Source organism: Streptomyces polyrhachis (assembly GCF_042663125.1).
GTDB lineage: Bacteria > Actinomycetota > Actinomycetes > Streptomycetales > Streptomycetaceae > Streptomyces > Streptomyces polyrhachii.
Genome location: NZ_JBHSZO010000010.1, coordinates 57,033 through 114,703, shown reverse-complemented (window position 1 = coordinate 114,703; position 57,671 = coordinate 57,033). Strand labels below are relative to the sequence as shown.

The 57,671-nt window shown below is 73.3% G+C and carries 46 protein-coding genes (2 of these 46 cut by a window edge); 19 read left to right on the top strand and 27 right to left on the bottom strand.

Annotation, left to right across the window (positions count from 1 at the left end):
• Positions 1–170: the 3' portion of a proline--tRNA ligase gene (locus tag ACFQLX_RS09025; RefSeq protein WP_386413631.1), read on the top strand. Its footprint begins 1,576 nt before the window's first position; the window shows 170 of its 1,746 coding nt (coding positions 1,577–1,746); its start codon lies off the left edge, out of view; it ends in the stop codon at positions 168–170.
• Positions 171–593: 423 nt separating this feature from the next.
• Positions 594–1,196 carry an HdeD family acid-resistance protein gene (locus ACFQLX_RS09020; protein ID WP_386413630.1) on the top strand — a complete coding sequence of 201 codons (603 nt, stop codon included), beginning with the start codon at positions 594–596 and terminating at the stop codon, positions 1,194–1,196.
• Between the two features lie 555 nt (positions 1,197–1,751).
• Here ACFQLX_RS09020 and ACFQLX_RS09015 read toward each other — a convergent pair.
• The 3 genes from ACFQLX_RS09015 to ACFQLX_RS09005 all read right to left on the bottom strand — a co-directional run bounded on the left by ACFQLX_RS09015 (position 1,752) and on the right by ACFQLX_RS09005 (position 3,780).
• Positions 1,752–2,711 (bottom strand): aminoglycoside phosphotransferase family protein, encoded by a 960-nt coding sequence (locus tag ACFQLX_RS09015; protein ID WP_386413629.1) that lies wholly within the window; start codon positions 2,709–2,711, stop codon positions 1,752–1,754.
• 86 nt (positions 2,712–2,797) lie between these two features.
• Positions 2,798–3,232, bottom strand: coding sequence for a ferritin-like domain-containing protein (locus tag ACFQLX_RS09010; protein ID WP_386413628.1), 435 nt, complete (start codon positions 3,230–3,232; stop codon positions 2,798–2,800).
• Positions 3,229–3,780 (bottom strand): hypothetical protein, encoded by a 552-nt coding sequence (locus tag ACFQLX_RS09005; protein WP_386413627.1) that lies wholly within the window; start codon positions 3,778–3,780, stop codon positions 3,229–3,231. Before ACFQLX_RS09005 ends, ACFQLX_RS09010 begins: the two co-directional genes overlap by 4 nt.
• A 149-nt stretch (positions 3,781–3,929) precedes the next feature.
• Between ACFQLX_RS09005 and rimP the strand changes: the two genes are divergently transcribed.
• The 7 genes from rimP to ACFQLX_RS08970 all read left to right on the top strand — a co-directional run bounded on the left by rimP (position 3,930) and on the right by ACFQLX_RS08970 (position 15,026).
• Positions 3,930–4,448, top strand: a complete 519-nt coding sequence (gene rimP / locus ACFQLX_RS09000; protein ID WP_386413626.1) for a ribosome maturation factor RimP — start codon at positions 3,930–3,932, stop codon at positions 4,446–4,448.
• 2 nt (positions 4,449–4,450) lie between these two features.
• Positions 4,451–5,536 carry a transcription termination factor NusA gene (nusA, locus tag ACFQLX_RS08995; RefSeq protein ID WP_386413625.1) on the top strand — a complete coding sequence of 362 codons (1,086 nt, stop codon included), beginning with the start codon at positions 4,451–4,453 and terminating at the stop codon, positions 5,534–5,536.
• A gap of 165 nt (positions 5,537–5,701) precedes the next feature.
• A complete protein-coding gene (locus tag ACFQLX_RS08990; protein ID WP_386413624.1) occupies positions 5,702–5,974 on the top strand; it encodes a YlxR family protein in 273 nt (90 codons plus the stop codon).
• Positions 5,975–6,146: 172 nt separating this feature from the next.
• Entirely contained in the window at positions 6,147–9,251 is a 3,105-nt protein-coding gene (gene infB / locus ACFQLX_RS08985; protein ID WP_386413622.1) for a translation initiation factor IF-2, read from the top strand.
• Between the two features lie 211 nt (positions 9,252–9,462).
• Entirely contained in the window at positions 9,463–11,118 is a 1,656-nt protein-coding gene (locus tag ACFQLX_RS08980; RefSeq protein ID WP_386413621.1) for a PucR family transcriptional regulator, read from the top strand.
• A 411-nt stretch (positions 11,119–11,529) separates the two neighbouring features.
• Positions 11,530–12,978, top strand: a complete 1,449-nt coding sequence (locus ACFQLX_RS08975; protein WP_386413620.1) for an aldehyde dehydrogenase family protein — start codon at positions 11,530–11,532, stop codon at positions 12,976–12,978.
• A 119-nt stretch (positions 12,979–13,097) separates the two neighbouring features.
• Entirely contained in the window at positions 13,098–15,026 is a 1,929-nt protein-coding gene (locus ACFQLX_RS08970) for an acyl-CoA dehydrogenase family protein (RefSeq protein ID WP_386413619.1), read from the top strand.
• A gap of 47 nt (positions 15,027–15,073) precedes the next feature.
• On the opposite strand, the gene ACFQLX_RS08965 is transcribed toward ACFQLX_RS08970, so the two are convergent.
• The 3 genes from ACFQLX_RS08965 to gabT form a co-directional block, all read right to left on the bottom strand.
• Positions 15,074–16,414: an MFS transporter gene (locus ACFQLX_RS08965; RefSeq protein ID WP_386413618.1), complete on the bottom strand. Its 1,341-nt coding sequence runs from the start codon at positions 16,412–16,414 to the stop codon at positions 15,074–15,076.
• Positions 16,415–16,512: 98 nt separating this feature from the next.
• Complete coding sequence (locus ACFQLX_RS08960; RefSeq protein ID WP_386413617.1) at positions 16,513–16,947, bottom strand: DUF4186 domain-containing protein; 435 nt, start codon at positions 16,945–16,947, stop codon at positions 16,513–16,515.
• Between the two features lie 109 nt (positions 16,948–17,056).
• Positions 17,057–18,409, bottom strand: coding sequence for a 4-aminobutyrate--2-oxoglutarate transaminase (gabT, locus tag ACFQLX_RS08955; RefSeq protein ID WP_386413616.1), 1,353 nt, complete (start codon positions 18,407–18,409; stop codon positions 17,057–17,059).
• 243 nt (positions 18,410–18,652) lie between these two features.
• Here gabT and ACFQLX_RS08950 point away from each other — a divergent pair, with 243 nt between their 5' ends.
• Entirely contained in the window at positions 18,653–20,962 is a 2,310-nt protein-coding gene (locus ACFQLX_RS08950) for a hypothetical protein (RefSeq protein WP_386413615.1), read from the top strand.
• On the opposite strand, the gene ACFQLX_RS08945 is transcribed toward ACFQLX_RS08950, so the two are convergent.
• From ACFQLX_RS08945 to dxr, 4 genes are all read right to left on the bottom strand, one after another.
• The gene (locus tag ACFQLX_RS08945) at positions 20,959–21,804 is read right to left on the bottom strand and encodes a GNAT family N-acetyltransferase (protein WP_386413614.1); all 846 of its coding nucleotides are present in this window, start codon (positions 21,802–21,804) and stop codon (positions 20,959–20,961) included. The two genes, ACFQLX_RS08950 and ACFQLX_RS08945, sit on opposite strands and share 4 nt — an antisense overlap.
• A gap of 100 nt (positions 21,805–21,904) precedes the next feature.
• Positions 21,905–23,062, bottom strand: a complete 1,158-nt coding sequence (gene ispG, locus ACFQLX_RS08940) for a flavodoxin-dependent (E)-4-hydroxy-3-methylbut-2-enyl-diphosphate synthase (RefSeq protein ID WP_386413612.1) — start codon at positions 23,060–23,062, stop codon at positions 21,905–21,907.
• Positions 23,063–23,246: 184 nt separating this feature from the next.
• Positions 23,247–24,554, bottom strand: a complete 1,308-nt coding sequence (locus tag ACFQLX_RS08935) for a M50 family metallopeptidase (protein ID WP_386413610.1) — start codon at positions 24,552–24,554, stop codon at positions 23,247–23,249.
• Entirely contained in the window at positions 24,555–25,868 is a 1,314-nt protein-coding gene (dxr, locus tag ACFQLX_RS08930) for a 1-deoxy-D-xylulose-5-phosphate reductoisomerase (protein WP_386413609.1), read from the bottom strand.
• A gap of 443 nt (positions 25,869–26,311) precedes the next feature.
• On the opposite strand from dxr, the gene ACFQLX_RS08925 reads away from it, so the two are divergent.
• Positions 26,312–26,956: a phosphatase PAP2 family protein gene (locus ACFQLX_RS08925; RefSeq protein ID WP_386413608.1), complete on the top strand. Its 645-nt coding sequence runs from the start codon at positions 26,312–26,314 to the stop codon at positions 26,954–26,956.
• Here the strand turns inward: ACFQLX_RS08925 and ACFQLX_RS08920 are convergent.
• Both ACFQLX_RS08920 and ACFQLX_RS08915 read right to left on the bottom strand, forming a co-directional pair.
• Positions 26,937–27,392 carry a hypothetical protein gene (locus ACFQLX_RS08920; RefSeq protein ID WP_386413607.1) on the bottom strand — a complete coding sequence of 152 codons (456 nt, stop codon included), beginning with the start codon at positions 27,390–27,392 and terminating at the stop codon, positions 26,937–26,939. The two genes, ACFQLX_RS08925 and ACFQLX_RS08920, sit on opposite strands and share 20 nt — an antisense overlap.
• Positions 27,393–27,516: 124 nt before the next feature.
• Positions 27,517–28,608, bottom strand: coding sequence for a DUF4190 domain-containing protein (locus ACFQLX_RS08915; RefSeq protein ID WP_386413605.1), 1,092 nt, complete (start codon positions 28,606–28,608; stop codon positions 27,517–27,519).
• A gap of 53 nt (positions 28,609–28,661) precedes the next feature.
• On the opposite strand from ACFQLX_RS08915, the gene ACFQLX_RS08910 reads away from it, so the two are divergent.
• Both ACFQLX_RS08910 and ACFQLX_RS08905 read left to right on the top strand, forming a co-directional pair.
• Complete coding sequence (locus ACFQLX_RS08910) at positions 28,662–29,786, top strand: adenosine deaminase (protein WP_386413603.1); 1,125 nt, start codon at positions 28,662–28,664, stop codon at positions 29,784–29,786.
• Positions 29,774–30,499 (top strand): glycerophosphodiester phosphodiesterase, encoded by a 726-nt coding sequence (locus tag ACFQLX_RS08905; RefSeq protein ID WP_386413601.1) that lies wholly within the window; start codon positions 29,774–29,776, stop codon positions 30,497–30,499. The genes ACFQLX_RS08910 and ACFQLX_RS08905 overlap by 13 nt, the downstream gene beginning before the upstream one ends.
• 47 nt (positions 30,500–30,546) lie before the next feature.
• Here the strand turns inward: ACFQLX_RS08905 and ACFQLX_RS08900 are convergent, their stop codons facing one another.
• The 3 genes from ACFQLX_RS08900 to ACFQLX_RS08890 are packed head-to-tail and all read right to left on the bottom strand — an operon-like array spanning position 30,547 to position 34,278.
• Complete coding sequence (locus ACFQLX_RS08900; protein ID WP_386413600.1) at positions 30,547–31,641, bottom strand: ABC transporter ATP-binding protein; 1,095 nt, start codon at positions 31,639–31,641, stop codon at positions 30,547–30,549.
• A complete protein-coding gene (locus ACFQLX_RS08895) occupies positions 31,638–33,245 on the bottom strand; it encodes an ABC transporter permease (RefSeq protein ID WP_386413599.1) in 1,608 nt (535 codons plus the stop codon). The genes ACFQLX_RS08900 and ACFQLX_RS08895 overlap by 4 nt, the downstream gene beginning before the upstream one ends.
• 4 nt (positions 33,246–33,249) lie before the next feature.
• The gene (locus ACFQLX_RS08890) at positions 33,250–34,278 is read right to left on the bottom strand and encodes an iron ABC transporter substrate-binding protein (RefSeq protein ID WP_386413598.1); all 1,029 of its coding nucleotides are present in this window, start codon (positions 34,276–34,278) and stop codon (positions 33,250–33,252) included.
• 114 nt (positions 34,279–34,392) lie between these two features.
• Here ACFQLX_RS08890 and ACFQLX_RS08885 point away from each other — a divergent pair, with 114 nt between their 5' ends.
• Positions 34,393–37,050: an AMP-binding protein gene (locus ACFQLX_RS08885; RefSeq protein WP_386413597.1), complete on the top strand. Its 2,658-nt coding sequence runs from the start codon at positions 34,393–34,395 to the stop codon at positions 37,048–37,050.
• On the opposite strand, the gene ACFQLX_RS08880 is transcribed toward ACFQLX_RS08885, so the two are convergent.
• From ACFQLX_RS08880 to ACFQLX_RS08835, 10 genes are all read right to left on the bottom strand, one after another.
• Positions 37,007–38,224: a saccharopine dehydrogenase family protein gene (locus tag ACFQLX_RS08880; protein ID WP_386413595.1), complete on the bottom strand. Its 1,218-nt coding sequence runs from the start codon at positions 38,222–38,224 to the stop codon at positions 37,007–37,009. The genes ACFQLX_RS08885 and ACFQLX_RS08880 overlap by 44 nt on opposite strands.
• Before the next feature lie 111 nt (positions 38,225–38,335).
• Positions 38,336–39,733 carry an NAD(P)/FAD-dependent oxidoreductase gene (locus ACFQLX_RS08875; RefSeq protein ID WP_386413594.1) on the bottom strand — a complete coding sequence of 466 codons (1,398 nt, stop codon included), beginning with the start codon at positions 39,731–39,733 and terminating at the stop codon, positions 38,336–38,338.
• Between the two features lie 136 nt (positions 39,734–39,869).
• Positions 39,870–40,661, bottom strand: a complete 792-nt coding sequence (locus tag ACFQLX_RS08870) for an ABC transporter permease (protein ID WP_386413592.1) — start codon at positions 40,659–40,661, stop codon at positions 39,870–39,872.
• A complete protein-coding gene (locus ACFQLX_RS08865) occupies positions 40,661–41,596 on the bottom strand; it encodes an ABC transporter permease (protein ID WP_386413591.1) in 936 nt (311 codons plus the stop codon). Before ACFQLX_RS08865 ends, ACFQLX_RS08870 begins: the two co-directional genes overlap by 1 nt.
• Complete coding sequence (locus ACFQLX_RS08860) at positions 41,593–42,735, bottom strand: ABC transporter ATP-binding protein (RefSeq protein ID WP_386413590.1); 1,143 nt, start codon at positions 42,733–42,735, stop codon at positions 41,593–41,595. Before ACFQLX_RS08860 ends, ACFQLX_RS08865 begins: the two co-directional genes overlap by 4 nt.
• A gap of 3 nt (positions 42,736–42,738) precedes the next feature.
• Positions 42,739–43,986 (bottom strand): polyamine ABC transporter substrate-binding protein, encoded by a 1,248-nt coding sequence (locus tag ACFQLX_RS08855; RefSeq protein ID WP_386413589.1) that lies wholly within the window; start codon positions 43,984–43,986, stop codon positions 42,739–42,741.
• A 92-nt stretch (positions 43,987–44,078) separates the two neighbouring features.
• The gene (locus ACFQLX_RS08850) at positions 44,079–45,602 is read right to left on the bottom strand and encodes a gamma-aminobutyraldehyde dehydrogenase (protein WP_386413588.1); all 1,524 of its coding nucleotides are present in this window, start codon (positions 45,600–45,602) and stop codon (positions 44,079–44,081) included.
• Between the two features lie 161 nt (positions 45,603–45,763).
• Positions 45,764–46,729, bottom strand: coding sequence for a hypothetical protein (locus ACFQLX_RS08845; protein WP_386413587.1), 966 nt, complete (start codon positions 46,727–46,729; stop codon positions 45,764–45,766).
• A 187-nt stretch (positions 46,730–46,916) separates the two neighbouring features.
• Positions 46,917–49,238, bottom strand: coding sequence for an ATP-binding protein (locus ACFQLX_RS08840; protein ID WP_386413586.1), 2,322 nt, complete (start codon positions 49,236–49,238; stop codon positions 46,917–46,919).
• Positions 49,239–49,567: 329 nt separating this feature from the next.
• Entirely contained in the window at positions 49,568–51,016 is a 1,449-nt protein-coding gene (locus ACFQLX_RS08835; RefSeq protein WP_386413679.1) for a gamma-aminobutyraldehyde dehydrogenase, read from the bottom strand.
• Between the two features lie 337 nt (positions 51,017–51,353).
• Here ACFQLX_RS08835 and ACFQLX_RS08830 point away from each other — a divergent pair, with 337 nt between their 5' ends.
• The 5 genes from ACFQLX_RS08830 to ACFQLX_RS08810 all read left to right on the top strand — a co-directional run bounded on the left by ACFQLX_RS08830 (position 51,354) and on the right by ACFQLX_RS08810 (position 56,519).
• Positions 51,354–51,821 (top strand): Lrp/AsnC family transcriptional regulator, encoded by a 468-nt coding sequence (locus ACFQLX_RS08830; RefSeq protein WP_386413585.1) that lies wholly within the window; start codon positions 51,354–51,356, stop codon positions 51,819–51,821.
• Positions 51,806–53,185, top strand: a complete 1,380-nt coding sequence (locus ACFQLX_RS08825; protein WP_386413584.1) for an aspartate aminotransferase family protein — start codon at positions 51,806–51,808, stop codon at positions 53,183–53,185. The genes ACFQLX_RS08830 and ACFQLX_RS08825 overlap by 16 nt, the downstream gene beginning before the upstream one ends.
• A gap of 273 nt (positions 53,186–53,458) precedes the next feature.
• Complete coding sequence (locus tag ACFQLX_RS08820) at positions 53,459–54,202, top strand: ABC transporter ATP-binding protein (protein ID WP_386413678.1); 744 nt, start codon at positions 53,459–53,461, stop codon at positions 54,200–54,202.
• Entirely contained in the window at positions 54,184–55,332 is a 1,149-nt protein-coding gene (locus tag ACFQLX_RS08815) for a hypothetical protein (RefSeq protein ID WP_386413583.1), read from the top strand. The genes ACFQLX_RS08820 and ACFQLX_RS08815 overlap by 19 nt, the downstream gene beginning before the upstream one ends.
• An 89-nt stretch (positions 55,333–55,421) precedes the next feature.
• Positions 55,422–56,519: an LOG family protein gene (locus tag ACFQLX_RS08810; RefSeq protein WP_386413582.1), complete on the top strand. Its 1,098-nt coding sequence runs from the start codon at positions 55,422–55,424 to the stop codon at positions 56,517–56,519.
• Positions 56,520–56,549: 30 nt separating this feature from the next.
• Here ACFQLX_RS08810 and ACFQLX_RS08805 read toward each other — a convergent pair whose 3' ends face one another.
• Both ACFQLX_RS08805 and ACFQLX_RS08800 read right to left on the bottom strand, forming a co-directional pair.
• Positions 56,550–57,581: an ABC transporter ATP-binding protein gene (locus ACFQLX_RS08805; protein WP_386413581.1), complete on the bottom strand. Its 1,032-nt coding sequence runs from the start codon at positions 57,579–57,581 to the stop codon at positions 56,550–56,552.
• A gap of 61 nt (positions 57,582–57,642) precedes the next feature.
• Positions 57,643–57,671: the end of an ABC transporter permease gene (locus tag ACFQLX_RS08800; protein WP_386413580.1), read on the bottom strand. The gene runs 1,645 nt beyond the window's last position; the window shows 29 of its 1,674 coding nt (coding positions 1,646–1,674); its start codon lies beyond the right edge, outside the window; the stop codon is at positions 57,643–57,645.

Here is a 57,671-nt window from a genome sequence, read left to right as displayed (position 1 = left end):
TCCTGATCGTCGGCCGCCGGGTCGCCGAGGGCGTCGTGGAGCTGAAGGACCGGCGCACGGGCGTGGCCGAGGAGCTGACGGCGTCCGAGGCGGTGGCGCGCCTGGGGGCGAAGCCCACGCCCCGGGATGTAGGGGATGAGCACCCGCGGGAGGTCTCCGCCGGTCGCTGACCGGCGGCGGGAGCAAACGGAGCCGGCAGCCCCGGTGAAGGGCCGATGTCGCCCGAATGGCCGCATGCTCCGGCCGCTCCCCCGCACCCCGTTCGTCCACGCCAAAGCCCCGTTCGGGCGCTGCGGGACGGCCTTGGACCCTTTTGCGGGGGTGGATGCCGCTTGCTTTATTGAAAGGGCTTGATCACCCCACGGTGGGAGAGCGTCATCAGTCGGCACTCGGGGCCTGTAGCCAAGGAGCAGCGATGTCACCCGATCCCAGCGCGGCGGTCCGTCAGCGACCGCACCGCGTCGGGGCCGGTCTGCGACAGCCGACCGTCGCGGCGCCGGCGCGATGCGCCCGGCGCCCGGCGGCACCGGGGCGAGAAGTCTCCCCGCAGCGGTGCGCCTGCTTCCGCATGAACTGAGGAGTGTGCAACGCCCATGTCCGACACCACCACCGCGTCCAGCGCCTCGCGCCCGGACGAAGGCGTCGTCCACACGTTGGCCCGCAAGGCCTGGCAGAGCGTTCTGGTGCTCGGCATCCTCGCTCTGGTGCTGGGTGTCATGATCCTGGCCTGGCCCGGCGCCACCCTGCTGGTCGCGGCCGTCGTCTTCGGCGTCTACCTGCTCTTCGCCGGCATCCTGCAGATCATGGCGGCCTTCGGCACGCACGTCTCCACGGGGCTGCGCGTCATGGCCTTCATCAGCGGTGCGCTCTGCATCCTGCTGGGCCTCTTCTGCTTCCGCAGCGAGACGCGGTCCCTGCTGCTGCTCGCGCTCTGGATCGGCATCGGCTGGCTCTTCCAGGGCATCGCCCAGGTCGTGGCCGCCATCTCGGACAAGGACATGCCGGCCCGTGGCTGGCAGGGCTTCATGGGTGTGGTGAGCGCCCTGGCCGGCGTCGTGCTGATGGTCTCCCCCTTCGAGTCGCTGGCAGTGCTGACGGTGGTCACCGGCTGCATTCTGATCGTCCTCGGCATCGTGCAGATCTTCACCGGCTTCAGCCTCCGCAAGCAGGTCAAGCCGGTACCGCACGGCATCTGATCCGCCGCCGCGTCCGCGCCCTCCCACCTCGGACCCGGACGTCACCCCGGGAAGCACCCCGGGTCCATCCGCGGGCGGGGAGCCGCCACCGGCTCCCCGCCCGCGGCACGCCCCCTGCCGGATCCGAGCCGGCGTACGTCCCCGAACAGCCGCCCACAGCAAGCGCCTTGCCCGCAGGAGCAGCCATGCCGGCCAGTCCCGTGGCGGTCTGCCTCCGGGGCGATCGGGCGGTCGCGGCTTCACCTCCACGGGACTGCCCGGCCCCGCGCCCGCCCCGCCTCCCCGCTGTCGCGGTCTCCGTCCGTCCGGTCGCGGCTCACGCCGTCGTGCGGAGGCGGGGTCGTCGTCCGGACCCGCTGTGCGCTGTCGGGGAAGCGCCGGTCGCTGCTCGTCGTATCTCATGCCCGACAGGCTGCCGCAGCGCACCGGCCAGATGTGGATCATGGCGAATGGCTGGGGATAACCAGGCGGTTGTGGATAACTCCCTCACCCTTTCGGGCAGTCAGCGCGCTCGCCGTGCCCCCCGGTCACCGGTCCGGGCCCGGCCGGGCCGGCTCACAGCCAGCTCGCGAACTCCAGCAGCAGTTCGCCGCGCCCCCGCTCCCCCCTCGACAGCGCCGCCATGCCCTCGTCCACGGCACGGAAGTACGCCCACCCGCGCAGTCGTTCGGCGTCCACCTCCAGGGTGTCCGCCAGCCGTGCCACCCGTCGGCGCGCGGACGTCGCAGCGCCCGGAGCGGCGGCCAGGGTGTCGAGGCGGTCGTACACCAGCCGCGCCAGGTCGTACGCCCGCTCGCCCACCAGCGGGCGCGGCCCGACGGCGAGCCACGGTGTGCGCTCACCGGCCAGGACCCGGCCCTGGTGGTAGTCGCCGTGCAGCAGCACGTCCTCGGCGGGGGAGGCGGCCAGGCCCTCCCGCAGCGCGATCGCCTGGTCGATCAGCGCGCCGGCCTCCGGCACCCCGGCCCGCGCCCGCACCAGCCGTGCGGCCCGCTCCCGGGTGCGGACGGCCACCGTGTCGAAGCCGTGGCCGCTACCGGGCTCCAGCCACAGCCGCTGCAGCGTCGCGGTGGCTTCCAGCACCGCCTTGCTCTCCGCGAGGGAGCGCAGGCTGACGGCCCCGCGCAGCCGCTCCAGCAGCAGCACGCCGTCGGCCGGTCCCGAGCGCAGCAGTTGGACGGCCCCGAGGCCGCGCCAGATCCGCAGCGCCTCGGCCGTGCGAGCGGCGGCGGCGCCCGCCGGCGCCGCGTGCGGAGCGCTCAGCCTCAGCGCCGCCGGGACGTCCTGCGCCGTCCGTACGAGCACCAGCATGCTGTGGCCGCCGCCCGGTGCGAGCACCCGCTCCGGCGTCAGCTCCCACTCCCCGGCGTACCGCCGGACCAGCTCCGCAACCCCCGCGAGCCAGCGCCGCCCCCCGCCCCCGCCGGTGTCGCCGGGCACGGCCTCCTGCGCCTCGACGGCCCGGACGAGCCGCGCCGGCGGATCGAGCCGGACGGGCAGTTGTGCGGAAGTCATACGTGCAGTGTCCCTTACGGTCCTCTACGGCCCCTTGCGGACCTTTGCGGCCTTCGCAGCCCAGAACAGCAGGCCCGGAACAGGCCCTAGCGTTCCGCCAGCCCGGGGAAGGCGGTACTTCCCCCCCGCCAGCGGGCCGCGCGCACCGCCGCCTCGCGGAGCGCCGCCATCGCCTCCGTGCGCCGCCGTCCCTCGCCGGCGCGCACCAGATCGGCGTAGACCCCGGCGATCCGGTCCTCCAGCTCGGCGGCCATCCGCACCGCGTCGCCCTCGTCCGCGAGCCGGAAGGGCAGCGCGTATCCGGCGGCCGCGGCCCGCGGGGTGCCGCCCAGCTCGCGCACCAGCCGGGCGGCGCTGTCACGCCGGGCCCGGTGCGCCTCGTACGCGGCACGGGCCTCCCGCGCCCGCCCGTCCCCGATCCGCGCGCCGATGACGCCGTAGCCGTAGACGGCGGCGTGCTCCCCGGCCAGCACCGCCTGCGCGGCGCTCAGGGGGGTCCGGCCGTCGGTCTCGTCGCTCATTCGGCCGCTCCCTTGCTCAGCAGATACGCGTGGACCGTCGCCGCCGCCGAGACGGAGGCCAGCAGCCGGGCCAGCTCGCCGGGGGCACGGGCCAGTGTCCGTTCGTACGCCTGCGCGGTCTGCTTGGCCGCGAGGGCCAGTTCCCCGCGCGCCTCGACCGGATCGGCGGCGACGGCGGACAGCGGGGCCGAGGCGGACGGAGCACCGGAAGACGGCATGCCCGACGGCGAGCGAGACCCCTTGCCGTCCGCCTTGCCCGCCCCCCGCAGTGCCGCCGCGTGCGCCGCCGCCTCCGCCCGGAGCGGAGCCACGGCCGCCGCGAGCGACGGATGGGCGGCAAGTGCGTCGTCGTAACGTTTCAGCAGTGCGGCGGCATCCCCGTACGCCTGCCCGCGCAGCCGCTCGGCCCGCGAGGGGGCGGACGCACCGGCAGCTGTTTCGCCCTGCTCGGCGGACTGGCAGCCGGCGGCGAGGAGGGCCGCACCGGCGACGGCCCCCCGCAGCAGTCCGCGGCGCCCCGTGGGCCCGTTCATCCCCGTGATCAGCACGACCCGAGGGTACCTGTGGGCATCGCCGAGGTCATGGAGCGGATACCCTTTGACCCGACACGACTGTCCGAGATCCGATCCCCCGTCGATCTCGCACTCGATCCCCCACCCCCACCGACAACAGCACACGCGGCCGAGGAGTCACCCGGATGAGCACCACCCAGAACGAGAGGCTGCGCGGGCTGCTGGAACCGCTGGTCGCGGAGTTCCAGTTGGATCTCGAGGATCTGGAGATCGACACGGTGGGACGCAAGCGGGTCCTGCGCGTCGTGGTGGATTCCGAGGACGGGGTCGATCTGGACGCCTGCGCCGAGCTGAGCCGCGCGGTGTCGGAGACGCTGGACGAGAACAACGCCATGGGCGACGGTGCGTACGAGCTGGAGGTGGGCTCCCCCGGGGCCGAGCGGCCGCTGAAGGAGCTGCGCCACTTCGAGCGTGCCGTGGGCCGGCTGATGCGGGCCCGGCTGACCAAGGAGGCCGGCGGCGAGGAGATCGTCGCGCGGATCCTGAAGGTCGACGACGAGGGGCTGGACACCGAGGTGCAGGGAGTCAAGGGCCGCAAGGCCAAGCCCCGCCGCCTCGGTTTCGGCGAGATCGAGCGGGCTCGGGTTGAGGTCGAGTTCAACCGGAAGAACGATGAGACTGAGACGAAGGGCGAGGAGGCGTAGCCGTGGACATCGATATGAGCGCCCTGCGTGGTTTGGTGCGGGAGAAGGAGATCTCCTTCGACCTGCTGGTCGAGGCCATCGAGTCGGCCCTCCTGATCGCCTACCACCGCACCGAGGGCAGCCGGCAGCGCGCCCGTGTGGTGCTGGACCGGTCCAACGGGCATGTGACCGTCTGGGCCACGGAGGACGACGAGGACGTGGCCGAGGGGCAGGAGCCCCGCGAGTTCGACGACACCCCGTCCGGCTTCGGCCGGATCGCGGCGACGACGGCCAAGCAGGTCATCCTGCAGCGGCTGCGCGACGCCGAGGAGGAGGTCACCTTCGGCGAGTACGCCGGACGTGAGGGCGATGTCGTCACCGGAGTGGTCCAGCAGGGCAGGGACCCGAACAACGTGCTGGTCGACATCGGCCGGCTGGAGGCCATCCTGCCGGTGCAGGAGCAGGTACCGGGCGAGGACTACAAGCACGGCACCCGGCTGCGTACCTATGTGGTGCGCGTGGCCAAGGGCGTACGCGGGCCCTCGGTGACGCTCTCGCGCACGCACCCCAACCTGGTGCGCAAGCTCTTCGCCCTGGAGGTCCCGGAGATCGCGGACGGCTCGGTGGAGATCGCCGCCATCGCCCGCGAGGCGGGGCACCGTACGAAGATCGCGGTGTACTCCACCCGCTCCGGGCTCAACGCCAAGGGCGCCTGCATCGGCCCCATGGGCGGCCGGGTGCGCAACGTGATGGCCGAGCTGGGCGGCGAGAAGATCGACATCGTCGACTGGTCGGACGATCCGGCCGAGCTGGTCGCCAACGCCCTGTCGCCCGCGCGGGTGAACAAGGTGGAGATCGTGGACCTGGCGGCACGGTCGGCCCGGGTCATCGTGCCGGACTACCAGCTCTCGCTGGCGATCGGCAAGGAGGGCCAGAACGCCCGCCTCGCCGCCCGGCTCACGGGCTGGCGGATCGACATCCGCCCGGACGTCGAGTCGGACGAGGAGTCGGACCACCGCGCCGCGGAGCGCCGTGCCGCGGACCACCGCGCCGCCGACCGCCGCTCCGCGGACAGCCGCGTCAGGGACACCCGCCCCACGGACGCCTGAGCCCCCGGACAGCGCCCGGCCCCGCACCACGGGGGCCGGGCGTTCCGCTGGGCGCACCCTCGGCGGAACATGCAGACCAATCCGCACCAGCCATCTCAAACAACAAACATTCGTTCGATCGCGCCCCCGAAGGGGTGAGGTCCCGCCGGGGAGGTAGACTTAACGGTGTCTGGCCGGACGCATGCCCGAGCGTGCCCCGAACGCACCTGTGTGGGGTGCCGGGAGCGGGCGGCCAAAGACGATCTGCTGCGTGTGGTGATGACCGAGGGCGCATGCGTCCCCGATCCTCGCGGTACGCTGCCCGGCCGGGGTGCCTATCTGCACCCCGCCAAGACATGTCTTGACCTGGCGGTCCGCCGTCGGGCGTTCGTCCGGGCCCTGCGGGCCGGGAAGCCGCTCGACACCGAGGCGCTGACCGCGTACCTGGCCGGGGCATAGCCAAAAGGCACGCAGAAACGTAAGAGAACCGCGCGGAGCTCCGCGCGGTCGAGGTACCTCGCGAGTTGGAAGTAGGTCGAGATTGCGATGAGCACTCGATGAGTACGCGATGAGTACGCCCATGCAGAAGTAGCGACGGTCCGGCGGTGATGCCCGGACCAGAAGGAGCGAAGTGGCTAAGGTCCGGGTATACGAGCTCGCCAAGGAGTTCGGCGTAGAGAGCAAGGCCGTCATGGCCAAGCTCCAAGAACTTGGTGAATTCGTCCGTTCGGCGTCCTCGACCATCGAGGCGCCGGTTGTACGAAAACTGACTGACGCTTTCCAGGCGGGCAACGGCTCCGCCGCGGCGAAGAAGACCTCCGGCGGCAAGCCGGCGGCTCCCGCCAAGAAGACCACCCCTGGTTCGGCCGCCCCCAAGCCGGGCTCGGCCGCCCCCAGGCCCGGCGGCCCCACCCCGGGTCCCGCCGCGAAGAAGACGGCACCGGCGGCCCCCGCCGTCGACGACACCGTCGCCGCCAAGGCCACGCCGGCCCCCGGCGCGCCGACTCCGGCCGGCGCGCGTCCGGGCCCCAAGCCCGCGGCGGCCAAGCCCGCTCCGGCGGCGCCCGAGTTCACGGCTCCCCCGGCGGCTCCGGCCGCTCCTTCGGCAGGTGCCGCTCCCGCGGCCGGCCCGAAGCCCGGTGGCGCCCGTCCCAGCCCGGCGCAGCGTCCCGCTGCCGGTGGCCAGCGTTCCGAGGGCGGCCAGGGTGCCGGCCGTTCGGGCGCGCCGCGTCCCGGCGGCAGCCGTCCGGCCGGTCCGCGTCCCGGCAACAACCCCTTCACCTCCGGTGGTTCCACCGGCATGGCCCGCCCGCAGGCGCCGCGTCCGGCCGGACAGCGCCCCGCAGGCGGTCCGCGTCCCGAGGGCGGCGGCCAGGGCGGTCCCCGTCCGCAGGGCGGCGGCCAGGGCGGTCCGCGTCCCCAGGGCGCCGGGCGTCCGACCCCGGGCGGTATGCCCCGTCCGCAGGGCGGCGCTCCCGCCGCGGGCGGTCCCCGTCCCGGCGGCGGTCCCCGTCCCAACCCGGGCATGATGCCGCAGCGTCCCGGCCCGCGTCCCGGCGGCCCCGCGGCCGGCGGTCGCGGCCCCGGCGGCGGCGGTCGTCCCGGTGGTGGCGGTCCCGGTGCCCGTCCCGGTGGCGGTGGCGGCTTCGCCGGCCGTCCGGCCGGTCCCGGTGCCCGTCCCGGTGGCGGCGGCGGCTTCGCCGGCCGTCCCGGTGGTCCCGGTGGCGGCGGCGGCTTCGGCGGCGGTCCCGGCGGCGGTGGCCGTCCGGGCTTCGGCGGCCGTCCCGGCGGCCCCGGTGGCCGTGGTGGCACACAGGGCGCCTTCGGCCGTCCCGGCGGTCCGGCGCGTCGCGGTCGCAAGTCGAAGCGTCAGCGGCGCCAGGAGTACGAGGCCATGCAGGCCCCGTCCATCGGCGGCGTGATGCTGCCGCGCGGCAAGGGCGAGGTCGTACGCCTCTCCCGCGGTGCCTCGCTGACGGACTTCGCGGAGAAGATCAACGCCAACCCGGCGTCGCTGGTCCAGGTGATGTTCAACCTGGGCGAGATGGTCACCGCGACCCAGTCCGTCTCCGACGAGACGCTGCAGATGCTCGGCGAGGAGATGAACTACGTCGTTCAGATCGTCAGCCCCGAGGAGGAGGACCGCGAGCTGCTGGAGTCCTTCGACCTGGGCTTCGGCGAGAACGAGGGCGGCGAGGAGGCACTTGTCTCGCGTCCGCCGGTCGTGACCGTCATGGGTCACGTCGACCACGGTAAGACGCGCCTGCTGGACGCCATCCGCAAGACCAACGTCATCGAGGGCGAGGCCGGCGGCATCACCCAGCACATCGGTGCGTACCAGACCTCGACCGAGGTCAACGGCGAAGAGCGCAAGATCACCTTCATCGACACCCCGGGCCACGAGGCGTTCACCGCCATGCGTGCCCGCGGTGCGAAGTCGACCGACATCGCGATCCTGGTGGTCGCGGCCAACGACGGCGTCATGCCGCAGACGGTCGAGGCGCTCAACCACGCCAAGGCGGCCGACGTGCCGATCGTCGTCGCGGTCAACAAGATCGACGTCGAGGGTGCGGACCCGACCAAGGTGCGCGGTCAGCTGACCGAGTTCGGCCTGGTGGCCGAGGAGTACGGCGGCGACACCATGTTCGTCGACATCTCCGCCAAGCAGGGTCTGAACATCGACTCCCTGCTGGAGGCCGTGGTCCTCACCGCGGACGCCTCGCTCGACCTGCGGGCCAACCCCGAGCAGGACGCGCAGGGCATCGCCATCGAGTCCCACCTCGACCGCGGTCGCGGTGCGGTCTCGACGGTCCTGGTCCAGCGCGGCACGCTGCGCATCGGCGACACGATGGTGGTCGGCGACGCGTACGGCCGGGTGCGGGCGATGCTCGACGACAAGGGCAACAACGTCGAGGAGGCGACCCCGTCGACTCCCGTCCTGGTGCTCGGTCTCACCAACGTCCCCGGTGCCGGCGACAACTTCCTGGTGGTCGACGAGGACCGTACGGCCCGTCAGATCGCCGAGAAGCGCGCTGCGCGTGAGCGCAACGCCGCCTTCGCCAAGCGGGTGCGCCGGGTGTCCCTGGAGGACCTCGACAAGGTGCTCAAGGCCGGTCAGATCCAGGAACTCAACCTCATCATCAAGGGCGACGCGTCCGGTGCGGTCGAGGCTCTCGAGTCCTCGCTGCTCCAGCTCGACGTCGGTGAAGAGGTCGACATCCGGGTCCTGCACCGCGGTGTGGGTGCGGTCACCGAGTCCGACATCGACCTGGCGATGGGCTCCGACGCCATCGTCATCGGCTACAACGTCCGTGCGGCCGGCCGTGCCGCGCAGATGGCGGAGCGCGAGGGTGTCGACGTCCGGTACTACTCGGTGATCTACCAGGCCATCGAGGAGATCGAGGCGGCGCTCAAGGGCCTCCTCAAGCCGGAGTACGAAGAGGTCGAGCTGGGTACGGCGGAGGTCCGCGAGGTCTTCCGCTCCTCCAAGCTGGGCAACATCGCCGGTGTCCTCATCCGCTCGGGCGAGGTCAAGCGCAACACCAAGGCGCGCCTCATCCGCGACGGCAAGGTCATCGCGGAGAACCTCAACATCGAGGGCCTGCGCCGCTTCAAGGACGATGTCACCGAGATCCGCGAGGGTTACGAGGGCGGTATCAACCTCGGCAACTTCAACGACATCAAGGTCGACGACGTCATCGCGACGTACGAGATGCGGGAGAAGCCGCGCGGCTGACCCCACCTCTGCGGGTGCGCCCCGGTTCTCGGTCCCCTCGGGGGCCGGGGGCCGGGGCGCCTCGCGTTGCGGGGCGGCCGGTTTCGTACGGGTGTATGGTCGGCCTCGTTCCGGGGCTGGTGACGATGAGGCAGAATTGGCCAAAGCTGTTCGTACGGAACGGCGCTATTGACAGCCCCTCCATGACAACCGCCGGAAGGCGGAAGGTGCCATGCCCACGCTCGCCTCACTCGTCCACCGCCCCGCCCTCAAGCTGGGCGTCCTCGCCGCCGCGGACCGGCTGGAGGCCGAGGTCCGGTGGGCGCACACCAGCGAGCTGATCGACCCGGTGCCGTATCTGGAGGGCGGTGAGCTGCTGCTCACCACCGGGATGAAGCTCAGCACCGGGGACCCCGAGGCCATGCGGCGCTACGTCCAGCGGCTCACGGACGCCGGGGTCGTCGGGCTCGGCTTCGGCGTGGGCGTGAACCTCGACGCCGTCCCCGAGGCGCTGGTCGCCGCCGCCGCCAAGGGCGGGCTGCCGCTGCTGGAGGTGCCCAGGACGACGCCCTTCATCGCGATCTCCAAGGCCGTCTCCGCGGCCATCGCCGCCGACCAGTACCAGGCCGTCACGGCCGGCTTCGAGGCCCAGCGCGACCTCACCCGCGCGGCGCTCGGGGCCGGCGGGCAGGACGCCGTGGTGGCGCGGCTCGCGCACCAGCTCGGCGGCTGGGCGGCGCTGTACGACACCAGCGGGGCCCTCGTCGCCGTCGCGCCGGAGTGGGCGCGTACGCGGGCGGAGCGGATCACCGCGGACGTGGAGCGGCTGCGGGACCGGCCGGCGCCGGCCAGCGCGGTCGTCGCCGGGGCGGCCCCGGAGGAGGGCGGCGCGGACGGCGGGGAGGCCGCCGACCGGGTCGAGTTGCAGAGCCTGGGCTCCGGGCGGCGCTCCTGCGGGGTGCTCGCCGTCGGTACGGACACGGCGCCCGGCACCGTCGCGCGCTACGCCGTGCACGCGGCCGTCGCGCTGCTCACCCTCACCGCCGAGCGCTCGCAGTCCTTCCAGGCCGCCGAGCAGCGGCTGGGCACGGCCGTCCTGCGGCTGCTGCTCGCCGGGCATCCCGGGCATGCGATGGCGGTCGCCGGTCCGCTCTACGGGGAGCTGCTGGAGGCTCCGCTGCGGCTGATGGTCGCCGAGGCGGCCACAGGCGCGGAGGCCGCGGACGGCGCGGAGGACGAGGGCGATCCGCTCGCCGAGCTGGCCGACGCACTGGAGGGCGCGGCGCTGAGCACCGGGGAGCCGGTGCTGGCGGTGCCCGACGGCGGGCGGCTGCTGATACTGGCCGCCGACGGGGGCGCGGTCGTCGAGGCGGCGGAGGGGCACGCCGCGGCGGTCGAGGTGCGGTATCCGGGGTCGGTGGGTCCGCCCGGAGGGGCGCGCGGTGCGGCGCGGGCGCCGCTGCCGCTGACGGTGGGGGTCTCCGGGCCGGCCGGTCCGGCGGCGGTGCCGGCGGCGTACCGGCAGGCCGAGCAGGCGCTGTCGGTGGCGCGGCGGCGGGGGCGGGTGCTGGTGGAGCACGAGGACCTGGCGGCCGGTTCGGTGCTGCCGCTGCTCGCGGACGACGCGGTGCAGGCCTTCGCGGACGGGCTGCTGCGGGCGCTGCGCGACCATGACGCCACCGGGCGGGGGGATCTGGTGGAGTCGCTGCGGGCGTGGCTGTCGCGGCACGGGCAGTGGGACGCGGCGGCGGCGGACCTCGGGGTGCATCGGCACACTCTGCGGTACCGGATGCGGCGGGTCGAGGAGATCCTCGGGCGGTCGCTGGACGATCCGGATGTGCGGATGGAGCTGTGGCTGGCGCTCAAGGCGTCCTCCGCGGCGGACTGATGGGGGTGCCGTGGTCCCGTCGCGCTGCGGGGGCTTCGCCCCCGGCCCCCCGGATCGCTGCTTCGCAGCTCTGGCCTCAAACGCCGGCCGGGCTGAATCGGCGCTTCGCGCCTCGCCCTCAAACGCCGGGCGGGCTGGGAGGGTGTTGCGCGCCTCGTTCCCAGACACCGGGCGGGCTGGGAGGGTGCCTCGTGCCTCGTTCCCGGACGCCGGGCGGGCTGGGAGGGTGCCTCGTTCTTGGACGCCGGGCAGGCTGGACAGCTGGTTCCACGCAGTGCGTCGGCTCGTGTTCCGGTGTGGCGTGAGACGTTTCGGCGTGTGGCGGGGGGCTAGTCGTACGTGCCGGACAACGGCGGTTGCGGGCGGGGGCGCCTACCGTGGGGGTATACGTAGCCGACCTCGGAGGACACCGTGAGCGCCGCCCCGCACCCGTTCTGGCTCGCCGGCCGTGAGGCCCTCGGCGAGGACTCGTTCGACGTCACCTCGCCCTGGGACGGCTCCACCGTCGGCAGGGTGAGTGTGCCGACCGACGCGCAGGTGGAGGAGGCCGTCGCGGCGGCCTACGCCGTGCGCGAGGAGTTCGCCGCCACACCCGCGCACGTGCGGGCCGCCGCGCTCGACCACGTGTCCAAGCGCCTCGCCGAGCGGAGCGAGGAGATCGCGCGGCTGATCTCCGCCGAGAATGGCAAGCCGATCAAGTGGGCCCGCGGCGAGGTCGGCCGCGCGGTCTCCGTGTTCCGCCTGGCCGCCGAGGAGGCCCGGCGCTTCAACGGCGGCGAGGCCCAGCGCCTGGACACCGACGCCGGCGGCGTGGGCCGGCTCGCGCTGACCCGCCGCTTCCCCAAGGGCGCCGTCCTGGGCATCGCTCCGTTCAACTTCCCGCTGAACCTCTGCGCGCACAAGGTCGCCCCGGCCATCGCCGTCGGCGCGCCGATCATCCTCAAGCCGGCCCCGGCGACCCCGCTCTCCGCGCTGGTGCTGGGCGAGCTGCTCGCCGAGACCGAGCTGCCGGTGGGCTCCTGGTCCGTCCTGCCCGTGGCCAACGAGCGGATGCCCGAGCTGGTACGGGACGAGCGGCTGCCCGTGATCTCCTTCACCGGCTCCGACAAGGTCGGCTACCAGATCATGGACTCGGTGCCGCGCAAGCACTGCACGCTGGAGCTCGGCGGCAACGGCGCGGCGCTGGTGCTGGCGGACTTCTCCGCCGAGGCGGACCTGGACTGGGCGGCGCAGCGCATCGCCACGTTCTCCAACTACCAGGGCGGGCAGTCCTGCATCTCCGTGCAGCGCGTGATCGCCGACTCCTCCGTCTACGACCGCCTGGTGCCCAAGGTCGTCGCCGCCGTCGAGGCGCAGGTCACCGGTGACCCCTCGGACGCCGCCACCGACGTCGGCCCGCTGGTCAGCGAGGACGCCGCCCGCCGGGTGGAGTCCTGGGTGGACGAGGCCGTGAAGGCCGGCGCGCAGCTGCTCACCGGCGGCGTGCGCGAGGGCGCCTCGTACGCGCCGACGGTGCTGGCCGAGGTGCCCGGCGATGTGACGATCTCCTGTGAGGAGGTCTTCGGACCGGTGCTGACGCTGCAGCGCGCCGACGGTACGGACGCGGTCCTCGCCGCCGCCAACGACTCCAAGTACGGCCTGCAGACGGGTGTGTTCACGCACGACATCCAGGCGGCCTTCCGCGCGCACCGGGAGCTGGAGGTCGGCGGCGTGGTCGTCGGCGACGTGCCCTCGTACCGCGCGGACCAGATGCCCTACGGCGGCGCGAAGCAGTCGGGGGTGGGCCGCGAGGGCGTGAAGTTCGCGATGGACGACTACACCTACGAGCGGGTCCTGGTCCTCACCGGCCTGGAGCTGTAGGTACGGGGCCGGCTGCTGCGCGCGGGCTGGTCGGATGCCGTCGGTTCGGGTACATACGGACGAGTAGCACTCTCCGGTAGCGAATCGGCGAGTATCCCCGGTGTCGAGGTGATCCCCTCATGGACCAGCCCGCGAAAGTGACCGAGAAGGAAGCCCGGCAGGTCGCCGAGGCGGCCCGGGAGCAGGACTGGCGCAAGCCCAGCTTCGCCAAGGAACTGTTCCTGGGCCGCTTCCGGCTCGACCTGATCCACCCTCATCCGCTGCCGGCGGACGAGGACGCCAAGCGCGGCGAGGAGTTCCTCGCCAAGCTCCGCGACTTCTGCGAGAACAGGATCGACAACGCCCGCATCGAACGCGAGGCGCGGATTCCCGACGAGACGATCCGCGGCCTCAAGGAGCTGGGCGCGCTGGGCATGAAGATCGACACCGAATACGGCGGTCTCGGTCTCACCCAGGTGTACTACAACAAGGCGCTGGCCATGGTCGGCTCCGCCAATCCGGCGGTCGGGGCCCTCCTGTCCGCGCACCAGTCGATCGGCGTGCCGCAGCCGCTGAAGACCTTCGGTACCAAGGAGCAGAAGCAGCGCTTCCTCCCGCGCTGCGCCACGACGGACATCACCGCCTTCCTGCTGACCGAGCCGGACGTCGGCTCCGACCCCGCGCGCATGGCGACCTCCGCCGTCCCCGAGGGCGACGAGTACGTGCTCGACGGAGTGAAGCTCTGGACGACCAACGGGGTCGTCGCGGACCTGCTGGTCGTGATGGCCCGGGTGCCTGCGTCCGAGGGGCACAAGGGGGGCATCACCGCGTTCGTGGTGGAGGCCGGCTCCGAGGGCGTCACGGTGGAGAACCGCAACGCCTTCATGGGCCTGCGCGGCCTGGAGAACGGGGTGACGCGCTTCCACCGGGTGCGGGTCCCGGCCGCGAACCGGATCGGACCCGAGGGCTCGGGCCTGAGGATCGCCCTGACGACCCTCAACACCGGGCGGCTGTCCCTGCCGGCGCTGTGCACCGGCGCCGGCAAGTGGTGCCTGAAGATCGGGCGCGAGTGGGGCGCGGTACGCGAGCAGTGGGGCCGGCCGGTGGCCCGGCACGAGGCGGTGGGCTCGAAGCTGGCGTTCATCGCGGCGACGACCTTCGCGCTGGAGGCGGTGCTGGACCTGTCCTCGCAGATGGCCGACGAGGACCGCAACGACATCCGTATCGAGGCGGCCCTCGCCAAGCTCTACGCCTCCGAGATGGGCAGCCTGATGGCGGACGAGCTGCTGCAGATCCGCGGCGGGCGCGGCTACGAGACCGCGGAGTCGCTGGCCGCGCGCGGCGAGCGGGCGGTGCCGGCCGAGCAGGTCCTGCGGGATCTGCGGATCAACCGGATCTTCGAGGGCTCGACGGAGATCATGCACCTGCTGATCGCGCGCGAGGCGGTGGACGCGCATCTGAAGGTCGCGGGCGATCTCATCGACCCGGAGAAGTCGCTCTCCGAGAAGGCGCGGGCCGGCGCGAAGGCGGGCGGTTTCTACGCCCGCTGGCTGCCGAAGCTGGTGGCGGGCAAGGGCCAGGTCCCGGTGTCGTACGCGGAGTTCCACCCGAAGGGGTGCCCGGACCTCTCCGGTCATCTGCGCTTCGTCGAACGCAACTCCCGCAAGCTGGCCCGCTCGACGTTCTACGCCATGTCGCGCTGGCAGGGGCGGATGGAGACCAAGCAGGGCTTCCTGGGGCGGATCGTCGACATCGGCGCGGAGCTGTTCGCGATGAGTGCCGCGTGCGTACGGGCGGAGCTGCTGCGGCGGACGGAGGAGCACGGGCGGGAGGCGTACGAGCTGGCCGACGCGTTCTGCTCGCAGGCGCGGGTGCGGGTGGAGGAGCTGTTCGGGCGGCTGTGGACCAACACCGACGAGCTGGACCGGCAGGTGGTCAAGGGCGTGCTGGACGGCTCGTACACCTGGCTGGAGGAGGGGATCGTCGACCAGTCGGGGGACGCGCCGTGGATCGCGGACGCGGCGGCGGGGCCCTCGCAGCGGGAGGACGTGCGCCGGCGGCTACCCTGAGCGGACCGCGCCCTCCCGCAGAAGCGCTGCGGGAGGGCGCGGAGGCGTCAGTCCGGTTCACCCCGCCACTCGCCGCCCTGCCGCTCGGCCCAGCGCACGACGGCGGGTGCGGCGAGGCCGGCCGCGAGGAAGAGGACGATCAGCACCAGCCAGCCGCGCGCGCCGAAGGCCAGCACCGTGCCGGTGAACAGCGCGGGGCAGAGCATGTGGGCCGCCGAGAAGCCCGATCCGTAGACGCCCTGGTAGACGCCCTGGGAGCGGCGGTCGGCGAGAGCGTAGCCGAGGGTCCAGCCCGCGCCCTGCTGCAGGACCTCGGTGGCGATCTGGGCGAGCATCCCCAGGGCGATGAACAGCACCGCCGTCCACACCCCCGCACCGGCGGCCAGGGCCCACAGCGCGCAGGCCAGCGCCATGGTGAAGCCGGCCCAGCGGGTGACCCGCGCCGCCTGGCGGGCGTCAAAGGAGAGGCGGGAGGCGGGGATCTGGAAGAGGGCCACCAGTGCGCAGTTGAGCACCATCATGGCGGCGTAGACCCAGGTGGGGGCGTTGGTGTAGGCGGCCATCCACAGCGGGAGGCCGGCCTCGATGAGCGTGAACTGCATGGCGAAGACGCCCATGACGAGGGTCAGGCAGAAGAACGGCAGGTCCCGTACCGCCTTCCAGTGGTCCTCCTTGGCGGCCTTCTCCGTGCGCTCGGCCGCCGCGGCCTCCCGGTCCCTGGGGACGCGGGTGATCAGCACCGGGGCGATCAGCAGGGTGACGGCGTTGACCGCGATGAGGGCGCGGAAGAGCGGGGCCGAGTCGAGGTGGAGCGCCACACCGCCCAGGGTGGTGCCCACGGCCATGGAGACGTTCGTCAGCATCCGCAGGTAGGCGCGGCTCTCGGTGCGCGCGTACGCCGGGATGATCACCGCCATCCAGGTCGAGTTGGCGGTGTGCACGACGCCCCAGCCGATGCCGACGACGGTCGTCGCGAGGAGGAAGCCCGCCAGGGAGTCGACCAGCAGGTACGACAGGATGCCCAGCCCGGTCACGAAGTAGGCGGCGCTGTAGACGCGGCGCGCGCCGTACTTGTCGCACAGCCGGCCCGCCGGGATGCCGGAGAGGATCGAGCCGACGCCGTTGAGGGTCAGGCCGTAGCCGACGGCCGTCACGCCCAGGCCCATGACCTGTGAGAAGTACAGGACGTTGACGGCGGTGAGGAGGCCGCCGCCGAAGCGGGTGAGGAGGGTGTTGAGCGCGAGTTGGCGCAGCACCGGGTCGAGCGGCCACCAGCCGCGCAGTACGGGGGGCTCCCCACCCGGGATCGGAGTGGAGGGGGCGGGCGGGGCGGTGGGGGCGGGCGGAGGAGCTGAGTCCGGGGAGGTGTCCGGTGGCGCGCTTGGCATGGGCCCGACTGTAGGAAGCCGGGCATCGGGCGAACGACTGGGTTTATTCGCCTCGGTGGGCAGGAAAGCAGCGAAACCGGGCGGCTACGTGGCGCAGCTCACGCCGGTGCTGCCGTCATCTCCCGTTCGATCCACCGCATGATCACCCGCACCGTGTACGCCCGTTCCTCCCGGCTCAGCTCGCGGCCCTTGGGGATGCCGTGCCAGCGCTGCAGGCAGGTGCGGCAGCAGGTGGCGGTGGCGTGCTGGGCGACGAAGACGGGGTGCCCCCGGTACGGCGTCTGCCTGCCGTCCTTGTGCGGCGCGGCGGGCGCGAGCTTCTTGGCGACCAGGTCGTAGGCGTGCCAGCGGATCGTGTCCGGGCCCTTCAGCTCCGCGGTGGCCCGGTCGCGGCCGGTGAGGTGGAACCTGGCGCGGAAGTGGTGGCGGGCCATCGCGTCGAGCCGCCGGTCGAGCGCTTCGAGGGGCTCGGGCCGCCCGGTGGCGGGATGGACGGGGGTCTCGGGCGGGGGCTCGGGGGGCGGGTCGGGCATCACCGCAACGTACCCCGGGCGCCGGGGGCCCGCATCCGGTCCGCGAACGCGCCGGGGCGCCCCGGCCGCTCGCGCGGAAGGGGCGCCCCGAGGGCCCGTACGGCAGGTGTCAGACCTGCGCGGCGAACGCGGCCTCGATGATGTCCAGGCCCTCGTTCAGGAGGTTCTCGTCGATGACCAGCGGGGGCAGGAAGCGCAGCACGTTGCCGTAGGTGCCGCAGGTGAGGACGATCAGGCCCTCCGCGTGGCACGCCTTGGCGAGGGCGCCGGCCAGCGCCGCGTCCGGCTCCTTGCTCTCCGGGTCCTTCACCAGCTCGACCGCGATCATCGCGCCGCGGCCGCGGATGTCGCCGATCGCGGGGAACTTCTCCTGCATCGCGCCCAGACGCGACTTCATGACCTCCTCGATCCGCTTGGCGGCGGCGTTGAGGTCCAGCTCCTTCATCGTCTCGATGGAGCCGAGCGCGGCGGCGCAGGCCACCGGGTTGCCGCCGTACGTACCGCCCAGGCCGCCCGCGTGCGCGGCGTCCATGATCTCGGCGCGGCCCGTGACGGCGGCCAGCGGCAGGCCGCCGGCGATGCCCTTGGCGGTGGTGATCAGGTCGGGGACCAGGCCCTCGTCCTCGGAGGCGAACCACTGGCCGGTGCGGCAGAAGCCGGACTGGATCTCGTCGGCGACGAAGACGATGCCGTTGTCGTTCGCGAACTTCTGGATCGCCGGGAGGAAGCCCTTGGCGGGCTCGATGAAGCCGCCCTCGCCGAGGACCGGCTCGATGATGATCGCGGCGACGTTCTCCGCGCCGACCTGCTTGGTGATCTGGTCGATCGCCTGGGCGGCGGCCTCCGGGCCGGCGTTCTCCGGGCCAGTGGGCCAGCGGTAGCCGTAGGCGACGGGGACGCGGTAGACCTCGGGGGCGAAGGGGCCGAAGCCGTTCTTGTACGGCATGTTCTTCGAGGTCAGCGCCATGGTGAGATTGGTGCGGCCGTGGTAGCCGTGGTCGAAGACGATGACCGCCGGGCGCTTGGTGTACGCGCGGGCGATCTTCACCGCGTTCTCGACGGCCTCGGCGCCGGAGTTGAAGAGCGCGGACTTCTTGGCGTGGTCGCCCGGGGTCAGCTCGGCCAGGGCCTCGGCGACCTCGACGTAGCCCTCGTAGGGGGTGACCATGAAGCAGGTGTGGGTGAAGTCCGCGAGCTGCCGGGTGGCGCGGCGCACGACGGCCTCGGCGCTGTTGCCGACGGAGGTCACGGCGATGCCGGAGCCGAAGTCGATGAGGCGGTTGCCGTCGACGTCCTCCAGGATGCCGCCGCTGGCGCGGGCGGTGAAGACGGGCAGCGTCACGCCGATGCCGTCGGCCACGGCCGCCTGCTTGCGGGCGAGCAGCTCGGCGGACTTGGGGCCGGGGATGGCGGTGACGAGGCGGCGCTCCTGCGGAACACCGGCGGTGGGCGTGGCGGTCATGGGGGCTCCTTGCTGGGACTTCCTGCACAAACGCGGTCTCCCGGCCAGGCTAGGACGGCCCGCTGGCGGTGGGCATGCGCCGAAGGGGAGGGATCGGTCGTGTCGCGTTGTCCACCGCGTCCAAGGCGGTGGCCGCCAGGCGTTCCCCGCCATGGGGGTATCCCCTGCTCGGGGAGCTTGGGGAAGGGTCGGGCCGACGGACAACGCGGCTCAACAGCCTTGCCCGGTCGGTAGATTGGCCTCATGGCGATGGACGGCAGGCACAGGTCGCAGCCCCCCTCCGCGGGTGCGCCGCAGGCTTTCGGCGGTATCCCCGGGCAGCGGGCGCAGGTGCCCCCGCATCCCTTCGTGGCCTGGCTGCGCGCCCCGCGCCCCGCCGCGCTGCCGGGGATCTGGCGGCCGGGCCACACCCCCAGGCCGCCGCAGGAGCCGGGGCGCGTCCCGGACCGCCAGCTGCTGGGAGGCGCGGCGCTGTCGCTGCTGGGGGTGCTCGTGCTGTGGTCGCTGTACCGCAACGGCGTCATCCCCTTCCGCTACGCGCCGCTTCAGCTGCTGACCCCGGACGGCTGGTGGGAGGAGGGGCGCCCGCACGGCGCGGTGGTGGTCCGCAGTCTGTACGACACGGTGGTCTTCGCGCTGGTCTGCTGGTTCGCCGGGCGCTCCGGGCAGTGGCGCGAGGTCGCGCGGCGCTACGTCGAGCGCCGGCCGCAGCGCACGCGCGCCGCGCGCACGGCCGGGGCGGCGGCCGTGGTGGCACTGCTGACGCTCTCCGGGTTCCTGCCGCTGCTGGACCTGCTCTTCACGCTGGTGCCGCCGGGCTGGCTGAGCGGCGGCGGCGACCGCTACGCCGCCGCGCTGGTCAGTTATTCGCTCTACGGACTGCTGCTGGCGGCCGTCGCCTGGCCCTTCGCCCGCTGGGGCCGCTGGCGCAGGGCCTGGCGCGGCGCCGCAGACCCGGTCGGCCCGCGTGCGGCGGACGCTCCCCCAGCGGAGGATCCGGCCGCCTGGCCGCAGTTGGCCGCGGCCGGGCTCGGAGAGGCGGCCGAGCGGCTGGCGCGGGAGGCGCACGGCGGCGCGATGACGGACGTCGACCAGGCCCGTATCGCCCGCGCCTGGGAGGGGGTGCGCGCCCGGCCCGCGCGCACGCGCGCCTTCGCGGAGGCGGTGGCGGCGGACGGAGCGGCGGCCTGCCCGCACCCCTCGGGGGCGCGCGAGCTGCCCGAGCGGCGCTTTCGCCACGACCTGCCGACCGGCCAGGTGCGCATCGGTGCGGCGCCGGACGGAGCGCGCACGCCGTACGACTACCGGGGCGCGGGTATCGCCCTGGACCCGGTGGTGCTGGCGACGGGGCTGGTGGTGGTCGGTCCGGCGGCCTCGGGGAAGACCGGGCGGGTGGTCGCGCCGGTGGTGGAGACGCTCTGCCTGCAGGCCCTCGCGGGGCGCGCGGCGGTGATCGCGGTGGGGGCGGCGGGCACGCGGCTGGGGCCGGACGGGGCGTACGACGTGGTGATCCGTCTCGGTGACCCCCACTCCCCGCACGACCTGGACTTCTACGGCGGTACGAACGACCCCGACGAGGCGGCCGCGCTGCTCGCCGAGGCGCTGCTCGGCGAGGACGCGGTCGACACCGGCCGGGTGCGCCAGGCCGCCACGGCGCTGGCCCAGCTGCTGGGCGCGTACGGCGCGGCGCACGGCCGCTTCCCCTCCGTGCCGCGGCTGCGGGCGCTGCTGGACCACGAGCCGGCGGCGGTGGCGGAGCTGCGCGCGGCGCTGGACGACGTACGCGAACTGGACGCCCGCGAGCGGCAGGCGGGGCGGCCGGACGACATCGGCCCGCTGCTCGCCGACCGGCTGGCGGTGCTCGACCGGCCGGCCTTCGCGGGCTTCTTCGATGTCGGGGGGCGGGGGCGGCAGTTCTCGATGCGGGCGCTGGAGCATCCGATGCGGGTGCGCGTCGAGCTGCCGGAGCGGGCGCACGCGCAGGCGTCGCGGCTGGTGGCACGGCTGCTGCTGGCGCAGTTCACGGCGGCGATGCCCGTACGGGAGGACCGCTCGCTCTTCGCGGCGCTGGTACTGGACGACGCGGCGGGCACGGTGACGGCGGGCTCGATCCGCTCCATCCAGCGGCTGCGTACGGCGCACGCGGGCGTCGTACTGGCGCTGCGTTCGCTGGACGAGGTGCCCGAGGCGCTGCGCGGGGCGCTGCTGGCGGCGGTGGGCTGCCGGATGGCGCTGTCGGGGATCTCGACGTGGGACGGGCGGCTGTTCGCGCAGACGTGGGGCGCGGAGTGGGTGGAGACGCGCGACGTCACGCACACGCCGGACACCTCGGGGGGCGTGCTGCGGCGCTCGCTGCGGCTGCTGAGCCGGCTGGTGACGGGCGCGGCGGCGACGCGGGAGTCGGTGACGGTGCGCACGGTGGAGCGCGAGCGCTGGTCGGCCTCCGACCTGGCCAACTCGCTCCCCCCGGGCCACGGGGTGCTCTCGCTGACGGCGGCGGGCGGGGAGCGGACGCCGCCGGTGCTGGTGGAGCTTGGCGACGGTGCGGTCTAGAAGAGCACGCTCATGAAGGCGCCCACCTCGCGGAAGCCCACGCGGCGGTACGCGGCGCGCGCCGGGGTGTTGTAGTCGTTGACGTACAGGCTGGCCACCGGGGAGACCTGGGCGAGGGCATGGCGCAGGACCGCGGCCATGCCGGTGACCGCCAGGCCGCGGCCCCGGTGCTCGGGGGCGACCCAGACGCCCTGGATCTGGCACGCCTGCGCGGTGACGGCGCCCAGCTCGGCCTTGAAGACCACCCGGCCGTCCTCGATACGGGCGAACGCCCGGCCGGCGCCGATCAGTTCGGCGACGCGGGCCTGGTAGACGAGGCCGCCGTCGCCGCTGAGCGGGGAGACGCCGACCTCCTCGGTGAACATGGCCACGCACGCCGGCATCAGCACGTCCATCTCGCTGCGGCGCACGCGGCGGACCAGGGGGTCGGGGCGCACGCCGGCCGGCATCGTCGTGGTCGCCATCAGCGGCTGGCGGGTCCGTACCTCCCGGGCGGGGCCCCAGTCGGGGGCCAGCAGCGACCACAGCTCGGCGGTGGCCTCCGCCGGGCCGACGATCGAGGAGCAGCGCCGGCCGGTGCGCCGGGCGCGTTCGGCGAAGCCGTGGACGGCGGCGGGGGTGGCGCAGATCGGGACCAGGTTGGCGCCGGAGTAGCACAGCGACTCCAGCCGCCCGCCCTCGTACCAGCCCCACATCTCGCCGCCGAGGCGCCAGGGGTCGAGGCCCGCGGCGGCGACCCGGGCCGCGACGAAGGCGTTCGCGACGGGGTCGCGGTCCAGCACCCTGCGGGCCGCGGAGATCTCGGTGGACTCGACCACCTTTGTGACACCGGTCGTCAACACAGCCGCACTGTACCCCTCGGCGAAACGGGCCCGGCAGCGGCGTACGCGCTCCGGACCCGTCCCCGGGGCGACCGTGCCTCGGAGGTCACCCGGCGGCCTCTCAGCCGGCGACGCTGACCGTCGGCTCGCCCGAGGCCACGCCATCCTGCTCCATCTGCTCGGCGAGCTTCAGCGCCTCCTCGATGAGCGTCTCGACGATCTTCGACTCGGGGACGGTCTTGATGACCTCGCCCTTGACGAAGATCTGGCCCTTGCCGTTGCCGGAGGCGACGCCGAGGTCGGCCTCGCGGGCCTCGCCGGGGCCGTTGACGACGCAGCCCATGACGGCGACGCGCAGCGGCACCTCCATGCCGTCGAGGCCGGCGGTGACCTCCTCGGCCAGCTTGTAGACGTCCACCTGGGCGCGGCCGCAGGAGGGGCAGGAGACGATCTCCAGGGTGCGCTCGCGCAGGCCGAGGGACTGCAGGATCTGCAGGCCGACCTTGATCTCCTCCGCCGGCGGGGCGGAGAGCGAGACGCGGATGGTGTCGCCGATGCCCTGGGAGAGCAGGGCGCCGAAGGCGGTGGCGGACTTGATGGTGCCCTGGAAGGCGGGGCCGGCCTCGGTGACGCCCAGGTGCAGCGGGTAGTCGCACTTCTCGGCCAGGAGGCGGTAGGCGCTGACCATCACGACGGGGTCGTTGTGCTTGACGGAGATCTTGATGTCGCGGAAGCCGTGCTCCTCGAAGAGGGAGCACTCCCACAGCGCGGACTCCACCAGCGCCTCGGGGGTGGCCTTGCCGTACTTCTCCAGCAGCCTGCGGTCCAGCGAGCCGGCGTTGACGCCGATGCGGATAGGCGTGCCCGTCGCGGAGGCGGCCTTGGCGATCTCCGCGACCTTGTCGTCGAACTGCTTGATGTTGCCCGGGTTGACCCGCACCGCCGCGCAGCCCGCGTCGATGGCGGCGAAGACGTACTTGGGCTGGAAGTGGATGTCCGCGATCACCGGGATCTGGGACTTCTTCGCGATGGTGGCCAGGGCGTCGGCGTCGTCCTGGGTGGGGCAGGCCACCCGGACGATGTCGCAGCCGGTCGCCGTCAGCTCGGCGATCTGCTGCAGGGTGGCGCCGATGTCGGAGGTGCGCGTCGTGGTCATCGACTGGACGGAGACGCGGGCGTCACCACCCACGGCGACCGAGCCGACCTGGAGCTTGCGGCTCTTGCGCCGCTCGGCGAGCTTCAGCGGTACGGACGGAATTCCCAGCGAAACGGCAGTCATCTGGCGGCAACCCCACGGTTGGTTTCGAACGGCCCCCGGCGAGCGGGCTCAGCCTTCGAGATTACGTCACCCGTGTGTCGGCGCGGACACCGAGCCGGGAACGACACCGGTTTTGTCGATGAATCGCTACCGGCCGCGGACCGGGGGGCTCCGGTGCGCCCCCGGTCCGCTCCGCGCGCCGTGCTCACCCCGTCAGGCGCACCGGGTTGACCACGTCCGCCACCAGCACCAGCAGCGTGAAGCAGACGAAGACGCCGGCCACCACGTAGGCCACGGGCATCAGCTTGGCCACGTCGAAGGGACCCGGGTCCGGGCGGCGGAAGACGCGGGCGGTGCCCCGGCGGATCGACTCCCACAGCGCGCCGGCGATGTGGCCGCCGTCCAGCGGGAGCAGGGGGAGCATGTTGAAGAGGAAGAGGGAGAGGTTGAACCAGGCGACGAGCTGGAGGAAGAACACCACGCGCTCGGAGGCGGGCAGCTCCATCGCCGCGACCTCGCCGCCGACCCGGGCGGCGCCCACGACGCCGACCGGGGAGTCGGCCCTGCGCTCCTCGCCCATGAAGGCCGCGTCCCACAGGTCGGGGATCTTCGAGGGCAGCGCCACCAGGCCGTCCACACCCTGCGCGAACATGTCGCCGAAGCGCTCCACCGACTCCCCCGCCGAGAGTGTGGCGATGGTCCGCCCCGGGCTCAGGCCCAGATAGCCGGCCTTGACCGTCTCGCGGTCGTCGGCGGCGGCGGGGTCGTCGACGTTCTTGATCACGTCGTTCTCGATGACGTCGGCGCGCAGCTTCCTGCGCTGCCCGTCGCGCTCCACCGTGATCGTCACGGGGCCGCCGCTGTCGCGGATCATGCCCTGGAGGGTCTTCCAGTCGGTCACGTTCCTGCCGTCGTACGCGACGATGCGGTCGCCCGGCTTGATACCGGCGGCGGCGGCCGGGGCGGCCTTGTCGCTGTCGCGGCAGGTGTCGCGCTCCTCCTTCTGCGAGATCACGCAGTCGGCGACCGAGCTGACCGTGGTGGTGGTCTTCGGGACGCCGTAGGCCATCCAGACGCCGAGGAAGACCACCACCGCGAGGACCAGGTTCATGAAGGGGCCCGCGAACATGACGATGACGCGCTTCCACGGCGTGCGGGTGTAGAACATCCGCGTCTCGTCGCCGGGCTGCAGCTCCTCGTACGCCGCGGCGCGCGCGTCCTCGATCATGCCGCGGAACGGCGAGGTGGAGCGCTGGCGGACCTTGCCGTCCTCACCGGGGGGGAACATGCCGACCATGCGGATGTAGCCGCCGGCCGGGATGGCCTTGAAGCCGTACTCCGTCTCGCCCCTGCGGCGCGACCAGACGGTGGGGCCGAAGCCGACCATGTACTGCGGGACCCGGATGCCGAACATCTTGGCCGTGGAGAGGTGGCCCAGCTCGTGCCAGGCGATCGAGATCAGCAGTCCCAGTACGAAGACCGCGACGCCGATGATCCACATCAGGGTTGCCATTCAGCGTGCCTCCGCTGCTGCCTGGGGAATCCCGGCCAGTTCGCGGGCCCGGGCGCGGGCCCAGGTCTCCGCCTGCAGGACGTCGTCGAGGGTGAGGGGGCCCGCTCCGGGCGCTCCGTGCTCCGTGACGACGTCCGTCACTGTGTCCACGATTCCGTTGAAGGGGAGCCTGCCGTCGAGGAACGCGTCCACGCACTCCTCGTTGGCGGCGTTGAAGACCGCCGGAGCGGTGCCGCCCAGGGTACCCACATGGCAGGCCAGGGGGACCGAGGGGAAGGCTTTCTCGTCGAGCGGGAAGAACTCCCAGGTCGATGCCTTGGACCAGTCGAAGGCGGGAGAGGCGTCCGGCACCCGGTCGGGCCAGCCGATGCCCAGCGCGATGGGGGTGCGCATGTCGGGCGGGCTGGCCTGGGCGAGGGTGGAGCCGTCGGTGAACTCGACCATGGAGTGCACGTAGGACTGGGGGTGGACGACGACCTCGATGCGGTCGAAGGGGATGTCGTAGAGCAGGTGCGCCTCGATGACCTCCAGGCCCTTGTTGACCAGGGTCGCCGAGTTGATCGTGATCACCGGGCCCATCGCCCAGGTGGGGTGGGCGAGCGCCTGCTCGGGGGTGACGGCGGCCAGCTCCTCGCGGCTGCGGCCGCGGAAGGGGCCGCCGGAGGCGGTGACCAGCAGCTTGCGGACCTCCGCGCGGGTGCCGCCCAGGAGCGCCTGGAAGAGGGCGGAGTGCTCGGAGTCGACGGGGATGATCTGGCCGGGGCGCGCGAGGGCCCTGACCAGGGGGCCGCCGACGATCAGGGACTCCTTGTTGGCCAGCGCGAGGGTACGGCCTGCGCGCAGCGCGGCGAGGGTGGGCGCGAGGCCGATGGAGCCGGTGATGCCGTTGAGCACGGTGTGGCAGTCGGAGGCGGCCAGTTCGGCGGCGGCGTCCGGGCCGGCCAGGACCTCGGGGAGGGGTTCGCTGCCGTAGTGGCCGCGCAGCGCCTCGCGCAGTTCGCCGGCGCGGGAGGCGTCGGCGACGGCGACGGCGGCCACCCGCAGCCGGTGCGCCTGCTGTGCGAGCAGGGCGACCCGGCCGCCGGCCGCGGAAAGCGCGGTGACGCGGAAGCGGTCGGGGTTGCGCAGCACCAGGTCGACCGCCTGGGTCCCGATGGATCCGGTGGATCCCAGGATCACGAGGTCGCGGGGACCACTCCCGCCGGCAGGCGCGGCGGGGCGCAGGTGGGGGTCGGCGAGGAGGGTGCTCCCGGCGGTGGTGCGCGGGGCGCTCGGGATGACCTGGGGGGCCGAGTCGGCTGGGCTGGCGCTCATGCCCCCATTCTGTCCCTTCGGCCGCTCGCGGCCAGAGGCGGCCGCCTGATTGTGTCGCCCCTGGGACAAGGGCGGTGGGGATGTCGTCGCGTGGGGGCCTGTTCTGAACCGTCCCGTGGGCGTCGCGCCGTGATCGCGGGCACGAAGGGGATGGCCCGTTCGTCCTACTCGCGTCGAAATCGTCTTCTCCCGCGCTGTCCGCGTACGGGAGTGAGCGCGCGCGGAGGTTTTCGGTGAAGAAAGTGTGGGGGCCCGATGGGGGACGGGTGATGCGCCTGTCCGGGCCGGGCTCGCTGCCGTACCGTTTCCGTACAGAACCTCCTCACCGACCGCAACCCCGTTCGTCCCACACCCCCCGGGACGGGCGGACCGTACGAACCGCCCGCTCAGGTGCCATCCCCCCGGCGCCCGAGCGGGCGGTTCTGTCCGGGTGGACGCTTCCGGTGCTGGCGGCCCTGCTGTTCGCCCTCTTCGGCTGGCAGGTCGCCGTCGGCGGGCCGCTCGTCGCGGCGGACGAGAGCCTGGCCGCGGACCTTGTCGCGCACCGGCCGCCGATCAAGGTGGCGCACACGCTGGCCGACCTGGGGAACGGGGCGGTGGCGCTGCCCGTACTGGCCGCGGCGGCGGGGTTCGCGCTGTGGCGCGCGGGGTGGCGGCGGCTGGGGGCGGCGGCGTCGGCGGCCGCGGTGGCCATGGCGCTGGTGCCGGCGGTCGTCGTACCGCTGAAGGAGGAGTTCGCGCGGCGGGGACCTGATCTGGCTCCGCTGGGCGCGTATCCCGGTTACTTCCCCTCCGGCCATGCCGCGACCTCCGCCGTCGCCTACGGGGGCGCGGCGCTGCTGGTCGCGTACTGCGTCCGCGGCGTACGGGCGCGGCGGCTGGTGGCCGCGGCGGCCGGGCTGCTGATCGTCGGCTGCGGGCTGGGGCTGGTGTGGCACGCGTACCACTGGCCGATGGACGTGGCGGCGAGCTGGTGCCTCGCGGTGCTGCTGCTCACGCCGGTGCGGCGGGCCGCGAGAGGCCGCCGGGTGGCCTCCGTCCGCGCGGTGGAGGCCACCCGGCGGCCTCTCAACGGCCGCGGCCGATGAGCGCCGCCGCCTCGTGCATCGCCAGCTCCAGCAGGGCCGGGTCCGTGAGGGTGCCCGAGCCGTCGGGGAGGACCAGCCAGCGGACGCCGCCGGCGGCGCGGGCCGGGTGGGGGACCACGATCCAGGTCCCGCTGCCCGCGCCGCGCACGCCGGTGGCGATCCACCGGGCGGCGGTGCCCGGTGGCACGAAGAAGCCCAGCCGGGCGCCGCCGAAGTCGGCGAGCACCGGGCCGGGCCGCGGCAGGCACCGGCCCAGCACGTCCAGGGTGGGGTGCCCGAGTTCGCCGGGGAGGATGAGCACATCCCACAGCCGCCCGGCCGGCAGCAGGGCCACTCCCAGCGGATTGCGCTCCCACTCCCATCGGCAGGACACCGGATCCGGTGCGGCCGCCGCCAGCCACTCCAGTGCGCTCCTGGCCCCCGCGCCACCAGTCATATCGCCAGCTCCTCCGTCGCGGCCGGTCTTCTGCGACCGGCTGTCACGAGGGAGAGGGGCCTGCGGCCGCATCCTTACGCGGCTTTACCGCACTGTCTTCGGCGCGCGGAGCACGAGGGGCGGCTCAGGCGCACGCGGGGGCGCACACCTGACGTCCGGGCGCCCATGCCGACTGCCGCGCTCCGCCGACCGCCTCGTCGGTCGACCAGTGCGCGTAGCCGTACTGGGCGCCGGGGGCCACCTCGATCTCGACCTCGCCGGGCTCGGCGGGCAGATCGAAGACGTACTCGCCGGTGACGGTGCTGTCGCCGGTGAGGATCGGCGGCAGTCCCCGGCTGTCGTCGAGGCCGAGCATCGCGTCGGGGTCCGCCGCGGGGTAGGCGTAGACCTCGGCCTTGGAGAGGTCGACCGCGTAGGACGTGTCGTTCTCGACGCTGACGCGGACCGTCAGGGTGTCGCCGTCGAGCGACTCCTCCACGGCGGTGACGGTGAGGCCGTCGTCGTAGACGACCGACTCGCCCAGCGGCTGGGTCGTGGTGGTGTCGGGGTTGATCTGGCCGAGCCTGCCGTCCGCCCCCCAGATCAAGGCGGCGAGCATCCCGGCGGAGGCGAGGATGGCGAGCGGGCCCAGGATGACGCCGGTGAGGGCCTGGCCCCGGTTGGTGGACCGGCCCCGGCGGGCCCGGCGCAGGCCGACGATGCCGAAGATCAGCGCCAGGATGCCGAGGGGCAGCCCGATGAGGGCCAGGGACAGCACGACGCCGACGATGCCGACGATCATGGCGGCGGTGCTGAGGCCGTTCTGCGGGGCGGGGAGGGCGGGGGCCCAGGGGTCGCCGTAGGGGTAGTACGGCCCGGGAGGCGCGGCGTAGGGCGCGCCGGGCTGGGGCGGGACGCCGTAGGGCGCGGGGTACGGCGCGGCGACGGGGGGCTGCGCGTACGGGCTGCCGGGGGCGGGCGGGTAGGCGCCGGGGGGCTGCCCGTACGGGGCGCCGGGGCCGGGGGGGATGGGCGGCGGTCCGGCGGGTCCGGGCTGCGCCACCGGTACGGGCCCGGGGGCCGGTATGGGAGCGGGCGGCACGACCGGTGCCGCGGCCGGGGGCTGCACGTCCGTCCGCGGCGTGCCGGGCGCGGCGTCCGCCGGCCCGGGCGCCCCCGCCGGCCGGTCGTCCTTCGACAGGGACGGCCGTCCGCCCTCGGGCTGTTCGGTGCTCACGCATCCTCCTGGTGAGAGGCCATTAAGAATACGGTCGCACCGCGAGGAGGGGTATGGGCGCCCCCTGTCTGGATCTTGCGGCCTACGATGGTCCCCGACCGCAGGCCCCGCGGCCGCCGCGGCCGACCCAGAAGATCCCAACCGCAGAAACGGGTGCCACCGTGCTCGATTCGTTCATCGCCGGACTGCCGAAGGCCGAGCTGCACGTCCACCACGTCGGCTCCGCCTCCCCGCGCATCGTCGCCGAGCTGGCCGCCCGGCACCCGGACTCCCCCGTGCCCAAGGACCCCGAGGCGCTGAAGGAGTTCTTCACCTTCCGCGACTTCGCGCACTTCATCGACGTCTACCTCTCCGTCGTGGACCTGGTGCGCGACGCCGAGGACGTACGGCTGCTGACGTACGAGGTGGCCCGCGACATGGCGCGGCAGAACATCCGCTACGCGGAGCTGACCCTGACCCCGTACTCCTCGGTGCGCCGCGGCATTCCCGACCTCGCCTTCATGGAGGCCGTCGAGGACGCGCGCACGGCGGCGGAGTCGGAGCTGGGCGTCACGCTGCGCTGGTGCTTCGACATCCCGGGCGAGGCGGGTCTGGAGGCGGCGGAGGAGACCGCGCGGCTCGCGGTGGACGTAGGCGCCGACGGGCTGGTCTCCTTCGGTCTGGGCGGGCCCGAGATCGGCGTGCCCCGGCCGCAGTTCAAGCCGTACTTCGACAAGGCGCGCGCCGCCGGGCTGCACTCCGTACCGCACGCCGGGGAGACGACGGGCCCGCAGACAATCTGGGACGCGATCCGCGAGCTGGGCGCCGAGCGCATCGGGCACGGCACCAGCGCGGCGCGCGATCCGGAGCTGCTGGCGTATCTGGCGGAGAACCGCATCGCGCTGGAGGTCTGCCCGACCTCCAACATCGCCACCCGCGCGGTGGCGACGATGGAGGAGCACCCGCTGAAGGACTTCGTCGCCGCCGGCGTGCCGGTGACGGTCAACAGCGACGACCCGCCGATGTTCGGCACCGACCTCAACCACGAGTACGCGGTCGCCACCCGGCTGCTGGACCTGGACGAGGCCGGGGTGGCGGGGCTGGCGAAGAACGCGGTCGAGGCGTCCTTCCTGGACGCCGCCGGCAAGGCGCGGCTGACCGGCGAGATCGACGACTACCTCGCGGCGTGGCCGCGTTGAGCGCCCGGCCGGGCCGTCCCCTGGCGGTGGCGCACCGCGGCGCCCCGTACCGGGCGCGGGAGAACACGCTGCCCGCGCTCGGGGCCGCGCTCGAAGCGGGCGCGGACGCGGTGGAGTTCGACGTCCGGCTGACCCGCGACGGCGTGCCCGTCCTGCTGCACGACGACACGCTGTGGCGGCTGTGGGGCCACGACGAGGCGCTGGACGAGCTGACGTACGAGGAGCTGCGGCTGCTGACCGGCGGCGGGGTGCCCACGCTGGGCGCCGCGCTGGAGGTGATGGGGCGGGCGCCCGAGGGCGTGCGGTCGTTCATCGACCTGCCGGAGGGCGATCCTCGTACCGCCAAGGCCGTCGTCGCCGAGGTCGCGGCGGCGGGGGCCGCGGGGCGGGTCTACTACTGCGGCAGCACCCGGGCGCTGCTCGCGGTGAAGGAGGCCGAGCCGGAGGCGGAGACCGCGCTCTCGGTGAAGCGCCATCTGCCGCGGCCCACCGAGGGGTTGCTGCGAGCACTGGAGCCGCGCTGGTTCAACTACCGCTTCGGGCTGGTGGCGCCGGAGACCGTCCGGCGGGTGCACGACGAGGGGCGCCTGGTCTCCGTCTGGACGGCGGACCGGCCGCGCACCATGCGCCGGCTGGCGGCGATGGGCGTGGACTCGATCACCAGCAACCGGATCGGCGCCCTGCGCAAGACCCTGGACCGGCTGGGGCGTTGAGGGGCAGGTGAGGGGCCGGGGGCTATCCCCCGGCCCCTCAGCAGCCCTCACGGATGCAGCGTCGCCTCCCCCGCCACCGCCAGTCCCGTGCGCTCCCCCGGCTCCAGCGGTACGGGCCCCGCGACGCGCACGACCACCGGCTGCTCCAGCTCTGCCACCCGTACGGTGACCATGGCGTCGTGCCCGTAGAAGCAGACGTCCTCGACCGTGCCGCTGACCTGCGCCGACTCGGCGGCGGTCAGGCGCAGTTGCTCGGGGCGCAGCAGCACTGTGCCCTCGCCGCCCTTGTCGCCCTCACCGCCCCCGCTGCCCGTACCGCCCCCACCGCCCGTGCCCGGCCGCAGCGCGACGCGGCCCAGCGCGGTGCTCGCCGAGCCCTCGGCCGCCACGGCGGGGAGCAGTACCGCGTCGCCGACGAAGCCGGCCACCCAGGGGTCGGCGGGGCTGCGGTACAGCTCCTGCGGCGCGGCGCACTGGGCGATGCGTCCGCCGCGTACCACCGCGACCAGGTCGGCCGTGGAGAGCGCCTCCTGCTGGTCGTGGGTGACGAGCAGCGCGGTGGCCCCGGTGGCGCGCAGCGCCGCGCGGACGTCCGCGCGCAGCTCCGCGCGCAGCGCGGTGTCCAGGGCGTTGAAGGGCTCGTCGAGCAGGACGAGCGCGGGGCGCGGGGCGAGCGCGCGGGCCAGGGCGATGCGCTGCTGCTGGCCGCCGGAGAGTTCGTGCGGCATCCGCGCGCCGTAGCCGGCCAGGCCGACCAGCTCCAGCATCTCCTCGGTGCGCGCCCGGCGTTCGCCGCGGCCCGGCGCCCCGGGACCGGTGAGGCCGAAGGCGACGTTGCGGGCGACGCTGAGGTGCGGGAAGAGGGCGCCCTCCTGCGGCACGATGCCGACCTGCCGCCGCTCGGGCGGCAGGTGGACGCCGGGGCCGGTCAGGACGCGCCCGCCCACGGTGACGGTGCCGGCGTCGGCGGGCAGGAAGCCGGCGATGACGCGCAGCAGGGTGGTCTTGCCGCAGCCCGAGGGGCCGAGCAGCGCGGTGAGGGCACCGGCGGGGACCGAGAGGTCGAGGCCGTCGAGCACCGGGGCGCCGGCGCCGCGCTGCCCGTAGGACTTGGCGAGGCCGCGGATCTCGAGATCGGTCATGCGCGGTGTCTCCCGAGCAGGTAGGAGGGGATGGCGGCGAGCAGGATCAGCGCCGCGGCGTAGGGGGCGGCGGCGGCGAAGGAGCCGGTGGCGGTCTCCGTCCACAGCCGGGTGGCCAGGGTGTCCATGCCGGTGGGCCGCAGCAGCAGGGTGGCCGGCAGCTCCTTCATGATCACGACGAAGGTGAGCGCGGTGCCCGCCGCGACGCCGGGCGCGGCCAGCGGCACGGTGACCTCGCGCAGCACCCGCAGCGGTGAGCGGCCCAGCGAGCGCGCCACGTCCTCCAGCACGGGGGGCGCCTGGAGCACCGCGGCGCGGGTGGCGGCGACGGCGACGGGCAGGAAGAGCACCGCGTACGCGCCGACCAGCAGCGGGAGTTCCTGGTAGAGCGGGTAGGCGTAGCGCACGGCGAAGAAGACCAGCGCGAGCGCGACGGTGATGCCGGGCAGCGCGTGGCCCGCGTAGGACGCCTGCTCCAGCAGCCGGGCGCCGCGTCCGTGGTGGCGGGCGGCGAGCACGCCGACGGGCAGGGCGAGCAGCGCGGTGAAGACGGCGCCGGCGGCGGCCACTCCCAGGGTGGCCAGCGCGGTGTCGAGCAGCAGGCCGGGCTCCCAGCTGCCCGAGTTGCCGGCGGTGAGCCAGTAGCCGAGGGTGCCCAGCGGGAAGGCGACGGAGACGGCGGCGACGGCCGCGCACCAGGCCAGCGCGGGCGCCCGCCAGGGTCCCAGCCGCGCCGGGAGCGCCGGGCGCGCGGTGCCGGAGCCGGTACGGGCGTGGCCGGCCCGGCCGCGCGTACGGGCCTCGGCGGCGACCAGCGCGACGGTGAGCAGCACCAGCACGACGCTGAGCGCGGCGGCCGGGGTGCGGTCGAAGCTGGCCCGGTAGGAGGTGTGGATGGCGCGGGTGAAGGTGTCGTAGCGCAGCAGCGAGACGGCGCCGAAGTCGGAGAGCACGTACAGCGCGACCAGCAGCGCGCCCCCGGCCGCCGCCGGCCGCAGCTGCGGCAACGTCACCCGGCGGAAGACCGCGGCGGGGCCCAGGCCCAGGGAGCGGGCGGCCTCCTCCTGCGCGGCGTCGATGCCGCGCAGCACGGCGGCGACGGGCAGGTAGACGTACGGGAAGCTGACCAGGGTGAGCGCGAGCACCGCGCCGGTGAAGCCGGCCAGTTGGCGCGAGGCGGAGAGCCAGGCGAAGGCGGCGACGTAGCTGGGCACGGCGAGCGGCAGGGTGGCGAGCACCGCCCAGGCGCGGGCGCCGGGCAGGTCGGTGCGTACGGTCAGCCAGGCCAGCGAGACGCCGATCAGCAGGCTGAGGGCGACGACGGTGAGGGCCAGGCCCAGACTGCGGCCGAGCAGGCTGAGGGTGCGCGCGTCGGCGACGACGTCCCAGGCGTAGGCGGGGCCGCGCTCCAGGGCGCGGACGCCGAGGTAGCCCAGCGGCAGCAGGGCGAGGAGCGCGGCGAGGCAGGCGGGGACCAGCAGGATCAGGGCGGGTCTGCGGGCCCGTACGGCAGGGGGCGCGGACGGCCGCCCGCCCGGCCCCGCGGCGTCCGCGGGGGCCGGGCGGGCGGTGGCACGCTCCCGTGTGACGGCGGCGTCGGTCATCCGGTCAGACCAGCCCGGCGTCCTGGAGCATCGCCAGGGTCTCCTGGAGGGTGTCCAGCCTGCCCAGGTCGATCTCGGGGGCCTGGAGGGTGTCCAGCGGCGGGACGCCCTCGCTCGGGCTCACGCCCTTGATGAGCGGGTACTCCTTGGTGTGGTCGGCGAAGTACGTCTGCGCCTTCTCCGAGAGCAGGAACCCGACGGCCCTGCGGGCGGCGGCGTCCTGGCCGGAGTCCTTCACGATGCCCGCGCCGGCGACGTTGAGCAGGGCGCCGGGGTCGCCGCCGGGGAGGAAGTGGAGCTTGCTCTTGAGGTTCTCGGCGCCCTTCTCCGCGGCGCGCTCGTACCAGTAGTAGTGGTTGACCAGGCCGAGGGAGACCTCGCCGGCCTCCACGCCGTCCAGCACGCGCAGGTTGTTGTCGTAGGGCTTGCCGTTCTCCTTCAGGCCCTTCAGCCACGCGCGGGTGGCGTCGTCGCCGTCCAGGACGCGCATGCCGGTGACGAAGGTCTGGAAGGAGGCGTTGGTGGGCGCGTAGCCGACCTTGCCCTTCCACTCGGGCTTGACCACGTCACGCACGCTGTCGGGCGCCTCGGCGGTCTTGTCCGGGTTGTACGCGATGACGCGGGAGCGGCCGGAGACGCCGACCCAGTCGCCCGCGTGGCCGCGGTACGCCGGGTCGACCTCGTCAAGGACGGTCTGCGGCAGCTTCGCCAGCAGCCCCTCCTTGGAGAGCGCGCCCAGGGCACCCGCGTCCTGCGAGAAGAACACGTCGGCCTTGGTCTTGCCGCCCTCCTCCAGCATCTGCGCCGCCAGCTCCGCGCTCTCGCCGTAGCGCACCTCGACCTTGGTGCCGACAGCCTTCTCCAGCTCGTCGAGGATCGGCTTGACCAGCTTCTCGCTGCGGCCGGAGTAGATCACCAGCGAGTCGCCGCCGCCCTTGGCGTCGGTGTCGTCGGCGCCGCAGGCGGCGAGGGCCGGGAGGGCGAGGGCTGCCGCGGCTATGGCGGCGAGAGAGCGAGCCAGGGGGCTCCGCATGTCGGTCGGGCCTTCCGTGAGGACTGGGCGGACGTGCTACGAATAAGGTAAAGCTAACCTAAATGACAAACACAAGGCCTGGCGACCGGTCTCGTCGTGGAAAGGGCCACATCCGTGCATCTCCCCGCGCCCGCTCAGGCGGGCATCCGCCCCGTCCCCTTCGTCCGCGATCTGGCGGCGCACGGTGACCGCACCGCCCTGATCACGGCGGACGGCGAGCTGTCGTACCGCGAACTCGCGGCCCGGGTGTCGGAGTCGGCCGGGCAGCTGGGCTCCGGGCGCCGGCTGGTGCTGCTGGCGGGCGCCAACCGGACCGAGGCGCTGGTGGGCTACCTGGCGGCGCTGGCCGCCGGCCATCCGCTGCTGCTCGTCCCCGGCGGCAGCGGGCAGGCGCTGCGCTCGCTGACCGCCGCCTACGACCCCGACGTGGTGCTCACCGCCGACGGCGCGGGCGGGCTGCGGATCGAGGAGCGGCGCGCGGACCCCTCGTACACGGCGCACGAGCTCCACCCCGAACTGGCCCTGCTGCTCAGCACCTCGGGCTCCACCGGCTCCCCGAAACTGGTCCGCCTCTCGCAGGAGAACCTGCAGTCCAACGCGGCGGCCATCGCCTCGTACCTGGGCATCCGCGAGAGCGACCGGGCGGCCACCACGCTGCCCGTGCACTACTGCTACGGCCTGTCCGTCGTCAACAGCCACCTGCTGCGCGGCGCGGCGCTCGTCCTCACCGAGCTCTCCGTCGCGGACACCTGCTTCTGGGACCTCTTCCGCACCGCGCGGGCCACCACGCTGGCCGGCGTGCCGTACACCTTCGACCTGCTGGACCGGGTGGGCTTCGCCTCGATGGAGCTGCCGCACCTGCGCTACGTCACCCAGGCCGGCGGCCGGCTGGCGCCCGAACGCGTGCGGCGCTTCGCCGAGTTGGGGCGCGAGCGGGGCTGGGACCTGTTCGTGATGTACGGGCAGACGGAGGCGACCGCGCGGATGGCCTACCTCCCGCCGGACCTGGCGGCCGCGCACCCGACGGCGATCGGGGTGCCGATCCCCGGCGGCGAGTTCCGGCTGGCGGCACCGGAGGCGGGCGCCGATACCGACTCCGACTCCGGCGAGCTGGTCTACACCGGCGCCAACGTGATGCTCGGCTACGCCACCGCCCCGGCGGACCTGGCGCTCGGCCGCACCGTGCACGAGCTGCGCACCGGCGACCTCGCCCGGCGCACCCCCGAGGGGCTCTACGAGATCACGGGCCGCAGCAGCCGCTTCGCCAAGATCCTGGGGCTGCGGATCGACCCCCAGCGCGTCGAGGGGCTGCTGGCGGAGCACGGCATATCCGCTCTGTGCGCGGGCGGCGACGGCGAGTTGCTGATCGCCGCGCGCACGGCCGCCCCCCACGCCCGCCGGGTGCGGCGGCTGGTGGCCGAGGAGTGCGGACTGCCGCCGCGCGCGATCCGGGTGCGCTGCGTGGCGGAGCTGCCGCGGCTGGCCTCCGGGAAGCCGGACTACGCGGCGGTACGGGCCCACGCCGCCCCCGACCCCTCCGCCCCGGCCGCGGCGGACGCACCGCACGACGCACCGCCCGAAGCGGCTCCCGGCTCCGCGGCGGGGCTGCGCGCGCTCTACGGGCAGATCCTGGACCTGCCGCCCGAGCAGGTCCCGGCACACGGCAGCTTCACCTCGCTCGGCGGCGACTCGCTGAGCTACGTGGAGCTGTCCGTCCGGCTGGAGCAGGCCCTCGGACGGCTGCCGGAGGGCTGGCACCTGCGGACGATCGCCGAACTCGCCGCCGCCGACGGGGAGGCGGACCAGGGCGCGGCCCGGGGCCGCATACGCGAGATAGAGACCGGCGTGCTGCTGCGGGCGGTGGGGATCGTGCTCATCGTCGGCACCCACATCCCGCTCTTCCGGCTGCCGGGCGGCGCGCACGTGCTGCTCGGGGTCGCCGGCTACAACTTCGCCCGCTTCCTGCTCACCTCGCACGGAGCCCGCGAGCGGGCCCGTAGGATCCGCGCCAGTGTGCTGCGCGTCGTGGTGCCCAGCACCCTGTGCATCACCCTCACCATGCTGACGGTGCGCGAGGAGTACCAGATCACCCAACCGCTGCTGCTCGCCAGCGTGCTGGGCCCCTACGACACCGGCAGCGGCCTGAACTACTGGTTCGTCGAAGCGCTGGTGTACTTCCTGACGGCGCTGGCCGCGCTGCTGTGCGTACCCCTGCTGGACCGCGCCGAGCGGCGCTTCCCCTTCGCCTTCCCGCTGGCGGTCACCGCGCTCGGAATCGCCCTGCACCACGGCGGGTTCACCTTCGGCTCGCACAAGCCGCACCTGGCGCCGCTGATGGTCTTCTGGATCTTCGCGCTCGGCTGGGCGGCGGCCCGGGCGACGCGGGTCTCCCAGCGGCTGGTGCTCACGCTGGCGGTCGTCGTGACCGTCCCCGGGCTCTTCGACGTCCCGCAGCCGCAGCGGGCGCTGTTCATCGTCGCCGGCCTCGCGCTGCTGATCTGGGTGCCGAGGCTGCCGGGCACGAAGCTGCTCAACCGGGCGGCGGCGGTGCTGGCCTCCTCCTCGCTGTACGTCTACCTGACGCACTACGCCGTCTTCCCGCTCTTCACCGACCCGCTGGCCGGGCTGCTCGCCAGCCTCGCGGTGGGCATCGGGTACGCGCGGCTGGCGGCCTGGGTGCCGCGCCGGATCGGGGCGATCCGGCGCGGCGGGGGCGGCGCTACGGCGTTCAGCCGCCTTCGCGCATGCCCCACGGCGATCCGTAGGCGGTGAGCAGGTCCAGGAACGGCCTCGGCGCCAGCGCCTCCGGGCCCAGCACGCCCGCGCCCGACCAGACGCCGGTGGCCAGCAGCTCCAGCGCCACCACCGGGTTGATCGCGGTCTGCCAGACCACGGCCTGGCTGCCGTACTCGGCCATCGTCCACTGGTTGTCGACGACGTGGTAGAGGTACACCTCGCGCGCGGCGCCGTCCTTGACGCCCTTCACCCAGGTCCCGGCGCAGGTCTTGCCGCGCATCCGGTCGCCCAGCGTCGCCGGGTCGGGCAGGCAGGCGGCGACCACGTCGCGCGGGGAGACCCGCGCGCCGCGCACCGCGACCGGCTCGGTGCGGTCCAGGCCGAGCTTGTGCAGGGTCTTCAGGACCTCGATGAACTCGTTGCCGAGCCCGTACTTGAAGGTGACCCGCCCGGCGTCCACCCAGCGCGGGATGAGCAGCACCTCCTCGTGCTCGACGTTGACGCACTCCACCGGGCCGATGCCCTCGGGGAAGTCGAAGACCTCCGGCTCGCTGAAGGGCTCGGTGGTGAACCAGCCGCGGTCCCGCTCCCAGACGACGGGCGGGTTGAGGCACTCCTCGATGGTGGTCCAGATGGAGAAGGAGGGCGCGAAGTCGTAGCCGTCGACGGTGAGGTTCGCGCCGTCGCGCACCCCGACCTCCTCGATCGTGTCGAAGAGCTCGTCGGCGGCGTAGCGGGCGAAGACGTCCGAGAGCCCCGGCTCCACGCCGACGCCGGACAGTGCGAGGAGGCCCTTGGCCTCCCAGTCGGCGGCGGCGGCGAACTGCTCGTCGCCGAGCTTGACGCCGCACTCCTCGTACGGGCGCTCGGGATGCGGGCGGGAGAGGGACATCGCCATGTCGAGGTAGTTGACGCCGGCGTCGTAGCACGCCTGGAAGAGCGGCATCACGAAGCGCGGGTCGGTGGCGTTGAGGAGGTGGTCGCAGCGGTGCTCGCGCAGCAGCGCCGCGACGGCGGCGCAGTCGGAGGCGTCGACGCGGACGGCGGTGTAACGGGCGTCGGGGGCGGCCTCGTTGACGGCCGCCACGGCCGCCTCGGCGCGGGCGAGGTCGTAGTCGGCGACGACCATCGCCTCGAAGAAGTCGCGCCGGGCCGCTATGCGGGTGACGGCGGTGCCGACGCCGCCGGCGCCGACGAGGAGGATGCGCATGGGGGTTCCTTGCGTTGCGATGAGGGGGGTGGGGGTGCGCCGGGGGCCGGTCGCGCCGCCCGGGGGGGGCGGGCGGCGCGACCGGCTGTCGTGCGGACAGCGGGGGCGGGCTCAGGAGTCGAAGCCGAGCCCGACCCGGTCCATGGCCCTCAGCCAGAGGTTGCGTCGGCCCTCGCGCTCGTCGGCGCGGGCCAGGGACCAGGTGGTGAGGGCGATGCCCGCCCAGGCCAGCGGCTCGGGCGGGAAGGGGATCGGCTTGCTGCGTACCATCTCCAACTCCGTGCGCTCGGTGCGCTCCCCCGCCAGCAGGTCGAGCATCACCTCGGCGCCGAAGCGCGAGGCGCCGACGCCCAGTCCGGTGTAGCCGGCCGCGTAGGCGACGCGGTCGCGGTGGGCCGTGCCGAAGAAGGCCGCGAAGCGCGAGCAGGTGTCGATCGCGCCGCCCCAGGCGTGGCTGAAGCGCAGGCCCTCCAGCTGCGGGAAGGTCTCGAAGAACTGCCCCGCCAGCTTCAACTGGCTCGCGGCGGCGTGCTCGTACTCGGCGCGGACCTTGCCGCCGAAGTGGTAGAGCGCGTCGTAGCCGCCCCACAGGATGCGGTGGTCGGCGGTGATGCGGAAGTAGTGGAAGCGGTTGGCGGAGTCCGACAGCCCCTGGCGGTTGCTCCAGCCGATCGAGGCCAGCTGCTCGGCGCTGAGCGGCTCGGTCATCAGGGCGTGGTCGTAGACCGGTACGACGTAGGGCCGCACCCGGCGCACCAGGTTGGGGAACACGTTCGTGCCCAGCGCCACCCGGCGGGCGCGCACCCGGCCGTACGGGGTGGTGGCGGCCATGCCCGCGCCGTCCCGGGCCAGGGCGGTGGCGGGGGTGTGCTCGTAGATCCGCACCCCCAGCTCCAGGCAGGCGCGCTTGAGGCCCCAGGCCAGCTTCGCGGGGTGGAGCATGGCGCAGCTGTCGCGGTGGGACAGGCCGCCCAGGAAGGTGGGCGAGTCGACCTCCGCCCGCACGGCGTCGCGCTCCAGCCACTCGCCGCCGTCGAAGCCCAGCGCGCCCGCCTCCTCGGCGAAGGAGCGCAGCTCCGCCACCTGGTACGGGGCGGTGGCGACGGTGATCTCACCGCTGCGCTCGAAGTCGCAGTCGATGCCGTAGCGCTTGACGGCGTCCCCGATCGCGTCGAGGTTGCGCGCGCCCAGCTCCTCCAGCCGGTGCAGCTCCTTGGGCCAGCGGGTGAGGCCGTTGGGCAGGCCGTGGGTGAGGGAGGCGTCGCAGAAGCCGCCGTTGCGGCCGGAGGCCGCCCAGCCGATCTCCTCGCCCTCGACGAGTACGACGTCGCGCTCGGGCTCGCGCTCCTTGGCGATGAGCGCCGTCCACAGTCCGCTGTAGCCGCCGCCCACGACGAGGAGGTCGGCCTGCTCCTCGCCGACCAGCGCCGGGAGGGCGGCGGGCCTGCCGGGATCCTCCAGCCAGAACGGCCGGTAGGTCGCTTCCGCGAGGGATCGGGCAGGATTCATGTCTTTCACAACCCTTGGGCGTGTGTCCGAATCAGAGGTGCTGCGGGTGGGGCTCCCGGTACGGCGAAGGGCTCCGGGGATTGCCCGGAGCCCTTCACCGTACCGGCGTCTGCGGGGCCCGTACGGACGCCGCCGCCTAGGTGCGCGCCTTGCGGCGGCCTCCCAGCAGCTGGGCGCCCAGCACGAGGGCGACGGCGATGAAGAACATCGCCGAGCCGATGACGTTCACCTGGACCGGGATGCCGCGCTGGGCGGCGCCCCAGACGAACATCGGGAAGGTGACCGTCGAGGGGCCGGAGTTGAACTGCGTGATGATGAAGTCGTCCAGCGAGATCGCGAAGCTGAGCATCGCGCCGGCGGCGATGCCGGGCGCCGCCAGCGGCAGCGTGACCCGCAGGAAGGTCTGCAGCGGACCGGCGTAGAGGTCGCGCGCGGCCTCCTCCAGTCGCGGGTCCATGCTCATGACCCGCGCCTTGACCGCGACCACCACGAAGCTGAGGCAGAACATGATGTGCGCGATGAGGATGGTGGTGACACCGAACTCGATGCGCATGTTGAGGAAGAGCGTGCCGAGCGAGGCCGCCATCACCACCTCGGGCATCGCCATCGGCAGGAAGATCAGGCCGTTGGCGGCGCCCTTGGCGGCGAAGCGGTAGCGGGCCAGCGCGAAGGCGGCGAAGGTGCCCAGCAGGGTGGCGCCGATGGTGGAGACCACGGCGATCCACAGGCTGAGGGAGACCGCGTCGCACATGTCGGCGACGCCGCAGGGGTTCTGCCAGGCGTCGGTGGAGAAGGTGTTCCACTCGTAGTTGTAACGGCCCTTGGGGTCGTTGAAGGAGAACACCAGCACCACGACGTTGGGCAGCAGCATGTAGGCGAGCGCCAGCGTGCCGACGAGGACGATGACGTTGCGTCGTATCCAGCTCATCAGACCAGGTCCTCCGTTCCCGCGCGGCGCATGTAGACGGTCACCATGATCAGGATCGCCGCCATGAGGACGAACGACATGGCCGCGGCCGTCGGGTAGTCCAGCACGTTGAGGAACTGCTTCTGGATCGCGTTGCCGACCATCTGCTCGCTGGGGGAGCCCAGCAGCTGGGCGTTGATGTAGTCGCCCGAGGCCGGGATGAAGGTGAGCAGGGTGCCCGCCACCACGCCCGGCAGGGAGATCGGGAAGGTCACCTTGCGGAAGGTCGTCGCCGGACTCGCGTAGAGGTCCTGGGCGGCTTCCATCAGCTTGGGGTCGATCCGCTCCAGCGAGGTGTAGAGCGGAAGGATCATGAACGGCAGGAAGTTGTACGTCAGTCCGCAGACCACGGCCAGCGGGGTGGCCAGCACCCGGTCGTCGGTCGTCAGGCCGACGAGGGCGGTGACGTCCAGGACGTGCAGCCGGTCCAGCGTGGAGACCAGCGGGCCGCTGTCGGAGAGGATCGTCTTCCACGCCAGCGTGCGGATCAGGAAGCTGGTGAAGAAGGGCGCGATGACCATCACCAGCAGCACGTTGCGCCAGCGGCCGGCCTTGAAGGCGATCATGTACGCCAGCGGGTAGGCGATCGCCAGGCACAGGGCGGTGGCGACGGCCGCGTAGGCGAAGGAGCGCAGGAAGTGGCCGCTGTACTCGTTGAGCGCCTCGGTGTAGTTCGACCACTCCCAGGTGACCTGGAAGCCCTTCTCGAACGACCCGGACTGCACGGAGGTGGAGGCCTGGTAGAAGAGCGGGGCGACGAAGAACACCGCCAGCCAGAGCACCGCCGGCAGCAGCAGCCAGTAGGGGGTGAGCCCCCGGCGCCGGGGCGGCTGCGCCCCGGCGCCGGCCGCGGGCGCCGCGCTTGCGGGGCCCGCGGGAGCCGCGAGCGCGGTCACAGCGCGTCCTCCCCCGTGCCCGCGTCGATGTCCTGCCGGCCGTCCAGGCCGAAGGTGTGCTGCGGATCCCAGTGCAGGACCACCTCCGCGCCGGGGGCGAAACCGCCGCGCTCCACGTTCTGCGCGAACACCGCCAGCTCCTGGCCGTACGGGCTGCTCACCACGTACTGGGTGGAGACGCCCGTGAAGGAGGCGTCGACCACCGTGCCGGGAAGCATGTTGCGACCCTGGGGGACGCGCGCCGCGTCCGCGCGTCCCACCATGGCTATCTTCTCGGGACGGATACCTGCGAGCACCTTGGCGCCGGGGTTCGCCGCCGCCGCGTGGGTGCGGGACGCCGGCAGTGTCAGCTTCGCGTCGCCGACCTGGAGCAGCAGCTCCTCGCCGCTCCTCCAGGCAACCTCGGCGGCGATCAGGTTGGACTGGCCGAGGAAGTTGGCCACGAAGGCCGTCTTCGGGTTCTCGTACAGCTCCGCCGGTGCGCCCAGTTGCTCCACCCGGCCGCCGTTCATCACCGCGATGGTGTCGGCCATGGTCATGGCCTCCTCCTGGTCGTGCGTGACGTGCACGAAGGTGATGCCGACCTCGGTCTGGATGTGCTTGAGCTCCAGCTGCATCTGGCGGCGCAGCTTCAGGTCGAGCGCACCGAGCGGCTCGTCCAGAAGCAGCACCTCGGGCCGGTTGACGACCGCGCGGGCCAGCGCGACACGCTGCTGCTGGCCCCCGGAGAGCTGGTTGGGCTTGCGGCGGGCGAGGTGCCCGAGCTCGACGAGCTCCAGCACCTCCTCCACCTGCTTCTTCACGGACCGCACACCGCGGCGCCGCAGGCCGAAGCCCACGTTGTCGAACACGTCCAGATGCGGGAAGAGCGCATAGCTCTGGAAGACCGTGTTGACGTGCCGCTTGTGCGGCGGCAGGGCGGTGACGTCCTGCTCGCCTAGCAGCACCCGACCGGTGGTCGGCCGCTCCAGACCCGCGATCATCCGCAGGGTCGTGGTCTTGCCGCAGCCGGAGGCACCCAGCAGGGCGAAGAACGAGCCCTGCGGAATGGTCAGGTCCAGCGGGTGTACGGCGGTGAAGTCGCCGAAGGTCTTGCTGACACCGGTGAGAGTGACACCGGCCTTGGTGCTTGCAGCCATCTACTAGGCCCCGATCAACTTTGCGAACTTGTCCTCGTATGCCGAGGCCTTGGCCTCGTCGAGGTTCATGAAGACGTGACCGCCGTTGATCATCTTCTCGTCGGGGATGATCAGCGGATTCGTAGCGAGCGACTCGTCGATCTTGGCGAGTTCCGGCTTGACCCCGGCCACCGGGCAGATGTAGCTGACCCAGGCGGCCAGTTCGGCCGCGTTCTTCGGGTCGTAGTAGAAGTCCATCAGCTTCTCGGCGTTGGCCTTGTGGCGGGCCTTCACCGGGATCAGCATGTCGTCGGTGGAGTAGAGGTAGCCCTTCTCCGGGATGAAGAAGCCGATGTCCTCGTTCTCCGCCTGCATCTGCACCACGTCACCGGCCCAGGCCAGACAGGCGGCGATGTCGCCCTTGCCCAGCTCCTCGATGTAGTCGTTGCCGGTGAAGCGGCGGATCTGCTTGGAGTCGACCGCGCTCTGGACGGTGGCGAGCGCGGCCGCGAAGTCGTCGTCCGTGAACTTCTTGGAGTCCTTGCCCATGTCCAGCAGCGTCATACCGATGGTGTCGCGCATCTCGGTGAGCATGGCGACCTTGCCCTTGAGCGAGGCGTCGGTGAGCAGCTGCGTGACGCTCGTGACGTCCTTGCCGCCGGTGGCCTTCTTGTTGTACGCGATCACCGTCGACAGTCCGGTCCACGGGACGGTGTACTGCCGGCCCGGGTCGTGCGCGGCGTTGCGGAAGCGCGGCTCCATGTTGGTGACCACGTTCGGCGTGTTCGCCGGGTCGATGCGCTGCGCCCAGCCGGAGCGGATGAAGCGGCCGGCCATCCAGTCGGTGAGGACCACCAGGTCGCGGCCGGTGTCCTGGCCGGCGGCGAGCTGCGGCTTGATCTTGCCGAAGAACTCGACGTTGTCGTTGATGTCCTCGGTGTACTTGACCGAGATGCCGGTCTCCTTCTGGAACCTGTCCAGGGAGGGACGCTTGTTCTCGTCCTTGTCGTCGACGTCGATGTACAGCGGCCAGTTGGAGAAGACGAGCTTCTTCTCCGCGGCGGAGAAGTCCTTGTCCTTGGGCTTGTCGTCGTCGGCTGCGTTGGAGGCGCCGTCGGAGCCCGGTATGCCGCAGCCGGCCAGCACGGTACCGGCGGCTATCGCACCACCGGCCGCGAGGAAGCGGCGGCGCGTGCTCGCGGCACGCCCGTTGCTGACACTGCGCTCCCAAGCCTTGGCGATGGGCTCGGGAAGTCCTGCGAACAGATCCATGAATCGGCCTTCCAGGGGGAAGTAACAGGGGCCGTGGGGGGTGTTCGTGAGAGACACCGTGTGGGGGGTGTTCGTACGGAGAAACGCGTCGCTCAGAGAGCGAAGATCGTACGGTGCCAGGGCTTGTGTACGGCACCGGATGTGTCCTGCATCACATGTTTGATCTGGGTGTACTCCTCGAAGGAGTACACCGACATGTCCTTGCCGTAGCCGGATGCCTTGGAGCCGCCGTGCGGCATCTCGCTGATGATCGGGATGTGGTCGTTGACCCAGACGCAGCCCGCGCGCAGTTCGCGCGTGGCCCGCCCCGCCCGGTAGACGTCCCGGGTCCAGGCGGAGGCGGCAAGTCCGTAGGGGGTGTCGTTGGCCAGCGCCAGGCCCTCGTCGTCCGTGTCGAAGGGCAGCACGGCGAGCACGGGCCCGAAGATCTCGCTCTGTACGACCTCGCTGTCCTGGGCGGCGTCCGCGATCAGCGTGGGCTCGTAGTACGCGCCCTTCAGCCCCTCGGGGATCCGGCCGCCGGTGACGATCCGCGCGCCGCTCTCGCGGGCGCGTTCGACGAAGGCGGCGACCCGGTCGCGCTGGGCGTAGGAGATCAGCGGGCCCAGGTCGGTGGCGGGGTCCATCGGGTCGCCGAGGCGGACGGCGGCCATCAGCTCGGCGACACCGGCCACGAAGGCGTCGTGGAGCGGGCGCTGGACGTACGCGCGGGTGGCGGCGGTGCAGTCCTGGCCGGTGTTGATCAGCGAGGCCGCCACGGCGCCGTGCACCGCGGCCTGGAGGTCGGCGTCGTCGAAGACGACGAACGGTGCCTTGCCGCCCAGCTCCAGGTGGAGGCGCTTGACGCCGGCGGTGGCGACCTCCGCGACGCGCCGGCCGACGGCGGTGGAGCCGGTGAAGGAGGTCATCACCACGCCGGGATGGCCGACCAGGTGCTCGCCGGCGTCGCGGCCGGCGCCGCTGACGACGTTGACCACGCCGTCCGGGATGCCGGCCTCGGTGGCCGCCCGGGCGAACATCAGCGCCGTGAGCGGCGTCAGCTCGGAGGGCTTGAGCACGATGGTGTTGCCCGCGGCGATCGCCGGGAGGACCTTCCAGGCGGCCATCTGCAGCGGGTAGTTCCACGGCGCGATGGAGCCGATGACGCCGAGCGGCTCGCGCCGCACGTAGGAGGTGTGGTCGCCGCTGTACTCGGCGGCGGCCTGGCCCTGCAGGTGGCGGGCGGCGCCGGCGAAGAAGGCGGTGTTGTCGATCGTGCCGGGCACGTCGAACTCGGTGGTCAGCCGGATCGGCTTGCCGCACTGCAGCGACTCGGCGTACGCCAGGTCGCCGGCCTGCGCGGCGAGCACGGCGGCGAAGCGGTGCAGGGCGTCGGAGCGCTCGCCGGGGGTGGCGGCCGACCAGCCGGGGTAGGCGGCGGCAGCGGCGGCGACGGCCTCGTCCACGTCCGCGGTGGAGGCGAGTTCGTAGCGCAGGACGTCCGCGCCGGTCGCCGGGTCCACGACGGTCTGGAAGCGGCCGGAACCGCCTGCGCGGAGCCGGCCGCCGATGTACTGCGCGCCCGCGGCGAAGCGCGCGGCCACGTCGAAGGCGGGGGCTGCGGGACGAGGTGCCATGAGGGAGGTACTCCGGGATGTCGAATCGGCCGGGGTTGAAGGCCGATCCTGGCAGGCGGAGTGACGTCCGGCAAGGGATTCCGTTGTCTACTTTTGATTACACGACGAATTCAGTCTTCCTACCGGTCAGTAGCCTTTCAATCCGCCGCTCAGTCCGCCGCTCAGTCCGCCACTTCGGCGTAGGGGCGCAGCGACCACTGCAGGCAGCGGCGCTGGAACTCCTGCTCCTCGCCGAGCGCCGACAGCCGCTGGCGGCCATACGTACGTACGTCCCTCGGCAGCCGCACCGCGGGCCCCCCGCCGATCAGCAGCTGGTGCAGCCGCAGCCCCTCGAAGGCCCGCTCCGCCGCCTCGGCGCCGAGCCGCTCGTCGGTGCAGACCACCTGCGCGTCGCGCAGGGTGAAGGAGCCGGGGAAGACACTGCAGCGGGCCCAGAGCAGCCGCTGCCCGGGAGTGCACAGCCGCAGGCTCCAGCGCAGCGAGTCGCCGAGCGTGCGATGGCGCTCGGGGCCGTGCTCGGGCCCGTTGCCCAGTTCGAGGGCGCGCTCGGGGCGGGAGAGCAGCGCGAGCAGTTCCTCGGCGGAGCTGCGGCCGAGCCGGCGCGCGGCGGCCTGCGCGGCCAGCGGCAGCCCGTCGAGCAACTCGCAGATCTCCCGCACCGGTTCGGCGCCCTCGTCGACCCGGCGCGGGGCGCTGAGATGGAAGATGCGCAGTATCTCGTCGAAGGGCAGCGGGTCCAGCCGCACCCGGGCCGGGGCGTCCACGGGGATCCTGCTGGTCATCAGCGCGTGCAGCAGGGGCTCCTCCCGGACCATCTCGGCGAGCGTCTCGACCGTGGCCCCCGCGACCCGGTCGCACGTCTCCACCACCAGCACCACCGGCCGGCGCCCGCCGCGGCAGCCGCGCAGGGTGTAGCCCAGCCAGCGGGGCACGAGGGCGGGGTCGGCCAGGGCGGCGAAGTCCACCAGCCGCACCTGCGGCCGGGGCTGCCAGGCGAGCCGCCGTACCACCTCGCCGGCCAGCGCGCTCTTGCCCGCGCCGCCGGGGCCGGTCACGGCGACGAGCCGTTCGCGGCGCAGCAGTCTGTCGACCTCCTGGCATTCCGCCCAGCGCCCGATCACGCCCATGGTCTTCCACCTCCGCGGCGTACCGCCCTAGGCGTCCACCATCGGCCGCCGCGGAGGGTCCGGGCATCGGTCACAGGGGAAGATCGGTATACGTACGTTCGGGGGCGGGGCCCGGGACGTACCTAGAGGCGGCCCCGCGCTCCGCGGATCGCCGACCGCCCGGGGCATCGGCCGCCCCGCTCGCGGATCAGCGCGCCTGGTCGCCCGTACGCACCACGGCGGCGTCCGCGCCCAGCAGGGCGGCGATCTCGGAGCGGGAGGAGAAGCCGAGTTTGGCGAGGATGTGCTCGACGTGCGCGTCGGCGGTCCGCTTGGAGATCACCAGCCGCTCGGCGACCTCCCGGTTGGAGAGCCCCTGCGCCACCAGCTCCGCCACCTCGCGCTCGCGCCGGGTGAGCGCGCCGGGGCCGCTGCCCCGCTGGGCGGCGACGGCCGCGCCCTTCTCGGGCAGCGTGTCCAGATCGCGCACCGCGAAGGCCGTGGCCTGCGAGCGGGGCAGCGCGCCGCCCTGGCGGTGGAGCTGTCCGTAGCGCTCCTCCCCCAGCTCCCCGCGGGCCTCGTCGGAGAACTTCCCGTGCATGGCGATCATCCGCGGATTGCCCAGCAGGCGCCGCTTGCCGACCAGCGCGGCGAGGGTGTCGGAGGCGCCCAGCAGCCAGGCCGCGCGGCGGTGGCGGCCCTCGCTGACGGCGACCCAGCCCAGCATGGCCAGGGTGTTGGCGATGCCCAGGATCTCGTCCAGGGAGTCCTTCAGCGCCACCGCCCGGCGCAGCGCCTGCCCGGCCTCGGCGATCTCGCCGCGGGTGAGGTGGGCCATCCCGCGCGACATGTACACGAAGCCCATGAGGAAGCACTCCTCGGTGTCCTCGCCCAGCAGCTCCACCGTCTTGTCGAAGGCCTCCAGGCAGTCCTGCGGGCGGCCGGCGAAGGCGGCGGTGATGCAGATGCGGGTGGTGACCAGCGCCAGTCCGTTGGAGTCGCCCACCGCGATCATGCGCCGCCGGGACTCCTCCAGCACCTCCCGGCCCTCCTCGTCCTCCCCCGCGTAGGCCAGGGCGGCGCCGCGACCCAGCAGGGCGCGCGCCAGCAGTCCCTCGTCGCCCAGCTCCTCGGCGATCTCCAGCGCCTCGTCGGCGGCGCGGCTGGCGGAGGCGTGGTCGCCCTGGTAGACGGCGAAGGTCGCGTACCAGGCGAGCGTCCTGGCGCGCTCCGCGGTGCGCCCGGGCTCCAGCGACAGGGCCCGGTCCATCCACCGGGTCGCCTCGGCGGGCCGGCCGCCGCAGAGCCAGAAGAGCCACATGTCGCCGGTGAGGCTGACGAGTTCGCCGCACTGGGAGGCGTACTGCAGGGCGACGCGGAGGTTGTCGGCGTCGTCGAGCATCGCGCGGTAGAGGGCGGTCTGCCGGGAGGTGAAGCCCCCCTCCTCACACTCGCGCAGGCGCTCGCGGTAGTGGGTGACATGGCGGCGGCGGGCCTGCTCGCGACCGCCCTGGGCGGCCAACGTCTCGGCACCGAACTCGCGGATGGTGTCCAGCAGGCGGTAGCGGGCGGAGTTCTCCCCGGCACGCAGCACCACCGACTTGTCGACCAGGCCGATGAGGTGCTGCAGGACCGATTCAGCAGGCAACTGCTCATCGGTGCAGACCGACTGCACGGCGGCCAGGTCGAAGGTGCCGGCGAAGACCGACAGCCGCGCCCACAGCATCCGCTCCTGGGGCGTGCACAGCTCGTGGGACCACCCGATCGTGGTACGCAGCGTCTGGTGGCGCGGGAGGGTCGTCATCCGGCCCCCCTCCAGCAGCGCGAAGGTGTCCGAGAGCTGCGTCACCAGCTGCCCCAGCGGGAGCGCCCGCAGCCGTACAGTGGCCAGCTCGATGGCCAGCGGGATGCCGTCGAGCCGCCGGCACAGGGCGAGGGCCTGCGCCCGGGTGGTCTCGTCGAGGGCGAAGCCCGGCATAGCGGCCCGGGCCCGCGCCACGAACAGCTCCAGCGCACCCCCGCCGGTCTCGCCGTCGGGGGCGCCCGGTCCGCCGTCGCCCCCGGACCCGGCGACGGGCAGCGGCAGCGGGGGGACGGCCAGGACGTGCTCGCCGGGGACGTCGAGGGCCTGGCGGCTGGTGGCCAGGATGGTCAGCCCCGGGGCGTGGGGCAGCAGCAGGTCGGCGAACAGGGCGCAGGCGTCCAGCAGATGCTCGCAGGTGTCGAGCACCAGCGTCATCTCGCGGTCCGCCAGGTAGTCCACCACGCCGTCGATCTGCGGGCGGTCGGACTGCTCGGGCAGGCCGAGCGCCTCGGAGACGGCGTGCGGCAGCAGTTCGCTGCTCTTGACGCCGGAGAGCTCGACGAAGGTGACGGTGCCGGCGGCGGCGACCTCGGCGGCCCCGCGCAGCGCGAGGCGGGTCTTGCCCACCCCGCCCGGTCCGACGAGCGTGACCATCCGCGCCTGGTCCAGCAGGGCCCGCAGCTCGGCCAGTTCGGTCGTACGGCCCACGAAGCTCGTCACTTCCACGGGCAGTTGCCTGATACGCCGTCCAGCGGTCGCGAACGTCATTCCACCCCACCTGCCTCGCCCGGTGCGAACCCTCGCGGTCCGTACGGAAGTCCGCCCCCTCGTGCGGGGCCGGGACCCACTCCGTGCGGATGTCCCACCACCGAGCGTAGTGGGAGCGGACCGTCCCGCGGGCCCATACGGCGTCTCCGGGTCCGGCTCCCCGCCGCGCTACCGCGGCGGGGCGCGAGATGGTAGAGGGCCGCAAGGCCGCGGCCCCCGCGGAGTCACCGCGGGGGCCGCGGCCTTGCGGCCCTACCCGGAAACGGCCGATGGGGCCGGTCAGACGCTCACAGGGCCGTCATGACGTGCTTGATGCGGGTGTAGTCGTCGAAGCCGTAGGCCGAGAGGTCCTTGCCGTAGCCGGACTTCTTGAAGCCGCCGTGCGGCATCTCCGCGACCAGCGGGATGTGGGTGTTGATCCACACGCAGCCGAAGTCGAGCGACTTGGACAGGCGCATCGCGCGGGCGTGGTCCTTGGTCCACACCGAGGAGGCCAGCGCGTACTCCACGTCGTTGGCCCACTGCAGGGCCTGCGCCTCGTCGGCGAAGGACTGGACGGTGATGACGGGGCCGAAGACCTCGTTCTGGACGATCTCGTCGTCCTGCTTCAGGCCCGAGACGACGGTCGGGGCGAAGTAGTAGCCCCGCTCGCCGACGCGGTGGCCGCCGGCCTCGACCTTGGCGTGGGCCGGGAGGCGCTCGACGAAGCCGGCGACGCGCTCCAGCTGGCCGGCGTTGTTGAGCGGGCCGTAGAGGGCGTCGTCCTCGCCGGGGCCGGTCTTCGTCTCGGCCGCGGCCTTGGCCAGCGCGGCGGTGAACTCGTCGTGCACCGACTCGTGGACGAGCACGCGGGTGGCGGCCGTGCAGTCCTGGCCGGCGTTGAAGAAGCCGGCCACGGCGATGTCCTCGACGGCGCCGGCGATGTCGGCGTCCTCGAAGACGAGGACCGGGGCCTTGCCGCCCAGCTCCAGGTGGACGCGCTTGACGTCCTTGGCGGCGCTGGCCGCGACCTCCATGCCGGCGCGCACGGAGCCGGTGATGGAGGCCATGGCGGGGGTGGCGTGCTCGACCATCAGGCGGCCGGTGTCGCGGTCGCCGCAGACGACGTTGAAGACGCCCTCGGGCAGCACCGAGCCGAGGATCTCGGCGAGCAGCACGGTGGAGGCGGGGGTGGTGTCCGAGGGCTTCAGGACCACGGTGTTGCCCGCGGCGAGGGCCGGGGCGAACTTCCACACGGCCATCATCATCGGGTAGTTCCACGGCGCGACCTGCGCGCAGACGCCGACCGGCTCGCGGCGGACGAAGGACGTCATGCCGTCCATGTACTCACCCGCGGACTTGCCCTCCAGCATGCGGGCGGCGCCGGCGAAGAAGCGGAGCTGGTCGATCATGACCGGAAGCTCCTCGGAGGCGGTCAGCTCCCGGGGCTTGCCGGTGTCGCGGCACTCCGCGTCCAGCAGCTCCTCGCCCCGGGCCTCCAGCGCGTCCGCGATCTTCAGCAGCGCGAGCTGGCGGGCGGCCGGGGTGGTGTCGCGCCAGCCGGGGAAGGCGGCCGCGGCGGCCGCCATGGCGGCGTCGACGTCGGCCTCGCGGGACAGCGGCGCGGTGGCGTAGACCTCGCCCGTGGCGGGATCGACCACCTCGGTGGTCCGCCCGTCGGCGGCATCCCGGAACTCTCCGGCGATGTAGTTGCGCAGCCGGCGCAGTTCAGTGGTCCCAGTGGCCCCAACAGGCACAGCAGGCACAGCGCCCCTCCTCGTTCGTCGTCGCAGCGGCCACCAGCGCGGTCCGGTCTGCGAAAGGCAGTCGTGAACCCACCCTAACCTCGGACATTCGCCCGTCAACACGGTCCACCACCGGAAGAACCACGCCCGCGGCGGGCGTCTTCGGGGCGAACGCGGCCATGGGGGCGGCGGGTTGGTGTGGGAACGCCGGTCACGGTCTTCGTACGCACGAGATTGACAGCGAAGAGCGCCTAAAACAAGTGATTCCATTGAATCCGACGCTCCAGGCAACGAATTCAGTCGGGCACGGTCTTGCCAGGAAGCCGCCCGGTGGGGCAGAGTGACGCCCGTGACCCCTCGCGACAAGACCATCTCGTCCCTGGACGTCGTCTCCCGCGCCATCATCGAGCAGCTGCAGGAGGACGGCCGCCGTCCGTACGCGGCCGTCGGCAAGGCCGTCGGCCTCTCCGAGGCGGCGGTGCGCCAGCGCGTCCAGAAGCTCATCGATCAGGGCGTGATGCAGATCGTCGCGGTCACCGATCCCCTCACCGTCGGCTACCACCGGCAGGCGATGATCGGTGTCCACGTCGAGGGCGACCTCGAGCCCATCGCCGACGCACTGGCCTCGATGGCGGAGGTGGACTACGTCGTCCTCACCGCCGGCAGCTTCGACCTCCTCGCGGAGGTCGTCGTGGAGGACGACGACGAGCTGCTGGAAGTCATCAGGCGTATCCGCCTGCTGGCCGGCGTTCGCTCGACCGAGAGCTTCGTCTACCTCAAGCTGCGCAAGCAGACCTATCAATGGGGAGCAAGATAGCCGTGAGCAAGGACCTCAACCGGACCGCTTACGACCACCTGTGGATGCACTTCACGCGGATGTCGTCGTACGCGGAGAACCCCGTGCCGACGATCGTCCGCGGCGAGGGTACGAACATCTACGACAGCAACGGCAAGCGCTACATCGACGGCCTCGCCGGCCTCTTCGTGGTCAACGCCGGCCACGGGCGGCACGAGCTGGCCGAGACGGCGTACAAGCAGGCCCAGGAGCTGGCGTTCTTCCCGATCTGGTCGTACGCCCACCCCGCGGCCATCGAGCTGGCCGAGCGCCTCGCGCACTACGCCCCGGGCGACCTGAACAAGGTCTTCTTCACCACCGGCGGCGGTGAGGCGGTGGAGACCGCCTGGAAGCTGGCGAAGCAGTACCACAAGCTCACCGGCAACCCCGGCAAGTACAAGGTGATATCCCGCGCGGTGGCCTACCACGGCACCCCGCACGGCGCCCTGTCCATCACCGGCCTGCCCGCGCTGAAGACGCCCTTCGAGCCGCTGGTGCCCGGCGCGCTCAAGGTGCCCAACACCAACATCTACCGCGCCCCGATCCACGGCGACGACCCCGAGGCCTACGGCCGCTGGGCCGCCGACCGGATCGAGGAGGCCATCCTCTTCGAGGGCCCCGAGACCGTCGCCGCGGTCGTCCTGGAGCCGGTGCAGAACGCCGGCGGCTGCTTCCCGCCGCCGCCCGGGTACTTCCAGCGGGTCCGCGAGATCTGCGACACGTACAACGTGCTGCTGGTCTCCGACGAGGTCATCTGCGCCTTCGGCCGCCTGGGCACGATGTTCGGCGCCGACAAGTTCGGCTACGTCCCGGACATGATCACCTGCGCCAAGGGCATGACCTCCGGCTACTCCCCCATCGGCGCCTGCATCGTCTCCGACCGCGTCGCCGAGCCCTTCTACGCCAAGGGCAACTCCTTCCCGCACGGCTACACCTTCGGCGGCCACCCGGTCTCCGCGGCGGTGGGCCTGGCCAACCTCGACATCTTCGAGCGCGAGGGCCTCAACCAGCACGTGCTGGACAACGAGGCGGCCTTCCACGGCACGCTGTCGAAGCTGAAGGACCTGCCGATCGTCGGCGACGTGCGCGGCAACGGCTTCTTCTACGGCATCGAGCTGGTGAAGGACCAGGCCACCAAGGAGACCTTCACCGACGAGGAGTCGGAGCGGATCCTGTACGGCTTCGTCTCGAAGAAGCTCTTCGAGAACGGCCTGTACTGCCGCGCCGACGACCGCGGCGACCCGGTCGTCCAGCTGGCGCCGCCGCTGATCGCGGACCAGCAGCTCTTCGACGAGGCGGAGCAGATCCTGCGCGGCGTGCTCGCCGAGGCGTACACGCTTCTCTGAGCCGACCCGTCCCGTCCCGTCCCGACCGCGGACCCGGAGCCGTCACGGCTCCGGGTCCGCGGCGTTTCGCTTCCGACGCCGGACCTCCGCCCTCCGGCGGATAGTCGGATGATCCATATGAGCGGATTACCCCGGCGCGGCGGCGGCACGGAGCCGGCCCCGGGCGCCGCGCGCCCTATCGTGCGCCGGGTGCGAGTGACTCAACTTGTCCGCCGTCGTTCCTCGGGCAGGGGCCGCACGGCCCCGGCCGACGAGGTGAACGAGGTGTACGCGATGGCCGCGACGACTCCGCCCGACAACGACATCCTCTTCTCCCGGTCCCTGCACCACGCCCACGGCGCCACCCGCGCCCTGGGCGGCGTCTCCATCGGTGTGGGCGAGGGCGAGATCCTGGCCGTGACCGGTCCACGGGGGAGCGGCAAGACCACCCTGCTGCGCTGCCTCTCGGGCCAGCTGCGGCCCGACGAGGGCGAGGTGTGGTTCAACAGCGGACCCGTCCACACCCTCTCCACCGCCCAGCGCGAACGGCTGCGGCTGACCCGCTTCGGCTGGATCGGCACCGAGCCGGCCCTGCTGCCCGAGCTGAAGGCGTGGGAGAACGCCGCGCTGCCGCTGCTGCTGGCGGGCGAGTCCCGCCGGCGGGCGCGGCGGGTGGCCGCCGAGTGGCTGGACCGGCTCGACGTGGGGGCCCTGGCGAAGGCCGCGCCCCGTTCCCTCACCCGCGCCCAGGCGCAGCGGGTGGTCATCGCCCGGGCACTGGTCCACGGCCCCGCGGTGGTCTTCGCGGACGAGCCGACGGCCGCGCTGCCGGCCACGGAGGGCGCCCAGGTCCTGCGTACGCTCGTGGCGGCCTGCCGTTCGCACGGGGTGACGGCGGTACTGGCCAGTCATCTGGCGGAGTGCGTGGAGCTGGCCGACCGGAGCCTCGCCCTGGTCGACGGCCGTCCCGCCGCCGCGCTGCCCGCCGCCGCGTACGTCACAGGTGCATCGGGGGCGTCGTGTTCGCTCTCCGTCTAGCGCGCGGCGCGCAGCCGCTGGCCACCGTACGCCGGCTGCTGGTGGCCGTCGCCTCCGCCGGGGTGGGCTTCCTGCTGCTGACGGCGCTGGGGCACGCCTCTGCCGGTCAGCTGCTCTGGTGCGCGGTGCCGATGCTGGCCGCCGTGTGGTTCGCGGTCGCCGTGGCCCGCAGCGACCCGCGCTCCCGGCCGCCCGCGCCGGGGCTGGACGCCGCGGGCTTCGGTCCCGCGTACGCCTCGGTGCTCGCGGCCGTCTCCACGCTGGTCTCCTGCCTGCTCGGCAGCGCGGTGGCGCTGCTGGTCTACCTGCACCTGCGCGGCGAGATCGCCGGACTGCCCTTCGACGGGGCCGCCGCCCGGCTGCTCGGGGCGGGTCCGGCGCGGTACACCCCGCTGCCGCTCGCGGCGGCGCTGACGCTGCTCATCGTGCTGCCGCTGCTGGCCGCGCTGGCCAGTGCGTACAGCCTGCGGCCGGATCGCAAAGCGCCCCCCGCGCGGCCCGCGGACGGCCCGCTGCCGCTGGAGCTGCCCGCCCCCGCGGGGCTGCCGTGGGGCGCCGCGCTGGCGGCGAGCGGGCTGGCGCTGGGGACGTACGGCAGCGGGCTCGGCGCCTCGGCGGCCGCCCTCACGCTGCCGGGCGGTGCGGGGAGGGTGCCGCCCGCGCTGCTCGGCGGCTGGGTCATGATCGCGCTGGGGCTGGTGCTCGCGGGGCCGGGCGTCGCCCATCTCGCCGGACGGGTGCTCGGCTCACTGCGGCCGGGCCCGGTACGCCTCCTCGCCGGGCGGACGCTGCAGCAGGAGTCCCGGGTGATCGGCCATCCGCTCGGCGCGCTGACGGCGGTGGTGGCCGCGGCCCTGGTGGTGCTGCGGCTGCGTGCCGCCGACGGAGGGGCCGACCTGGGGCCGATCGCCGCGACCGGCGCCTGGCTGGTGGTGGCGTGCACGGTGGCGACGGTGCTGCTGACGGCGGGCGAGGCGAGCCGGGAGCGGGCGGGCTCCGCGGCGGCGCTGCGGCGGCTGGGCGCTTCGGCGGCCACGCTGGGCGGCGCGGCGGCGCTGCGGGCGGCGGCGCTGCAGGTGGCGGGGCAGCCGCTGGCGGTGGTCGTCGCGCGGGTGGCTCCGCTGGCGTGACCGGCGTCGCGGTGAGCGGAGTTCGAACAGGTGTGGACGTGGGGCCCGTACCCGGTACGGGCCCCACCGGCCTGTGAGACGGTGGGCGGATGCCCAACTCACCGTACGAGATCGAGACGCTCGCCGAGTTCGACCAGGTCGTGCGGGACGGCGGTTCGCTGTGCGGCTTCCGCGTCCAGTCGGTCGACCTGAGCGGCCGGGTGGAGACGCTGATGGGCGTCGACGTGCACGGCGCGGTCTTCCTGGGCTGCGCGATGCCGTGGGAGGCGGAGTACCGGGTGCAGTCGGCCGGTGCGCTGGTCTTCCCCGTCGTCCCCGACCTCCCCTTCGACCCCTACCGGGGCTCCCTCTACACGCCCGAGGAGCTGTTCGCGGGGCTGGCCGGCGGGTACGCGGGCACGCCCGACGCGCGTACGTACGCCTGGTTCGAGCGTACGAAGGCGGAGCACGACATCTTCGCGGCCGTGGTGCGCGGGATGCACGACGAGTCGATGTCCAACGTGCTGGACGAGGCGATCCGCGGCGCCCGCGTGGTGGGCGTGATGGGCGGCCACGCGCTGGGGCGCGGGCGCCCGGACTACCTGGCGGCGGCCGGGTTGGGGCGGACACTGGCCCGCGCCGGGTACACGGTCGCCACCGGCGGCGGACCGGGCGCGATGGAGGCGGCCAACCTGGGCGCGTACGCGGCCCCGTTCCAGGACGCGATGCTGCCGGAGGCGGCGGAGCTGCTCGCGGCGGCGCCCTCCTTCGAGCCCTCGGTCACCGACTGGGCGCGGGCGGCCTTCGCGGTACGGGAGCGCTGGCCGGACGGCGGTTCCTCGGTGGGCATCCCGACCTGGTTCTACGGGCACGAGCCGCCCAACGCATTCGCCTCGCGGATCGCCAAGTACTTCACCAACGCCCTGCGCGAGGACGGCCTGCTGGCCCGTGCCACGGCGGGCGTGGTGTTCCTGCCGGGGGCGGCGGGCACGGTGCAGGAGATCTTCGACGCCTGCACCCCTAACTACTACGGCTCGCGCGGGGAGCCCAGGCCGATGGTGCTGGTGGGCCGCGAGCACTGGACGGAGCGCTTCCCCGCCTGGCAGCTGCTGGGCGCGCTGGCGCGCGGGCGCGCGATGGAGGCGCGGATCGCGCTGGTGGACGAGGTGGCGGAGGTCCCGGACGTGCTGAAGACGCTCGGCGGCTGAGCGGCTGAGCGGCTGCCGGGTGTGCGGCGCTCAGGAGTCGAGCGCCGTCACCTCCGCCGCCAGGAACCGCACCCCCACCCGCGCCCCCGGCTCCGGCGCCGACGCCAGCGGGCACGCCGCCTCCAGCGCGGGGGCGTCCCGGTCCGGACGCAGGTGGACGAGCACGTGGTCGCCGCGGAAGGTGCGCCCCTCGACACGGCAGGGCAGCCCGTCCCGCGGCTCGGTGAGGCGGACGCCGGCCGGGCGGACGAGCAGCGCGCGGGCGCCCTGGGGGGAGCCGGGCGGCAGGGGGACCTCGCCCCAGGGCGTCGTGGCGACCCTCCCGTCCACCGTGACGTCGGCGGCGTCCAGGACGTTGCCGAAGCCCAGGAAACGGGCCACGAAGGCGTCGGCCGGGCGCTGCCAGACCTCGATGGGGGCGCCCGACTGGGCGATGCGCCCCTCGCGCATCACGATCACCCGGTCGGCGAGGGCGAAGGCCTCCCCCTGATCGTGGGTGACGGCCAGGACCGTGGTGCCCAACCGGCCGAAGAGTTCCCTCAGTTCCACCGTGAGCCGCTCGCGCAGGGAGCGGTCGAGCTGCCCCAGCGGCTCGTCCAGCATCAGCAGCTTCGGCCGGGGTGCCAGCGCCCGCGCCAGCGCCACCCGCTGCTGCTCGCCGCCGGAGAGGGTCGCCACGGAGCGCCGGCCGGCGCCGGGCAGGCCGACGAGGTCCAGCAGCTCCGCGACGCGGGCCTCGGCCTCGGTACGCGCCGTGCCGTGCATCCGCAGCCCGAAGGCGATGTTCCCGGCGACGTCGCGCTGCGGGAAGAGCTGGTGGTCCTGGAACATCAGCCCCACCCCCCGGCGGTGCACCGGCACGCCCGCGAGGTCGGCCCCGGCCAGCAGCACCCGGCCCGCCTGCGGCGCCTGCAGCCCGGCCACCACGCGCAGCAGCGTGGACTTGCCGCTGCCGCTGGGCCCCAGGACGCACACCGTCTCGTGCTCGGCGACGTCCAGGGACACCTCGTCGACGGCCCTGCGGTCGCCGAAGCGGACGGTGAGGTGGTCCAGGCGCAGCATCGGTGTTCCTTCACAGCGTCGCAGGGGTCGCGGGGTCGCGGGGGTCGTACGGCAGAGGTGCTCAGAACTCCTCCGCGCGGCTCGGGCGCA

Coding starts and splice junctions, on each gene's coding strand:
- ACFQLX_RS09020 (WP_386413630.1), top strand. CDS start 594: ATGTCCGACACCACCACCGCGTCCAGCGCCTCGCGCCCGGACGAAGGC.
- ACFQLX_RS09015 (WP_386413629.1), bottom strand. CDS start 2,711: ATGACTTCCGCACAACTGCCCGTCCGGCTCGATCCGCCGGCGCGGCTC.
- ACFQLX_RS09010 (WP_386413628.1), bottom strand. CDS start 3,232: ATGAGCGACGAGACCGACGGCCGGACCCCCCTGAGCGCCGCGCAGGCG.
- rimP (WP_386413626.1), top strand. CDS start 3,930: ATGAGCACCACCCAGAACGAGAGGCTGCGCGGGCTGCTGGAACCGCTG.
- ACFQLX_RS08980 (WP_386413621.1), top strand. CDS start 9,463: ATGCCCACGCTCGCCTCACTCGTCCACCGCCCCGCCCTCAAGCTGGGC.
- ACFQLX_RS08970 (WP_386413619.1), top strand. CDS start 13,098: ATGGACCAGCCCGCGAAAGTGACCGAGAAGGAAGCCCGGCAGGTCGCC.
- ACFQLX_RS08965 (WP_386413618.1), bottom strand. CDS start 16,414: ATGCCAAGCGCGCCACCGGACACCTCCCCGGACTCAGCTCCTCCGCCC.
- ACFQLX_RS08960 (WP_386413617.1), bottom strand. CDS start 16,947: ATGCCCGACCCGCCCCCCGAGCCCCCGCCCGAGACCCCCGTCCATCCC.
- gabT (WP_386413616.1), bottom strand. CDS start 18,409: ATGACCGCCACGCCCACCGCCGGTGTTCCGCAGGAGCGCCGCCTCGTC.
- ACFQLX_RS08950 (WP_386413615.1), top strand. CDS start 18,653: ATGGCGATGGACGGCAGGCACAGGTCGCAGCCCCCCTCCGCGGGTGCG.
- ispG (WP_386413612.1), bottom strand. CDS start 23,062: ATGACTGCCGTTTCGCTGGGAATTCCGTCCGTACCGCTGAAGCTCGCC.
- ACFQLX_RS08935 (WP_386413610.1), bottom strand. CDS start 24,554: ATGGCAACCCTGATGTGGATCATCGGCGTCGCGGTCTTCGTACTGGGA.
- dxr (WP_386413609.1), bottom strand. CDS start 25,868: ATGAGCGCCAGCCCAGCCGACTCGGCCCCCCAGGTCATCCCGAGCGCC.
- ACFQLX_RS08920 (WP_386413607.1), bottom strand. CDS start 27,392: ATGACTGGTGGCGCGGGGGCCAGGAGCGCACTGGAGTGGCTGGCGGCG.
- ACFQLX_RS08910 (WP_386413603.1), top strand. CDS start 28,662: ATGGGCGCCCCCTGTCTGGATCTTGCGGCCTACGATGGTCCCCGACCG.
- ACFQLX_RS08900 (WP_386413600.1), bottom strand. CDS start 31,641: ATGACCGATCTCGAGATCCGCGGCCTCGCCAAGTCCTACGGGCAGCGC.
- ACFQLX_RS08895 (WP_386413599.1), bottom strand. CDS start 33,245: ATGACCGACGCCGCCGTCACACGGGAGCGTGCCACCGCCCGCCCGGCC.
- ACFQLX_RS08890 (WP_386413598.1), bottom strand. CDS start 34,278: ATGCGGAGCCCCCTGGCTCGCTCTCTCGCCGCCATAGCCGCGGCAGCC.
- ACFQLX_RS08880 (WP_386413595.1), bottom strand. CDS start 38,224: ATGCGCATCCTCCTCGTCGGCGCCGGCGGCGTCGGCACCGCCGTCACC.
- ACFQLX_RS08875 (WP_386413594.1), bottom strand. CDS start 39,733: ATGAATCCTGCCCGATCCCTCGCGGAAGCGACCTACCGGCCGTTCTGG.
- ACFQLX_RS08870 (WP_386413592.1), bottom strand. CDS start 40,661: ATGAGCTGGATACGACGCAACGTCATCGTCCTCGTCGGCACGCTGGCG.
- ACFQLX_RS08860 (WP_386413590.1), bottom strand. CDS start 42,735: ATGGCTGCAAGCACCAAGGCCGGTGTCACTCTCACCGGTGTCAGCAAG.
- ACFQLX_RS08855 (WP_386413589.1), bottom strand. CDS start 43,986: ATGGATCTGTTCGCAGGACTTCCCGAGCCCATCGCCAAGGCTTGGGAG.
- ACFQLX_RS08850 (WP_386413588.1), bottom strand. CDS start 45,602: ATGGCACCTCGTCCCGCAGCCCCCGCCTTCGACGTGGCCGCGCGCTTC.
- ACFQLX_RS08845 (WP_386413587.1), bottom strand. CDS start 46,729: ATGGGCGTGATCGGGCGCTGGGCGGAATGCCAGGAGGTCGACAGACTG.
- ACFQLX_RS08825 (WP_386413584.1), top strand. CDS start 51,806: ATGGGGAGCAAGATAGCCGTGAGCAAGGACCTCAACCGGACCGCTTAC.
- ACFQLX_RS08820 (WP_386413678.1), top strand. CDS start 53,459: ATGGCCGCGACGACTCCGCCCGACAACGACATCCTCTTCTCCCGGTCC.
- ACFQLX_RS08810 (WP_386413582.1), top strand. CDS start 55,422: ATGCCCAACTCACCGTACGAGATCGAGACGCTCGCCGAGTTCGACCAG.
- ACFQLX_RS08805 (WP_386413581.1), bottom strand. CDS start 57,581: ATGCTGCGCCTGGACCACCTCACCGTCCGCTTCGGCGACCGCAGGGCC.